The sequence below is a fragment of the Actinopolyspora mortivallis genome (genome assembly GCF_003001495.1).
Classification (GTDB): Bacteria; Actinomycetota; Actinomycetes; order Mycobacteriales; family Pseudonocardiaceae; genus Actinopolyspora; species Actinopolyspora mortivallis_A.
Window position 1 is genome coordinate 1 of the sequence record NZ_PVSR01000034.1, and the last position, 47,268, is coordinate 47,268.

The 47,268-nt window shown below is 68.5% G+C and carries 39 protein-coding genes and 2 tRNA genes; 15 read left to right on the top strand and 26 right to left on the bottom strand.

The features are described 5' to 3' along the window. The 5 genes from CEP50_RS15765 to CEP50_RS15785 all read left to right on the top strand — a co-directional run. Nucleotides 1-1,390 (top strand): FtsW/RodA/SpoVE family cell cycle protein (locus CEP50_RS15765; protein ID WP_106114716.1); only part of this gene is annotated, 1,390 nt, incomplete at its 5' end. Then, complete coding sequence (locus CEP50_RS15770) at nucleotides 1,387-2,850, top strand: peptidoglycan D,D-transpeptidase FtsI family protein (RefSeq protein ID WP_106114717.1); 1,464 nt, start codon at nucleotides 1,387-1,389, stop codon at nucleotides 2,848-2,850. The genes CEP50_RS15765 and CEP50_RS15770, both read left to right, overlap by 4 nt. Nucleotides 2,851-2,853: 3 nt before the next feature. Next, nucleotides 2,854-4,563 carry a serine/threonine-protein kinase gene (locus CEP50_RS20790; protein ID WP_106114718.1) on the top strand — a complete coding sequence of 570 codons (1,710 nt, stop codon included), beginning with the start codon at nucleotides 2,854-2,856 and terminating at the stop codon, nucleotides 4,561-4,563. Then, a complete protein-coding gene (pknB, locus tag CEP50_RS15780; protein WP_106114719.1) occupies nucleotides 4,560-6,533 on the top strand; it encodes a Stk1 family PASTA domain-containing Ser/Thr kinase in 1,974 nt (657 codons plus the stop codon). Before CEP50_RS20790 ends, pknB begins: the two co-directional genes overlap by 4 nt. Before the next feature lie 102 nt (nucleotides 6,534-6,635). Continuing rightward, nucleotides 6,636-7,043, top strand: coding sequence for a nuclear transport factor 2 family protein (locus tag CEP50_RS15785; protein ID WP_019856108.1), 408 nt, complete (start codon nucleotides 6,636-6,638; stop codon nucleotides 7,041-7,043). Nucleotides 7,044-7,088: 45 nt separating this feature from the next. Here CEP50_RS15785 and CEP50_RS15790 read toward each other — a convergent pair whose 3' ends face one another. Continuing rightward, entirely contained in the window at nucleotides 7,089-7,730 is a 642-nt protein-coding gene (locus tag CEP50_RS15790) for an aminodeoxychorismate/anthranilate synthase component II (RefSeq protein ID WP_106114720.1), read from the bottom strand. A 212-nt stretch (nucleotides 7,731-7,942) separates the two neighbouring features. Between CEP50_RS15790 and CEP50_RS15795 the strand changes: the two genes are divergently transcribed. Together CEP50_RS15795 and CEP50_RS15800 are read left to right on the top strand one after the other, a co-directional pair. After that, a complete protein-coding gene (locus CEP50_RS15795; RefSeq protein ID WP_106114721.1) occupies nucleotides 7,943-9,343 on the top strand; it encodes a TrkH family potassium uptake protein in 1,401 nt (466 codons plus the stop codon). 28 nt (nucleotides 9,344-9,371) lie between these two features. Next, nucleotides 9,372-10,010 (top strand): potassium channel family protein, encoded by a 639-nt coding sequence (locus tag CEP50_RS15800; protein WP_019856111.1) that lies wholly within the window; start codon nucleotides 9,372-9,374, stop codon nucleotides 10,008-10,010. A 64-nt stretch (nucleotides 10,011-10,074) separates the two neighbouring features. Here CEP50_RS15800 and CEP50_RS20175 read toward each other — a convergent pair whose 3' ends face one another. Beyond that, nucleotides 10,075-10,230, bottom strand: a complete 156-nt coding sequence (locus CEP50_RS20175; RefSeq protein WP_181188413.1) for a hypothetical protein — start codon at nucleotides 10,228-10,230, stop codon at nucleotides 10,075-10,077. A 43-nt stretch (nucleotides 10,231-10,273) separates the two neighbouring features. Continuing rightward, the gene (locus CEP50_RS15805) at nucleotides 10,274-11,101 is read right to left on the bottom strand and encodes a class E sortase (protein ID WP_258175310.1); all 828 of its coding nucleotides are present in this window, start codon (nucleotides 11,099-11,101) and stop codon (nucleotides 10,274-10,276) included. 267 nt (nucleotides 11,102-11,368) lie between these two features. On the opposite strand from CEP50_RS15805, the gene crgA reads away from it, so the two are divergent. Together crgA and CEP50_RS15815 are read left to right on the top strand one after the other, a co-directional pair. Next, nucleotides 11,369-11,635, top strand: a complete 267-nt coding sequence (gene crgA / locus CEP50_RS15810) for a cell division protein CrgA (RefSeq protein ID WP_106114722.1) — start codon at nucleotides 11,369-11,371, stop codon at nucleotides 11,633-11,635. An 88-nt stretch (nucleotides 11,636-11,723) separates the two neighbouring features. Beyond that, nucleotides 11,724-12,176, top strand: a complete 453-nt coding sequence (locus CEP50_RS15815; RefSeq protein WP_106114723.1) for a PH domain-containing protein — start codon at nucleotides 11,724-11,726, stop codon at nucleotides 12,174-12,176. Nucleotides 12,177-12,211: 35 nt separating this feature from the next. Here the strand turns inward: CEP50_RS15815 and CEP50_RS15820 are convergent, their stop codons facing one another. Further along, nucleotides 12,212-13,135, bottom strand: a complete 924-nt coding sequence (locus CEP50_RS15820; protein ID WP_258175311.1) for a rhomboid family intramembrane serine protease — start codon at nucleotides 13,133-13,135, stop codon at nucleotides 12,212-12,214. A gap of 57 nt (nucleotides 13,136-13,192) precedes the next feature. Beyond that, nucleotides 13,193-13,759 (bottom strand): peptidylprolyl isomerase, encoded by a 567-nt coding sequence (locus CEP50_RS15825; RefSeq protein WP_169509084.1) that lies wholly within the window; start codon nucleotides 13,757-13,759, stop codon nucleotides 13,193-13,195. A gap of 191 nt (nucleotides 13,760-13,950) precedes the next feature. Here CEP50_RS15825 and CEP50_RS15830 point away from each other — a divergent pair, with 191 nt between their 5' ends. The 4 genes from CEP50_RS15830 (at nucleotide 13,951) to gdhA (ending at nucleotide 18,438) form a co-directional block, all read left to right on the top strand. After that, nucleotides 13,951-14,499, top strand: coding sequence for a hypothetical protein (locus CEP50_RS15830; protein ID WP_106114725.1), 549 nt, complete (start codon nucleotides 13,951-13,953; stop codon nucleotides 14,497-14,499). A 543-nt stretch (nucleotides 14,500-15,042) separates the two neighbouring features. Then, entirely contained in the window at nucleotides 15,043-15,294 is a 252-nt protein-coding gene (locus CEP50_RS15835; RefSeq protein ID WP_106114726.1) for a hypothetical protein, read from the top strand. 314 nt (nucleotides 15,295-15,608) lie between these two features. Continuing rightward, the gene (gene mgtE, locus CEP50_RS15840) at nucleotides 15,609-16,940 is read left to right on the top strand and encodes a magnesium transporter (protein ID WP_106114727.1); all 1,332 of its coding nucleotides are present in this window, start codon (nucleotides 15,609-15,611) and stop codon (nucleotides 16,938-16,940) included. A gap of 160 nt (nucleotides 16,941-17,100) precedes the next feature. After that, nucleotides 17,101-18,438: an NADP-specific glutamate dehydrogenase gene (gdhA, locus tag CEP50_RS15845; protein ID WP_106114728.1), complete on the top strand. Its 1,338-nt coding sequence runs from the start codon at nucleotides 17,101-17,103 to the stop codon at nucleotides 18,436-18,438. A 45-nt stretch (nucleotides 18,439-18,483) separates the two neighbouring features. On the opposite strand, the gene CEP50_RS15850 is transcribed toward gdhA, so the two are convergent. Together CEP50_RS15850 and CEP50_RS15855 are read right to left on the bottom strand one after the other, a co-directional pair. Then, on the bottom strand, nucleotides 18,484-18,684 hold the full coding sequence (locus CEP50_RS15850; protein WP_106114729.1) for a DUF397 domain-containing protein: 201 nt from the start codon (nucleotides 18,682-18,684) through the stop codon (nucleotides 18,484-18,486). Continuing rightward, nucleotides 18,677-19,546: a helix-turn-helix domain-containing protein gene (locus tag CEP50_RS15855; protein ID WP_106114730.1), complete on the bottom strand. Its 870-nt coding sequence runs from the start codon at nucleotides 19,544-19,546 to the stop codon at nucleotides 18,677-18,679. The genes CEP50_RS15850 and CEP50_RS15855 overlap by 8 nt, the downstream gene beginning before the upstream one ends. Before the next feature lie 157 nt (nucleotides 19,547-19,703). On the opposite strand from CEP50_RS15855, the gene CEP50_RS15860 reads away from it, so the two are divergent. Next, a complete protein-coding gene (locus CEP50_RS15860) occupies nucleotides 19,704-20,060 on the top strand; it encodes a hypothetical protein (RefSeq protein ID WP_219905511.1) in 357 nt (118 codons plus the stop codon). Between the two features lie 89 nt (nucleotides 20,061-20,149). On the opposite strand, the gene CEP50_RS15865 is transcribed toward CEP50_RS15860, so the two are convergent. The 4 genes from CEP50_RS15865 to CEP50_RS15880 form a co-directional block, all read right to left on the bottom strand. Further along, entirely contained in the window at nucleotides 20,150-20,347 is a 198-nt protein-coding gene (locus tag CEP50_RS15865) for a DUF397 domain-containing protein (protein WP_106114731.1), read from the bottom strand. Nucleotides 20,348-20,418: 71 nt separating this feature from the next. Further along, nucleotides 20,419-21,129, bottom strand: a complete 711-nt coding sequence (locus CEP50_RS15870) for a DUF5710 domain-containing protein (RefSeq protein ID WP_106114732.1) — start codon at nucleotides 21,127-21,129, stop codon at nucleotides 20,419-20,421. 241 nt (nucleotides 21,130-21,370) lie between these two features. After that, nucleotides 21,371-22,003 carry a DsbA family oxidoreductase gene (locus tag CEP50_RS15875; RefSeq protein WP_106114733.1) on the bottom strand — a complete coding sequence of 211 codons (633 nt, stop codon included), beginning with the start codon at nucleotides 22,001-22,003 and terminating at the stop codon, nucleotides 21,371-21,373. A gap of 124 nt (nucleotides 22,004-22,127) precedes the next feature. Further along, nucleotides 22,128-23,630 (bottom strand): MFS transporter, encoded by a 1,503-nt coding sequence (locus CEP50_RS15880; protein ID WP_258175312.1) that lies wholly within the window; start codon nucleotides 23,628-23,630, stop codon nucleotides 22,128-22,130. Nucleotides 23,631-23,890: 260 nt separating this feature from the next. On the opposite strand from CEP50_RS15880, the gene CEP50_RS15885 reads away from it, so the two are divergent. Beyond that, the gene (locus CEP50_RS15885; RefSeq protein ID WP_258175313.1) at nucleotides 23,891-24,487 is read left to right on the top strand and encodes a TetR/AcrR family transcriptional regulator; all 597 of its coding nucleotides are present in this window, start codon (nucleotides 23,891-23,893) and stop codon (nucleotides 24,485-24,487) included. Nucleotides 24,488-24,619: 132 nt separating this feature from the next. On the opposite strand, the gene CEP50_RS15890 is transcribed toward CEP50_RS15885, so the two are convergent. The 15 genes from CEP50_RS15890 to dnaA form a co-directional block, all read right to left on the bottom strand. Then, nucleotides 24,620-25,009: a VOC family protein gene (locus CEP50_RS15890; RefSeq protein WP_106114735.1), complete on the bottom strand. Its 390-nt coding sequence runs from the start codon at nucleotides 25,007-25,009 to the stop codon at nucleotides 24,620-24,622. Between the two features lie 208 nt (nucleotides 25,010-25,217). Then, entirely contained in the window at nucleotides 25,218-30,974 is a 5,757-nt protein-coding gene (locus CEP50_RS15895; protein ID WP_146134819.1) for an SDR family oxidoreductase, read from the bottom strand. Continuing rightward, entirely contained in the window at nucleotides 30,974-32,335 is a 1,362-nt protein-coding gene (locus tag CEP50_RS15900; protein WP_106114737.1) for an acyltransferase domain-containing protein, read from the bottom strand. Before CEP50_RS15900 ends, CEP50_RS15895 begins: the two co-directional genes overlap by 1 nt. A gap of 194 nt (nucleotides 32,336-32,529) precedes the next feature. Further along, nucleotides 32,530-33,300, bottom strand: coding sequence for an SDR family NAD(P)-dependent oxidoreductase (locus CEP50_RS15905; protein WP_106114738.1), 771 nt, complete (start codon nucleotides 33,298-33,300; stop codon nucleotides 32,530-32,532). 1,055 nt (nucleotides 33,301-34,355) lie between these two features. Beyond that, nucleotides 34,356-34,428, bottom strand: a tRNA-Ala gene (locus CEP50_RS15910). A gap of 105 nt (nucleotides 34,429-34,533) precedes the next feature. Beyond that, the gene (locus tag CEP50_RS20365; protein ID WP_017972653.1) at nucleotides 34,534-34,650 is read right to left on the bottom strand and encodes a DLW-39 family protein; all 117 of its coding nucleotides are present in this window, start codon (nucleotides 34,648-34,650) and stop codon (nucleotides 34,534-34,536) included. A 66-nt stretch (nucleotides 34,651-34,716) separates the two neighbouring features. Next, nucleotides 34,717-34,790: transfer RNA gene (locus CEP50_RS15915), tRNA-Ile, on the bottom strand. Nucleotides 34,791-34,921: 131 nt separating this feature from the next. After that, nucleotides 34,922-35,752, bottom strand: coding sequence for a DUF3566 domain-containing protein (locus CEP50_RS15920; RefSeq protein ID WP_258175316.1), 831 nt, complete (start codon nucleotides 35,750-35,752; stop codon nucleotides 34,922-34,924). Nucleotides 35,753-35,803: 51 nt separating this feature from the next. Continuing rightward, complete coding sequence (gyrA, locus tag CEP50_RS15925; protein ID WP_106114740.1) at nucleotides 35,804-38,299, bottom strand: DNA gyrase subunit A; 2,496 nt, start codon at nucleotides 38,297-38,299, stop codon at nucleotides 35,804-35,806. Between the two features lie 150 nt (nucleotides 38,300-38,449). Then, nucleotides 38,450-40,423, bottom strand: a complete 1,974-nt coding sequence (gyrB, locus tag CEP50_RS15930; RefSeq protein WP_106114741.1) for a DNA topoisomerase (ATP-hydrolyzing) subunit B — start codon at nucleotides 40,421-40,423, stop codon at nucleotides 38,450-38,452. A gap of 330 nt (nucleotides 40,424-40,753) precedes the next feature. Further along, nucleotides 40,754-41,362, bottom strand: coding sequence for a DUF721 domain-containing protein (locus CEP50_RS15935; protein ID WP_106114742.1), 609 nt, complete (start codon nucleotides 41,360-41,362; stop codon nucleotides 40,754-40,756). Continuing rightward, entirely contained in the window at nucleotides 41,352-42,515 is a 1,164-nt protein-coding gene (gene recF / locus CEP50_RS15940) for a DNA replication/repair protein RecF (protein WP_106114743.1), read from the bottom strand. Before recF ends, CEP50_RS15935 begins: the two co-directional genes overlap by 11 nt. A 93-nt stretch (nucleotides 42,516-42,608) precedes the next feature. Beyond that, nucleotides 42,609-43,496 (bottom strand): phosphogluconate dehydrogenase (NAD(+)-dependent, decarboxylating), encoded by an 888-nt coding sequence (gene gnd, locus CEP50_RS15945; protein WP_106114744.1) that lies wholly within the window; start codon nucleotides 43,494-43,496, stop codon nucleotides 42,609-42,611. Between the two features lie 70 nt (nucleotides 43,497-43,566). Beyond that, nucleotides 43,567-44,691 carry a DNA polymerase III subunit beta gene (gene dnaN / locus CEP50_RS15950; protein WP_106114745.1) on the bottom strand — a complete coding sequence of 375 codons (1,125 nt, stop codon included), beginning with the start codon at nucleotides 44,689-44,691 and terminating at the stop codon, nucleotides 43,567-43,569. A 1,058-nt stretch (nucleotides 44,692-45,749) separates the two neighbouring features. After that, the coding region (gene dnaA / locus CEP50_RS15960) for a chromosomal replication initiator protein DnaA (RefSeq protein WP_219905512.1) at nucleotides 45,750-47,268 on the bottom strand (1,519 nt) is incomplete at its 5' end.

The following is a 47,268-nucleotide window of genomic DNA, read 5'->3' on the forward strand; positions in this document are numbered from 1 at the left end:
GTCCCAACCCACCCGGCGCGGTGTCGAACTGGTCATGCTCGCCTTCGCCGCCGTGATCGTCACCTCCGCGCTGACCCTGGTCAGCATCAACCAGAACTCCCAGCCCACCACCCAGATCCTCTACTACGGGCTGGCCTTCCTCGCGCTGTTCGGCCTGGCACACCTGGCCGTGCGCCGCTGGGCCCCCTACTCGGACCCGCTGCTGCTGCCCCTGGTCGCCTTCCTCAACGGCATCGGGCTGGTCCTGATCCACCGGGTCGACCTCGGCAACGCGGCCGAAGCCGCCCGCACCGGAAGCACCTTCAACGCCGCGGCACCCTCCCAGGTGATCTACACCGCCATCGGACTGGTGCTCTTCGTGCTGCTGCTGGTGTTCGTCTCCGACCACCGGTCCCTGGCCAAGTACGCCTACACCTGCGGACTGACCGGGCTGGTGGCGCTGGCGCTGCCCGCCGTGCTGCCGAGCGTCATCGCCCCCTCGATCAACGGGGCGAAGCTGTGGATCCGTCTCGGCCCGCTGTCCTTCCAGCCCGCCGAGTTCGCCAAGATCCTGCTGCTGGTCTTCTTCGCCGCCTTCCTGGTCTCCAAACGGGAACTGTTCACCACGGCGGGCAGACGCTTCCTCGGCATCGACTTCCCCCGCGCCCGCGACCTGGCACCGGTGCTGGTCGCCTGGGCCGCCTCCATCGGGATCGTGGTGCTGGAACGCGACCTGGGGACCTCGCTGCTGTTCTTCGGGATCGTGCTGGTGATGATCTACATCGCCACCGAGCGCGCGGTGTGGATCACGATCGGGCTGTCGCTGTTCGCCTTCGGCTGCGCGCTCGCCTACCCCCTGTTCGGCCACCTCCAGGAACGGGTCGACGTCTGGCTGAACCCGCTGACCAGCGAATCCGGCTACCAGCTCCGCAAGGCGCTGTTCGGGATGGCCACCGGGGGCATCGGCGGCTCCGGGCTCGGCGGGGGATACCCCTCCATCGTCCCGTACGCGGAGAGCGACTTCATCCTCATCACCGCGGCCGAGGAGCTGGGACTGCTCGGGTTGGCGGTCCTGCTGCTGGTCTACATGCTGGTGACGACCAGAGGGCTGCGGGTGGCACTCGCCGCCCGGGACTCCTTCGGCAAGCTGCTGGCCGGCGGGGTGTCCTTCGCGATGGCCCTGCAGGTCTTCGTGGTCGCCGGAGGCGTGACCGGCCTGATCCCGCTGACCGGGCTGACCACGCCGTTCCTGGCCGCCGGGGGGTCCTCCCTCGTCGGCAACTACATGTTGGTGGCGTTGCTCATGCGGATCTCGGACTCGTCCAGACGGCCCCAGCAGCCGAGCAGACCCCGACCCCAACAACCCCCGATCGCCGAAGCACACACCGAGTTGGTGGAGCGTCCACGATGAACAAGCCACTGCGTCGGGTGGCGATGGCCATGATGGCGATGATCGTGCTGTTGCTGGCCAACGCCACCTACGTGCAGGTCATCCGCGCCGACGAGCTCCGCTCCCAGCCCGGCAACAAGAGGACCCTGTACGCGGAGTACTCCACCCCGCGGGGGCAGCTGATCGCCGACGGCAAGCTGATCGCCAGTTCCGAGCCCACCGGTGACAAGCAGTTCAAGTACAAACGGGTCTACTCCGACGGGCCGGTCTACGCCCCGGCCACCGGCTACTACTCGTTCATCTACGGCTCCAGCGGGATCGAGAACGCCAAGCGGGAGGTCCTCAACGGCAACGCCGACTCGCTGGCCCTCAACCGGCTGCGGGGCATGCTGACCGGCAAGGACAAGCAGGGCGGCAACGTCGAGCTGACCCTGGACCCGCGGATGCAGCGCACCGCCTACCAGCAGCTCGCGGGAGACGGGGTGCGCGGCTCGGTGGTGGCGCTGAACCCCAGCAACGGGAAGATACTGGCCATGGCCAGCTCCCCCTCCTACGACCCGAACCGGCTGGCCACCCTCTCCTCGGAGAAACAGCAGCAGGCCTGGAAGGAACTCAGCGACGCCCCCCACGACCCCATGATCAACCGGGCGACCTCGACGTTGTACCCGCCGGGGTCCACCTTCAAGCTGATCACCGCGGCGGCCGCGCTGGAGACCGGCGACTACGACTACGACACCCAGGTGACGGCCGCGTCCTCGATCGAACTCCCGAACAGCGACGCCACCCTGCCCAACTACGGCAACAGCACCTGCGGCTCCATGCCCACCGCGCCGCTGTGGGAGGCGATGGCCCGCTCCTGCAACACCGCCTTCGCCGAGATGGCCGGGGACGTGGGCGAGCAGAAGCTCCGCGAGACCGCACGCGAGTTCGGATTCGGCCAGAAGATCAACATCCCCATGAGCGTCGCCCCCTCCTCCCTCGGGGAGATCGAGGGCCCCGCCGCCCTGTACCAGAGCGGGATCGGACAACGCGACGTCCGCATGACCCCGATGCAGAACGCCATGGTGGCCGCGGCGATCGCCAACGACGGGGAACTGATGAAACCGCACCTGGTGAACAAGACCCTCGCCCCGGACATGTCGGTGCTCGACCGCACCGAACCGGAGCGGATGAGCCAGGCGATCCCCGAGGACACCGCCCACACCATCCGCGACATGATGGTCAAGGCCGAGCAGTACGCCGGCGACGAGGGAAAGATCACCGGCGTGCAGATCGCCTCCAAGACCGGAACGGCCCAGCACGGTGAGGGCAAGGACCCCCACGGCTGGTACGTCGCCTTCGCCCCCGCCGAGAACCCGAAGATCGCGGTCGCCGCCGTGGTCGAGGACGGCGGCAACGTCGGGGCCAACGCCACCGGAAGCAAGATCGCCGCCCCCGTGGCGCGCGCCGTGATCCGCGCCGGACTGCAGGGGGGTGGCTGACGGGTGCCGAACTCCGGTCAAACGCTGGCCGAGCGCTATCGGCTCGCACAGCGCATCGCGGTCGGTGGGATGGGTGAGGTCTGGCGTGCCGTGGACACACGCCTGGACCGGACGGTGGCCGTCAAGATCCTCAAGCCCGAGCTGTGCGGGGACGCGGAGTTCCTCCACCGTTTCCGCACCGAGGCCCGCACCACGGCCGCGCTGAACCACCCCGGCATCGCCGCCGTACACGACTACGGCGAGACGGCCGCGGTACCGGACGGCCCCGAGGACACCGCCTACCTGGTGATGGAACACGTGGAGGGCGAACCGCTGGCCGCCATCCTCGCCAGGGAAGGCCGCATCACCGCCGAACACACCCTGGAGATGCTGGAGCAGGCGGGCAACGCGCTGCACGCCGCCCACCGGCGCGGGCTGGTGCACCGGGACGTGAAACCCGGAAACATCCTGGTCACCCCCGACGGGACCGTGAAACTGACCGACTTCGGCATCGCCAAGGCCGCCGACGCGGCCCCGGTGACCCGCTCCGGCGTGGTCATGGGGACCGCCCACTACATCTCCCCGGAACAGGCGCTGGGCGGGGAGGCCACCCCCTCCAGCGACGTGTACTCGCTGGCCGTGGTCGGCTACGAGTGCCTGCGCGGGCACCGCCCGTTCCTGTCCGACAACGCCGTGACCGTGGCGATGATGCACATCCGCGACCTGCCCCCACCGCTGCCGCCGGACGTGCCGCCGGGTACCCGGGCGCTGATCGAGGCCACCCTCGTCAAGGACCCCCGCAGGCGCTACGGCGAGGGCGGGGAGTTCGCCAAGGCGGTGGCCAGCGTGCGCGCGGGCAAACCGTTGCCCGCTCCGCTCTCCCTGGCCTCCGCACCGATGGCCGTCTCGCCGCAGCAGGCTCCCCCGCCACAGCCGGGTCAGCACCCCCAGGGGCCTCCGCCGCAGTCGCCCGGAGCCCAACACGTGCCTCCCCCGCACGCCGGCCGCCCGGGCGGGCCACACCAGCCCACCGACAACCGGCGGCACGGGACGTTCCCCGCCACGGGAACACACTCCGTCCCCGGCGCACCGGGGAACTCACCGGGCACGGGGGCCGTCGCCCCCGCACGTCCGCATCCGACCGGTACCACGGTTCCGCCCGGGGTCATCCCCCCGCAGGTTCCGCCGGGCACCACCCCCGGAGCGGCCGGTCACTCCCCGGGGGGAGGCTCTCCCGTGGGGAAGCGGACCGTTCTCTGGGTGGTGCTCGCCGTGGTGGTGGTGCTACTGCTCGGATGTGGCCTGGCGTTCGCCTGGTACCACAACCGCTATGATTTCTCCCCGTTCGGCGGTTCCGACGGGATCGACACGGCCATGACCGGTTCCCGGGATGCGCGACCTCACACGGCGGACCGTGTGAGATTGCTCGATTTCGCTTCGTCGGGGGAGTTCAAAACGCGCTCGGTACGGCATCCTGAAGGACGGCTCTCGCCCACTCCCACCTCGGCGATCCGCTCGTGGGCATCCGACACGGACCGAAAACAGCCCCCCTCGTCGACCGCCGAGCGGGCCGCGACGGCCCCACCGGCGGGCAGTGAGGCAGACGACGCCGGGACGTACGAAGTCGGGGGAACCGCGCACCGCGCCCGGACCTGGGCCCGCTCGGCAGTCGCAGGTTCTCGGGGCAACTTGATGGGACGCTCGTGGACACAGATCGGGACGACGCAGCGATGAGCTCACCGCGACTTCTCTCCAACCGCTACGAGATCGAGGACGCCCTCGGTTACGGCGGTATGTCCGAGGTACACCGTGGCCGGGACGTCCGGCTCGGCCGGGATGTCGCAGTGAAGGTGCTGCGCGCCGACCTGGCCAGGGACCCCACCTTCCAGCTGCGTTTCCGCCGGGAGGCCCAGAACGCCGCCGCGCTGAACCACCCGGCGATCGTGGCCGTCTACGACACGGGCGAGACCGACTCGGAGAACGGTCCGCTGCCCTACATCGTCATGGAGTATGTCAGCGGCCGGACACTGCGCGACGTCGTCAAGAGCGAGGGCCCGCTCGCGCCGCGCCGGGCCATGGAGGTCATGGCCGACGCCTCCGCCGCGCTGGACTACAGCCACCGCAACGGCATCGTCCACCGCGACGTGAAACCGGCCAACATCATGATCACCGACTCCGGCGCGGTGAAGGTGATGGACTTCGGCATCGCCCGGGCGGTGGCCAACGGCCAGGCCGCCGTCACCCAGACGGCGGCGGTGATCGGAACGGCGCAGTACCTCTCCCCGGAGCAGGCCCGCGGGGAGACCGTGGACGCCCGTAGCGACGTCTACGCCGCCGGGTGCGTGCTGTTCGAGCTGCTGTGCGGACAGCCGCCGTTCACCGGCGACTCCCCGGTGGCGGTGGCCTACCAGCACGTACGGGAGCAGCCCGACAAGCCCTCCGAGCACAACGCGCAGGTTCCCGCCGCCTTGGACGCCGTGGTGCTGAAGGCCCTCAGCAAGCACCCGGACAACCGCTACCAGTCCGCCGCCGAGATGCGCACCGACCTCGTCCGGGTGCTCTCCGGACAACGACCGCAGGCTCCCCTGCTGGTCCCCGAGGGGGAGGAACCGACCGAGCGCACGGAGGAGCCCCAGCCCACCCGGGTGCAGCCCGAGGCCGCCGCGCAGCCGGACACCGCCGCCGTCCCCCCGGTGGACGACGGGGACGACGAGAGAGGCGGTCGCAGACGGCGCCGGTGGACCATTGGTCTGGTCACCGTCGCGTGCGTGGCCGCTTTCGCGCTGCTCAGCGGGCTGGCGGTGATGATGTTCGGGCAGCAGCAGCCGGAGAAGATCGAGCTTGTCGACGTCACGGACAAACGAGTCGAGGTCGCCCGGAGCGAACTGAGCGAGGCGGGCTTCACGAAGGTGACGACCGAGAAGAGGAGCTCCGCCGCCGACAAGGACGGCATCGTGCTGTCCCAGGACCCCGGACCGGGCCGGTACGTGCCGGACCGGAAGATCGTCCTGGAGGTGGGGGCCGGCCCCGGCAAGGTGGAGGTGCCGGACCTCGGCGACATGACGATGGAGGAGGCCCGGCAGGCCCTGGAGAAGAGGAACCTCAAACTCGGCCTGGAGCCCGAGTACCAGGAAGTCGACGACCAGAGTGACGTCGGCAGGATCCTGGAGCAGAGCGAGGAACCCGGGAGCATGGTTCCCGAGGGGAGGGTGGTCCATGTCACTGTTGGTGAGCCCGTGCAGAAGCAACCCGTCACCGATGTGACCGGTTTCCGGCTGGAGCAGGCGAAACGGGCCCTGACCAGCGCGGACTTCAAGGTCCGCACCAAGGAGGTGGACTCGCCCGAAACCGCCAACACCGTGGTTCGGCAGAACCCGGCCGGAGGGGCCAGCGCCCCGGTCGGCTCCACGGTCACCCTGTTCGTGTCCAACGGCTCCCAGCTGAACATGCCGGACCTGACCGGGCTGAGCCCGGAAAAGGCCAGGGCGGAGCTGCGCGACAAGGGCTTCAGGGGCAACGTCTCCACGGCGGAGAAACCGGTCGAGGACCCCAGCAAGGAGGACACGGTGGTCTCCACCTCACCGTCGGCCGGTTCCACGATCGACAGGAACCAGGACGTGACCCTCCACGTGGGCACCGAGGCGGACACCACGACTCCACCGCCCCAACCCTCCACCAGCGAGGACCCGGACTTCCCCTTCTGAGGATCCCGCGGCCCCGGTGCTTCGGCGCCGGGGCCGCGCCTCGTCACGCGACACCCGACCACCCCGGCGGCCCACGGCGGAAGGACCCCTTAGAGTCGCGGTATGAGCTCGGGGGAAGGAAAACGGGTCTCGGAGACCGTCGAGTGCTATGTGCACCGGCTCGACGCCGGTGACGTCCCCGGCGTGTTGCGGCTGTTCTCCGAGGAGGGTGTGGTCTCCTCCCCCATGCAGGGCAAGATCCCGGCTCGGGAGTTCTACCCGGAGCTGGCCGCCACCCTGCAACGCGCCGACATCACCGCCCAGGAAGTCTTCGTGTCCACCACCGACCCGCACCGCGCGGCCGTGCACTTCCGCTACGATTGGGTGGCCGCGGCCGAGAACCCGCCGGACTTCGACTGCATCGACGTGATCACCGTCGACGCGCAGGGACTGATCTCCGAACTCCGCTTCGTCTACGACACGCATCCACTGCGGGTGGCCTGGCAGGACGCGTTGGACCGACTGCGCTGACCCGGCACCCCGCCCGGCGCGGCGGGTGCGGGCCGGAGGGGTTCCTCAGCGCAGCGCGTTCGCGGCCACCTCGCGCATCCCCTGCTCCAGGCGGTCCACGGTCCGCGGGTCCGGAGGGTGGCCTGCCGTCTCCATCCAGTTGGCCAGCATCCGGTGCCCGCCCTCGGTGAGCACCGACTCCGGATGGAACTGCACCCCCTCCAGGGGCAGTTCACGGTGCCGGAGCCCCATGACGACCCCGCCCGCCGTGCGCGCGGTCACCTCGAACTCCGCGGGGACGGTGTCCGGACGGACCGTCAACGAGTGGTACCGGGTGGCCACCACCGGCTGCGGCAGGCCGGTGAACACCCCGACGCCCTCGTGGTGGATCTCGCTGGTCTTGCCGTGCAGCAGCTCCGGTGCCCGCTCGACCGTGCCGCCCCGGGCCGCCCCGATGGCCTGGTGCCCGAGGCACACCCCCAGCAGCGGGATGCCTCCGGTCGCGCACTCCGCGACCAGCTCCATGGACCTGCCGGCGCGCTCCGGGGTCCCCGGCCCGGGGCTGAGCAGCACCCCGTCGGCGCCTTCCACCTCGGCGTCGGTGACGGCGTCGTTGCGGCGCACCACGCACTCCGCCCCCAGCTGCGCCAGGTACTGCACCAGGTTGTAGACGAAGCTGTCGTAGTTGTCGACCACCAGAACACGCACGGGGCCAGCCTACGGGTAACACCGCCGGGACGGCGACCCGTCCCGGCAGCCCGGCAGGCGGGTCGCGACCGCGCACACGACACCCGGAACACCCGATTCGCCCGATGTGCTGGGACGACACCCGCAGCCCGGCCAGCCGGGACAGCCCGGATGCGATAACCTGCGCTTCTCGTGGACCCAGCAAGCCCGTCGACGCGGAAAACGGCCCGACCGTGACACCCACGGGGGACGCTCGCCGAGGTGGACCCGCTGTCACCCAGCGGGTCGCGAAGCTGCTGCGCGGACTTCCCCGGGCCAGCCACCCGGCCCGGATGGTGGTGATCGGGTTCGGACTCGCCGTGCTCGTCGGCACGGTGCTGCTGAAACTGCCGGTCGCTGCCCAGCACGGCAGTACCGACTGGGTGACGGCCGTGTTCACCGCCACCTCGGCGGTGTGCGTCACCGGGCTGGTGGTGGTCGACACGGCCGCGCACTGGTCCGAGTTCGGCGAGCTCGTGATCCTCGGACTCATCCAGGTGGGCGGCCTGGGGATCATGACCATGGCCTCGCTGCTGGGGATGCTCGTGGTGCGCAGGCTGGGGCTGCGGATGCGCCGCACCGCCCAGACCGAGACCAAGAGCCTGGGGCTGGGGGACATCCGCTCGGTCATCGCCGGGGTCATCACCCTCAGCCTGGTGATCGAGGCGCTCGTCTCCGGTGCGCTCACCGCCAGGTTCGCCCTCGGCTACCACCAGCCGCTGCCCCACGCCCTCTACTTCGGCGTGTTCCACGCGGTCTCGGCCTTCAACAACGCGGGTTTCGCGCTGTACCCGGACAGCCTGGAACGCTACGCCACCGACCCGTGGGTCTGCCTACCCGTGCTGGTCGCGGTCGTGACGGGCGGGATCGGGTTTCCCGTGCTCTTCGAGGTCGGCCGAAGACTGCGGGGCAGGCGCAGGCGCTGGTCCCTGCACGCCAAGGTCACCCTGGTCACCTACACGGCCCTGCTGCTCGTCGGGACAGTGGCGTTCACGACCTTCGAGTGGAACAACACGCGGACCCTGGGCGGCTTCGACACCGGCGGCAAACTGCTCGCCGGTCTGTTCCACGGGATCACCCCCCGCACGGCCGGGTTCGACACCGTGGACATCAGCGACATGAACCCGACCACCATGCTGGTCACCGACGTGCTGATGTTCGTCGGCGGCGGCAGCGCCGGAACAGCGGGCGGGATCAAGGTGACCACCTTCGCGCTGCTGGCCTTCGTCATCCTCGCCGAGGTGCGCGGCGAGTCCCAGGTGCACGTGGCCGGTCGGCGACTTCCCGCCAGTGTGCAGCGCCAGGCGCTGACCGTGGTGCTGGTGGGCGTGGGCATGGTGTTCGTCGCGACCCTGCTGCTGTTGGTGCTGTCCCCCTTCCGGTTGGACGCCGTGCTGTTCGAGTCCGTCTCCGCGTTCGGTACCGTCGGCCTGTCCACCGGCATCACCGAAGGACTCCCCCAGCCGGGTCAGCTGGTGCTCGTGGTGCTGATGTTCACCGGCAGGCTCGGTCCGATCACCCTGGCCTCGGCACTCGCGCTGCGGGAACGCGGGCGCCGGTACGACTTGCCCGAGGAGCGACCGATCGTTGGCTAGACAGACGCAGAGAACCCGTCCCTCCCGCGTGGTCGTCATCGGTCTGGGCCGTTTCGGCGGTTCCCTGGCCGTGGAGCTGGTCCGGCGCGGTTCCGAGGTGCTGGCCCTGGACAACCGGCCCCACCTGGTGCAGCAGTTCTCCGACGCGGTCACCCACGCGGCCGTGGCCGACACCACCGACCCCGAGGCGCTGCGCCAGCTCGACGTGGCCGACTTCCGCCGCGCGGTGGTCGCCATCGGCGACGACCTGGAGGCCAGCATCCTGACCACCTCGCTGCTGTCCGACTTCGAGATCCCCCACATCTGGGCCAAGGCCGTCAACCGCCAGCACGGGCGCATCCTCGAACGGGTGGGCGCCCACCGGGTGGTGCTGCCCGAGCACGACATGGGCGAGCGGGTGGCCCACCTGGTCACCGGGCGGATGCTGGACTACATCCAGTTCGAGGACGACTACGCCATCGTCAAGACCCGCGCCCCGGGCGCGGCCGTCGAGCGCCCCCTGGGCGAGACCCGGGTGCGCAGCAAGTACGGCGTCACCGTGGTGGGCATCAAACGGCCCGGCGAGGGGTTCACCTACGCCACCCAGGACACGGTGCTGCACCACGGCGACATCCTCATCGTCTCCGGCCGCTCCCACGACGTGGAGAAGTTCGCCGACCTCACCTGACCGGAGGTGGGCGGTTCCGGCTCAGAACCCCGCCACCGGCTGGCTCGCCCACGGCGACCCCCGCTCACTCCAGGGTCGGGTCGGTGAACGGCAGCACCGGTTCCACCCACGGGAAGACCACGAACAGCAGCACCGCCACCACCACCGCGACCAGTACCACGGCCTGCACCACCTTCACCGGCACCGAACCGGGCAGGTGCCTCCAGATCCACGCGTACACACACCACCTCCGGATGCCACCACGGCAGCCGCGTCCGCGCCCGCTACCGCCCCAGCTCGGGGGGTTTCAGCTCGGGCCGGTCGGCGACCTTCGGGTAGCGCTTGGTCAGTACTCCGTGCACGATCATGCGTTTCTCCGCCGAGTACCGGGGGTGACAGGTGGTCAGCGTGATCAGTCTGCTGCGCCACTGCCGCGGAACGGTTCCGGGCGGCTGACCCGGCACCGGGTTGATCACCTCGCGGCGGGCCGGCTCCACCACGGTCCTGCCGACCACGCCCCGGTAGGGCCCCCCGATCGGAGCCACCCCGGAACACCGCCGCCCCCGCTGCTCGGGGTCCCACCCGTCGACCTCGCCGCGCAGCGGCAGCACCCGGTAGACGTACCACTGGCTGTCCGTCTCGACGACCAGCGCGTCGCAGGACTCCAGCTCGTCCAGCTCGGCGAACGGGGCCATGCGCCCGGCGCGATGCCCGGCCACGGCGAAGTTGCCCCGTTGACCGGGCAACGCGCTCTCCGCGTAGTGCCCCGGCCCGGCGGACAGCGTCGACTGGTCGGTGCCCTCCAAAACCGTGAACGGGAAGTCCGGTCCCAGGGCGGGCACGTGCAGCCGGGCGAAGCCCTCCCCGGCGACGGGGTCGACGGGCTCCTCGGTGTCGACGGGTTCACGCTGCCACCGCTGTCGCAGCTGCTCGGTGGCGCGTGCCTGCTCCCGCGCGGAGAACCAGCTCGTCACCCGGAGTTCGTAGAAGACGAACAACAGCACGATCAGTCCCAGCGTGATGCACACTTCCCCGAGTCCGCGCAGCACCGGACGCAGGCGGGACGGCCGTTCGGGCGGGGGGCTCTGCGCCGGAATCCGTGTGGTGGTCACCGTGTGCTCCTCGACCCGTTCCCCTCGTCGTGTCGGAAAGCAGCATACGGCTGTTCGGAAAATTCCGATATTGCGTTAACGTGTGGGTGCAAGAGGGTCGCCGCGGGGCGATTCGGTACGAGTTCCGGCCTCCGGCGCGGGACGGTGTCGGTTCGTCCGGATGCTCGTGAGTGGTCCCGCCGCGACGCACCGACCATGTCGAGGAGGTCGATCCGGCCGTGTGAGCAGCGCGGTGGCGGGTCGGCCGAACCATCCGGCGAGGACACCATGCCCAAGTCAAAGGTCCGCAAGAAGGCCTCCTCTCCCCCACCGGTCGACCGCCGCACGCCGGTGAAGGCGAAGTCGGCGAGTCCGTCGCATCCGATCTATGTCGGCGTGATGCTCGGCATGATGCTGCTGGGGCTGCTGTGGCTGGTCGTCAACTACCTGGCGGGTCCGAAGATCCCCTTCATGGCCGAGCTGGGCCCGTGGAACTTCGCCGTCGGGTTCGGGCTCATGATCATCGGACTGCTGATGACCATGAAGTGGCGGTGACCGAGGCGCGGAACGAGTGCCCGGGAATCACACGGGTGTAATCCATCCCCATGTGGACAACTCCTGTGGACAACTCAGAAGGAGAGCTGTGCTCGCATCCTCCGACTCGTCGCAGTCGTCCACCGACGGAACCCACCGCTGGTGCTACCCGCCGGTGCTGCTCGGGCTCAGCTGGGTGATGACCTGCTTCCTCGTGGTGAGCACACTGCTGATCCCCAACGGTATGGACCGGGTGGTCACGGCGGCGGGGGCAGTGTTGTTGGGCGCTCTGTCCGGGATGCAGAGCTACATGCACCCGCGCCTGCGGGCGAACTCCAGCGGGATCACCGTGCGCACGCTGCGCGGTCCCCACACCTGGAGCTGGGAACAGGTGTCGGTGCGCGGCCGGAACGTGCCCCGTCTCGGGCTGAAGGCCCCCGTGCTGGAGCTGGACGTCCCCGAGTCCGACGTTCCCGGGGGGCTCGTCGTGCTGACTCGCCCCGACCTGGGCGCCGATCCCCTCGAGGTCGCCGAGACGCTCAACGGGCTGAAGTCCGGCTGATCCCACCGCCGGGTCCCGCACACGCCGCTCGGGCGTCAGGAGACCCGGACACAGCGGGTTTCCCCGCGCAGCATCCCGCACATCACGTCACCGATCACGGCGTCCCGGGTGAGCATCGCGGCGAGCACCACCAGCAGCAGCGCCGCGAGCGCGCCCGCCTGCCAGGTCCCTCGCCGGTGGGCGGGCGCGTAGAGCAGGGCGGCCGTGGCGGCCGTGCCGAGCACCAGCCCGCCGAGGTGGCCGAGCAGCGAGATGCCGGGGATGGTCACGGTCAGCAGCACGTTGATGCCGATCACCAGCAGGATCGGCCGCATGTTCAGCCTCAGCCGCCAGGCGGCCACGGCGATCCCGCCGAACAGGCCGTACAGCGCGGCCGAGGCCCCCACCACCGGCTGGAACGCGGCGCCGAACAGGAAGACGAACAGGCTTCCGCCGAGCAGCCCGAGCAGGTACACCGCGAGGAACCGGAGTCGGCCCAGCAGCACTTCCAGTTCCCGGCCCACGATCCACAACGCGACCATGTTGACCAGCAGGTGGATCATTCCCTGGTGCAGGAAACCGGAGGTGACCACGCGCCACCACTGCCCACCGGCCACCGGCGGGGGAGCCATCGCCCACCGCTGGAACAGCTCGGAGTGGAAATTCGCCGTGGGGGATCCGGCCTGCACGGCGGTGACCAGGAAAATCGCGATGTTCAGCGCGATCAGCACCGGAACCAGCACCGGTTTGGTGCCCAACCGGGCCCCGGCCACCGTCACCGGCTGCCGGGTGTTGCGCTGCGACTGCCGGAGGCAGTCCACGCAGTGGTAGCCCACGCTGGCCTCGCGCAGGCACTCCGGGCAGGCGGGGCGCTCGCAACGCGTGCAACGCAGCCCCGTGGGGCGGTCCGGATGACGCACACACACCGGCATGGCGCGGGCGTCATCCGGCCCGCCGGACTGTTCGGGCGGAACGGTCACCACGCACCCCACTGCGACGGGCGGGCCCGAGCGTGGTGCGGCGCGCGCCGCGCGGGCTCAGGACTCCGCGGATTCTTCACCACGGTCGATGGTCACCTTCTCGATGACGATGTCGTTGACGGGACGATCGCCCTGGCCGGTGGCAGTGTGAGCGATCTCGTCCACCACGTTACGCGACTCCTGGTCGGCGACCTCGCCGAAGATGGTGTGCTTGTAGTTCAACCACGTCGTGGGAGCCACCGAGATGAAGAACTGCGAACCGTTGGTGTTCGGCCCGGCGTTGGCCATCGCCACCAGGTAGGGGCGGTTGAACTGCAACTCCGGGTGGAACTCGTCGGCGAACGTGTAGCCGGGGCCGCCACGACCGGTTCCGGTCGGATCACCGGTCTGGATCATGAACCCGTCGATGACCCGGTGGAAGATCACGCCGTCGTAGAAGGGGCCGGACCGTTCGCCCCGCGCGTTGGGCTCCGTGTAGTCCACGGTCCCCTCGGCGAGCCCGACGAAGTTGGACACCGTCTTGGGGGCCTGGTTCGGGAAGAGGTTGATCCTGATGATCCCCTGGGTGGTGTGCAGGGTCGCGGTGACCGTCTTCCCCACAAGCGATCCGTTTTCTTCTGCCACCCCCTCATCCTCCCATCACCGAGCGCACCCGATGCCGCAGGGTGCAGGATGGAGTTTGATCGTCAGCCACGGCGCGGTACCCGGAGAGCGAGCCACACGGTCCCGTGCCGACCGTCCGCCGAACCGGCGGGACGAACAACCGGATACCCGAGTGGCCGGCTCTGCGGAGCCCCGACTAGGAGGCGAGAACGATGGACGAAGTCGAAACCCTGTCCCGCGCGGGCGAGAACGTGGGCAAAGCCGTGGGCACCGGGGTGCGCACCGCCCGGCACGGTGCGCGGCGGGCCCGGCACGCCGGTTCGGAGGTGACCAGGCAGGCGGTGGCACTGGCCGAGCAGGAGCTGGCCTCACGTGGGATCTCCACCGACGACCTGCAGGAGCGGATCGCCCAGCGGGCCACCGGCATGTCCCGCAAGGAGCTGGCCAAGCGGAGCGAGAAGGCCCGCAGGAAGTGGGAGAAGCGGGCGGCCAAACAGCGTAAGCAGCTCGCCGAGGGGGCCAGGGAGTTCGCCGAGCGCATCGAGCCCTCCAAGCCCCGGCGGCGCAAGTGGCCGTGGCTGCTGTTGATCCTGGCCGGACTGGCCGGGGCCGCCGCGGCGGCGCTGTCCCGCCGTCCCGAGGAGCTGCCCCCGGAGGAGGGGAGCTTCCCCGTGGGGGACACGGGCTCGCAGCCCCCGGCCTCCTCCACCGAGAACGGCCAGGTCTCCGGGGTCCAGTCCGAACAGGGTCAGCACCACTGAGACGAGTTCGACCGAGCCGGGCGGGTCCGTGACGGGCCCGCCCGGTTTTGGTTCGTCCCCCGGACGAGGTTCCTCCGGGCCGCCCGGAACGCGAACACCGACCGCGCGTGTCGGAAAATTCCCCCCGAAAGGACCAAAAAGAGAGCCGGAACCCGCGTCACGCCCGGCCACCGCGCCCGTCCCGTCCACAGCGGGTGACTCCGGGGGGATCACCCGCCCCGAATGCCGCATTCGGGACCCCGGCCGCCGGTGTGCACGGGAGGGCGGCCGGCGGGAGCGGAGGGGAACCCGAGAGCGGGGAGTCGGGTTCCCCTCCACCGGCCCACACGCACCGAGAGGACGAAAGGAGCCACTCCGCGGCGCGAACCGCGCGGCACCGCCGAGAACCCCGCCCCCTCCGCCGCGGAACGGACCCGTTCCGGCCGGGGCGGACCGCACCTTCCGGGCGATACCCACCACACGCCGAGCCCGTTGCCCGGCGGATGTCGGGGCCGGCGGTCAGAATCACGGTGCCCGGGTTCCCGAACGGAACGGGAGGAGACGATGAGCGAGCACACCACGGACGAGGAGCTGAACCCGATCTTCGCCGAACTCACGCGCGAGATGCCCGACCCGACCGAATCCGACCTGACCGTCTCACCCCCGCCGGAGTTCGCCGAACTGCTCGTGAACGAGGCGCTCAGCGGCAGGCACCGTGAGAGCGAGGACGACACGGTGACCGCCATCTCGGGCGCCGCCGAGGGACAGGACTCCGCCGGAGCCGGACGGCACTCGCACGCCGAGTCCGAGCGGTAGGAGTTCGCCCCGGCCGTCGGGAGCTCCGGGCCGCCGGGCTCCCGGCCTCTCCGGCCCAGTGGGAGAGCTGTCGGCCGGGCCCCGCCCGGCAGCGACCCGGCCCCGGCCCGACCCGTGGTTCCTGGGGGAGCACACCCGGGTGCGGAAAAGCCGAGGGCGACCGGGGCCCGGCGCACACCGCGCGCGGAAGGTGCGCCCCGCCGTACCGTGGTCGGCGGTGGGGAACCCGGAGCACGCCACGCGCCGAGCCGGGACCGTCGACCGTGGCGCCCCGTGGCACCGCGCACAGGCATCCCGCGAGCGAAGGGGAGAACATGTCCCGGGGGACCGTGCCCGAGCTGCTGGAACGCAACGAGATCACCGAGCTGCAACAGTGGCTCGCCGAGCACCAGCCGCACGAGATCGCCGACGAGATCGCCCGCGCCGACGAGCTGGGCGCCGTCCTGCTGTTCCGGCTGCTCGGCAAGGACGAGGCGCTGACGGTGTTCGAGGAGCTCGACCCGCCCGACCAGCAGAAGGTCCTCTCCGGTCTGCGGGATCACTCGTTCCGGGAGCTGGTCGAGGCCATGGACCCCGACGACCGCGTGCGGCTGCTCGGGGAGTCCCCGGCCAAGTTCGCCCACCGGGTGCTGGCCGGGCTCAGCCCTCCCGAACGCGCCACCACCGCCGCGCTGCTGGGGTATCCGGAGGGCTCGGTGGGGCGTTTCATGACCCCGGAAACGGTGACGATCCGCCAGTACATGACGGTTTCCCAGGCCCTGGACCGGGTGCACGACCGGGGGGCGGACGCCGAGACCGTCTACACCCTGCTGATCGTCGACGACCAGCGGCACTTCATCGGCACGGTCTCCCTGCGGGACCTGGTGCTGGGGTCCGCGGGGCAACGGGTCTCCGAGTTCGCCGAGACGGACGCACCGCGTGTGAAGGCCACCGACGACGCCGAGGACGCGGCCCGGCTCATGCAGGACGCCAACCTGCTGGACCTGCCCGTGGTGGACAGCGAGGACCGCGTGCTCGGACTGTTGACCATCGACGACGCCGTGGACCTCATCGAGGCCGCCGACAGCGAGGACATAGCCCGCCAGGCCGCGGCCACCCCGTGGAGCGGGCACTACATGTCCGCCTCGGTGCTGCAACTGGCGCGGTCCCGCATCGTCTGGCTGCTGCTGCTCATCGTCGCCGCCACGCTGACCGTCAACGTCCTGCAGTTCTTCGAGTCCACGCTGGAGGAGGTGACCACGCTGGCGCTGTTCGTGCCGCTGCTCATCGGCACCGGCGGCAACGCCGGGGCCCAGGCGGCCACCGCCTCCGTGCGCGCCCTGGCCGTGGGCGAGGTCCGCACCGGCGACATCCTGCGGGTGGCCTGGCGCGAGTGCCGGGTGGGACTCACCCTCGGACTCGCGCTCGCGGCCATCGGCATGGTCCTCGGCACGGTGTTCGTGCACGTACGGGTGGCGGCCACCCTCGCCGTCTCGTTGATCGCCGTGTGCGCGTGGGCGGCGATGATCGGGGCGTCCATGCCGCTGCTGGCCAAGCGGGCCGGAATCGACCCGGCCGTGATCTCCACTCCCCTGGTGACCACCCTGGTCGACGCCACCGGTCTGATCATCTACTTCCTCGTGGCCCGGGCGTTCCTGGGGCTGTGACCGCCGTTCGGTACCGCTCGCCCCGGACAGGGGACACCCTCCACGTCGTCCCGTCCCTTTTGTGACAGTTCTCACCGAGGGACCTTCAGCCCGCCCGGCACTGCCCCATACTCTGTCCCGGCACTCCCCGCCGGAGCAGGACGAGGAATCGAGGACGGCATTGCACGAGTCGCTGGAGCCCATCTACGAGAAGGTGGTCGCACGCAATCCGGGTGAGGTCGAGTTCCACCAGGCGGTGCGGGAGGTTCTCGACAGCATCGGCGTCGTGATGGGCAAGCACCCCGAGTACGCGCACGCCAAGATCATCGAAAGGACCTGCGAACCGGAACGGCAGATCATCTTCCGGGTTCCCTGGCAGGACGACCGGGGCGAGGTCCACATCAACCGCGGTTTCCGGGTCGAGTTCAACAGCGCGCTCGGCCCGTACAAGGGCGGGCTGCGTTTCCACCCCTCCGTCTACCAGGGGATCGTCAAGTTCCTCGGGTTCGAGCAGGTGTTCAAGAACGCGCTGACCGGCCTGCCGATCGGCGGCGGCAAGGGCGGTTCGGACTTCGACCCCAAGGGGCGTTCGGACCAGGAGATCATGGCGTTCTGCCAGAGCTTCATGACCGAGCTGCACCGCCACCTCGGCGAGTACACCGACGTTCCCGCCGGCGACATCGGCGTCGGTGGGCGGGAGATCGGCTACCTGTTCGGGCAGTACAAGAGGCTCACCAACCGCTACGAGTCCGGCGTGCTCACCGGCAAGGGCTGGGCCTTCGGCGGCTCGCACATCCGCACCGAGGCCACCGGCTACGGCAACGCCTTCTTCGTCCGGGAGATGCTGGCCGCCCGCGACGACTCCTTCTCCGGCAAACGCACCGTCGTCTCCGGCTCCGGCAACGTGGCGATCTACACGATGCAGAAGGTGCGGGAGCTGGACGGCCACGTGGTGGCCTGCTCGGACTCGGAGGGCTACGTGCTCGACGAGCAGGGCGTCGACGTGGAGCTGGTCAAACAGATCAAGGAGCGGGAACGCGGCAGGCTCGCCGAGTACGCGGACCGGCGTCCCTCCGGGAAGTTCGTGGCGAACCGGCAGGTGTGGGAGGTTCCCTGCGAGGTCGCCCTGCCCTCGGCCACCCAGAACGAGATCACCGGCAAGGAGGCCGAGGTCCTGGTGCGCAACGGGTGCGTGGCCGTCGGCGAGGGGGCCAACATGCCCACCACTCCCGAGGGGGTGCGGGTCTTCCGCGAGGCCGGAGTGGCCTTCGGCCCCGGGAAGGCCGCCAACGCGGGCGGGGTGGCCACCTCCGCCCTGGAGATGCAGCAGAACGCCTCGCGGGACTCCTGGTCCCACGAGTTCACCGAGCAGCGGCTGCGGGAGATCATGGTCTCGGTGCACGACCGCTGCTACTCCACCGCCGAGGAGTACGGGCTGCCCGGCGACTACACGGCCGGGGCCAACATCGCCGGATTCACCAGGGTCGCCGAGGCGATGCTCTCGCTCGGGCTGATCTGACGACAGGCTCAGCCGCACGGTGCCTCCGGCGCCGTGCGGCACCGGTCAGCGGTCGAAACGCCCCGCACGCACCGCGTTCAGGAAAGCGCCGAAGCCGGAGGCGTCCAACACCAGCACCGGACCGCTCTTCCCGAGCTTGCCGTCCCGCAACCCCCGCACATCCCCGCAGGAAGCCACCTCGACACAGTTGCCCCCCGCATCGCTGAAGCTGGACTTACGCCAGACGACCGTGGACCAATCAAACATGCGTACCGCTCTCCCGCTCCCGCTGTTCCAGCACGGCAGCTATCATCTCGGCCGAGTCCGTCTCGGACAACGCCATATGACGTAGATCGTCGAACATGTTAACCATCGTTGCGACGTCCCCTTCATCGCTGATCATGTGCCCACCCAACGGACCATCGAAGTAACCCAACGGAGGGTCGACTTTGGGATCGGCGAAATGCAACACTGTGAAGTTGCTCGCGACACCACCGTATCCGTTCTCATCCGCAGTGAGTATGCGAATCGAGATGTTGTCCTGCTGACCGAGTTCCAGGAGTCTGCGGAGCTGATCGACGCACACCTCGGCGCCACCCACTCTCAGACGTATCGCTGCTTCGGAAATCACCGCGCTCAGCCTCAGTGGATCCGGACCACTCAAGCGCTGTTGACGCTGCATACGAGCAGCCACCCACCTGTCCACGAATTCCGATGCGACCTTACGTCGCCCAGCAGTGTGGACGGAACGTGCGTAGTTCTCCGTCTGCAACAAACCGGGAATGAGTACCGGTTCGAACGAGGTCACGGTAACGGCGTCTTCTTCGAAGCTGACCAACGGTCGTAGCCAATCGGGAAGCCCATACGTCGCCCACTGCGAAGTTTCTCGTCCGGCCTGATCCCGCAGTTGCTCCAAGCCTTTCCGGACCTCGGTCGGCGTGCGCAACTCGGCGAGCAGGCACACAAGATCAGACTTACTGATCTTGGTCTTGCCAAGTTCCCAGTTGACCAACGTCGTATGGGTACGTCCGATAGCCGAGCCCACATCGGATTGGGTTCGGCCAGCGGCCTCACGAAGTCGTCGTAGTTCCGCGCCCAACCGTCGCAACGGTGCCGAGGAACCAGCCATGGCGCACCTCCTGCACGAGCCCCGTTCGGAGCCTACACATGCGTCTTTCACATCCAAGATCTCACCCGAACGGGCTCTTATGATCTTTTATGTAAATAACTTACGTTAGTAGTAAATATAAAAGGTCAACATCGTAGGTAGGAGACACGATCATCCGATGGGAGACGCCATGACGAGTTCGTTGGAGAACCACCCCGAGGACACAGCAACTCCTCAGCCCCTCTGCGACGAACCCGAGTTCGCGGAGCTACTGACAGGGCTGGTCGCTGACACCGCGCCGACCCTGTTCGCGGTGGTTCAGGAGTACGGCTCCCGCATCGACGCCCGGGTGGCCGCGTGGGGGTTGGCCTTCGAGGATCATGCCGAGGTCGTCGCCGTCGACCGCACGCTCCACATGCGCCTACGGCGACCCGAGAACGCCCTGCGCCGGTTCACCGTCCGTCCCCATGTTCGGACTCGACTGGTCTGGTTCGACCCGGCGGCCCGCACTCATCCCGATGACAGGACCGACTGAACCTCCACACCACCATCCCACCTCGCTGGGGCGTTCCCTCGGCCTACGGACGTCCGCCGCACGGTGCCTCCGGCGCCGTGCGGCACCGGTCAACGGTCGAAACGCCCCGCACGCACCGCGTTCAGGAAAGCGCCGAAGCCGGAGGCGTCCAACACCAGCACCGGACCGCTCTTCCCGAGCTTGCCGTCCCGCAACCCCCGCACATCCCCGCGGGAAGCCACCTCGACACAGTTTCCGGTGGCCGTGCTGTAACTGCTCTTGCGCCACGTCGTGGACCGATCAAACATGCGTACCGCTCTCCCGCTCCAGCACGGCGGCCATCATCCCGGCAGAGTCCTCCCGGGTCGATCCCCCGTGTTCACGCTCGTGACTCCCGCTCGCGGGCGAGTTCGGCGGCGGCCACCGCACCGCGCCGGTGCGCCGGCGGGGGTTCGGCGAGGGTGATCCCCGCCTCGGTGAGCAGTGACAGGTCCAGGGTCCACGCGCGGGCCGAACGCCGTCGCCACAGCGCGAACGCCTCGTCGACGTGGGCCTCGGCCTGTTCGCGGCTCATCCCCGTGACCGCACGCAGGTGCTCGAACGCGGCCTCCGCCTGACCGCGCACCTGGGCCAGCCCGAAGTGCGTGGTGCGGTGGCAGTCGCCGCACAGGCACACCAACCGACGCAACGCCTGGACCGACCTGGTTTCGTCGTAGGACCAGCGCTCGTGGGCCTCCAGCCGCCGCCTGCTCGCCCGGTCCTCACCCCGCCCGCAGATCTCGCAGCGGTAACCCGCCCGGCGCAGCAGCATCCGCCGCAGCCGTTCCCAGTCCCGCTCGGCGACGCAGGAGCGGACGTTGGTGAACCAGCACGAGCTGGGCACGAGATCCACGAACAGCCCGGAACCGAACGTGCGATCCTCCCCCGGCAACGGGTCGGGCACCTCGGGCAGCGCCTCCCACGGGCGCAGCGCCTCCATCCCCGGACGGGGGGCGTACCACCGCCGGGCCGTCGGGTCCCACCGCGCCCCGGCCGCCTTGGCCCGGTCCTTCTCGCCGTAGGGCACGTCCAGCCAGATCCGCTCCGTCATCGCGTCCCTCACCTTCCGGAACCGTCCTCCCCGCCGGGTCGTCGAACCCGGCCGATCACCGTACTTCCCGCTCGGTAAGCATCCGGGAGGGAAACCAGGGAGCCGAACCAATCATGATCCCGTTCTCGGCGAGCGGCGCGTTCCTCTGACGAGCAGATCGGTTTCCGCCGGTGCGGAAGAGGAACCTCGCGAAGTCGCCGCCCGCCGAGGCAAGGAGTTCCCGCCACCACCGGGGGAGCGGTCAGGCCGCTTTCGTTCCCAAGGCGGAACGCAGCTCGTTCTCCGACCACGCCCCGGTGAGCACCTGTCCGCCGTTCACGGTGAGGGTGGGCACGGCATGAATCCCCGAGTCCCGAACCCGCGCCAGCTCTGCGCGAAGTTCCTCCGCTCCGGCCTCGCTCCAGACCACCCCCGTCTCCGCGGCCAGGGAACGAAGTTCCTCCGGATCGGCCACGTTGATTCCGTCGGTGAAGTAGGCGCGGAACAAACGGTCGACCACGGTCTCTCCCAAGCCCTGCTCGGCAGCCAGAGCCACGAGACGATGGGCCTGGAAGGTGTTGGTGAACACGGCCTTGTCGAAGTCGAACTCGACGCCCTCCTGACGGCCCAGCTCCTTCAGGGTTTCCTCTTTCTGCTCCGCCTCGGCGCCGAAGTCCCGCTTGTGAACCTCGAACAGGCTCTCGCCCCGCTCCGGGGCGTACGGAGCGACCTGGAAGGGCCGGAAGACCACCTCCAACCGACCTCCCGCCTTCCGGTGCTCGGCGGCGACCCGCGCGAACCGCGCGTAACCGAGATACGACCAGACGCAGGCGATGTCCAGCACGAACTCGACGTGCGCCACGTCCGGCTCGGAGTGCGATCCCGTGTGTGACATGACGGACGATCCTTTCCTCGTGAGGGCCTTTTCGGTGATTGTCCGGTTCGGGGATTCGGCCTGCTCTGCTCCCGGCCGACTCCCCGAACCGACTCGAATCGTGCACGCCGGCACCGGCCGGAACTCAGCACCGCGCGTGCTGGGACCGGTCTCCGGCAGGAGTTTCCTCCCCGCCCGTCTCCACGACGGGTTCCTCGGTCGTCTCCTCGGTCGTTTCCTCGGCGGGGTGCTCTTCGGACAGCGGCTTCTCCGGCAGCACCAGCGCGAGCACGAACGCCACCACAGCCACGGCGGCCAGGATCAGGAAGAGCGTTCCGAAGGCTGTGGACACCTGGGAGCGGGCTCCGGCGGTGACCTCGCCCGTTCCCTCGGTGAGCGCGGACAGCTGAGGCCCCACCCACCCGGTGATCAGGGCTCCGAGCACCCCGATGGACAGTGTGGAACCGAGCTGCCGGAAGAAGGTGCTCGCGGCGGTGGCCGAACCGAGGTTCGCCGCCGACACGGCGTTCTGCAGTGCCAGCATGGAGGGCTGCATGGTCAGCCCTATCCCGATCCCCACGAGCGCCAGCGCGACCGTGAACAGGACGAGGCCCCCGGCGGTGGCACCAACGACGGCCAGTGTTCCGAAGCCGGCGGTCATGGCCACCGTGCCCCCGATGAGGAACGGACGGTACCTGCCCAGCACGGTGATGAGGTTTCCCCCGCCGAGATTGGCCACCAGGACACCTCCGGTGAGCGGAAGCAACAGCAACCCGGACGAGGCCGCGGACTGCTCCTGGACCGTCTGCGCGTACAACGGCGCGTAGACCACGGCGGCGATCATCACGCCCCCGGATATGAAGGACAGGCCGATCGCGGCGGCAACCACCGGGGAGCGCAGCACGCTCAGCGGCAGCACGGGATCCTCGTGACGGCTCTGCCAGTACAGGTACACCAGCACCGCAGCGACCGTGACGGCCAGCAGAGCGGCCCGAAACCCCGTCGCGGCGAGAGGTGTGTTCTCACTGAGCGCCAGCAGGAACGCGGAACCACCGATCGCCAGCAGCGCCGCCCCCACGAGATCGACCCGGCGCTTGGCCGTGCGTGCTCCCGGGGCGGGCAGGAAACGTCCCGCGATCACCAGGGCGGGCAGCACGAGCGGCAGGTTGATCCAGAAAGCCGACCGCCAGCCGATCATCGCCTCCATGAAACCGCCCACCAGCGGTCCCACGATGCTGGCCCCGGCGAGCACGGCGCCCTGAATACCGTGGAAGCGGCCCCTGATGCGAGAGGCGAACATGTGACCGATGATCGTCGGGGTCAGGGCCATGAGCCCGCCGGTGCCGACGCCCTGGACCGCACGTGCCGTCAACAGGATGAACATGCTGGGAGCGGAGGCCACGGCCAGGGAGCCGACGAGGAACACGGTGGCGGCCAGGAGGTACAGCCGACGCCTGCTCATCAGGTCGGCCACCTTGCCCCACAGGGGGATGGACACGGCCGTGGTGAGCAGATAACTGGTGACCACCCAGGCGAGCAGGTCGGAATTTCCCAGTTCGGCCAGGATCGAGGGCAGCACCGTGGCCACGACCGTGGAATCCATGGCCGCCAGGAAGACCACGACCATCATCGCCCAGAACGCGCCCACCTTCCCCCGTTCCTGTGGAGGAACACGCAACCGTTCGCTTCGGCTCGTGATTTTCGTTCTCATCGCCTACCCCTTCGAGCGTTCTCACGGCCAGCGTCCCGCTGATCGGCGTGGAAGCCGTGCCGTTCTCCTTCCCGGGAGGCGGGCTTCGCGGGCGGCTGTTGGTCGTCCTTGGCCCGAACCCGGAATCTGTAGTACACATCTGTACTGTAGATAACCGCGCCAAACTATGCAACAGGTTTGTACTACAGAGGTGAGCCATGAACCCGGAGGACCCCCGAGCGGTCCGCACCCGTCAACGCGTGCTCGAAGCGACCGTGAGCCTGCTCGCCGAACGCGGGGTGGAAGCGATGACCATGGACGCGGTCGCCTCGACGGCGGGTGTCTCGCGCAGCACCCTCTACCGGCACTGGCCGGAACGACTCCCCCTGCTCATCGATGCCGTGGAGCACCTGGGGATTCAACTACGTGACACGAGTCCGGAGACAGCGGACTCGGAAGGGGAACTGGAGGCGGAACTGCAACGGGTGATCGGGCAGCTCGGAGCGGGGCTGCGCTCCCCCCGCTGGGGAGCGATCGCGGGCAGCCTCGCCGTGGCTTCCGAGCACGACGAGACCCTGGCCGAGGTGTACCGCGCATACGTGCACAACCGACGTCAGGAAGTGATCTCCGTGCTGCGACGAGCCCAGCGCGACGGAGAGCTCGCCGACTCCATCGACCTCGAATGGGCCGTCAGCCTGCTGGCCGGACCGATCTACTACCACCGGCTCGTGCTGCACCAGCCGCTCGACGAGCAGCAGGTCACCGAGCACGTCGAGCACACGGTGGCCCTGCTGCGCGCGGAGGGCGGTCGTTGAGAGGACGAGAGTCCCCGGCCGGCAGGGGTCTCTCGTCCTCGTCCGGCACGGGCCGGGCGGAGTGCGGACGCGGCGGAACAGCGCGGGGCCCGGTATCGGCCCGGGCTCCGGCCGAGCGGACAGGCGGAACCCTCAGAGCGGGTTGAGGCGGGCCCTGAGCAGGCAGAACTCGTTGCCCTCGGGATCGGCGAGGACCTCCCACTGCTCCTGACCGGTCTGACCGATGTCGGCCGGACGCGCCCCGAGCTCCAGAAGGCGTTCGAGCTCGGCCCGCTGATCGCGGTCGGTGGGGTTGACGTCGATGTGCACCCGGGACTTCTCCCGGCTCGGCTCTCCCCCGCTTCTGAGGACGATCGTCGCCTGGGGACCGCCGAACCCTTCGCGCGGCCCGATCTCGATGGCGTAGCCCTCCTCGCCCTGCTCACGACCGAGCTCCACGAAGTCCAGGACCTCGCACCAGAACCGCGCCAGCGCCTCGGGATCGTGGCAGTCGAGCACGAGCTCACCGATACGACACGCCATCGACGAAACCTGCTTTCAGTGTGGGAACTGCCGGCGACAAGCACGCGGTTCTTCCGGGCTTCCGCCGTGGGAACAGGTGGGCACCGTAGCGGACGGGACGAACGGTGGCGAAGGGTTTTTCGGGTCCTCGCCCACCTCCCCCGGGCCGCACGTGCTCGGGACGTTTCGGACCGAGGGGCCGGTGAGGAGTCCGGATGGCAACATGTGGTCAACCACCGCGATGCATGTGCCAGCCGTGGTGGTTCCTCACCGCCCATCCCAGGGGGTGGGAGCTTGTTCCGGTGACTCGTGCCAGGACCTGCCCGGTGCTCGTCACTGATTCGAGCTTGTCCATGTTCCCCTCGCTGCCCGGCTCGGCCAGCAGTACCACGGTGTCCGGGTGCTGCCGAGCGATCGCGCGGTCGTTCAGGGCGGTGTTCAGGTCGATACGTCGCAACGACGTGGGTACGGCGACGGCGAGTCGGTCGGGCCGGTGTGGATCGAGAACGTGGGTCCGGGCCAGGGAGTCCAGCATGACGGCGGGCAGCAGGATTCGGTCGGTTATCCGGTCCCCGACAGAGGCGGTGTTCCACGTGGCCGCAGACATCGTGTTCCCGATCCGGCAGTCCGCATTGGCCGAGAACGGCCCCGCCAACTCCACAGGGCTCCCTTCCAGAAAGTAGGGGTCCGGCACGGGGCATTCGTCGACCTCGGGGACGTCGCGAACCTCGGCTTCGGGAGTGGTGTCGGTGAGGAGAACGTCGAACGTGGAATGCTCGCGCCCGGACAGCAGCACACGCCCGTCCCCGCTGAGAACATCGCTGACCAGCCGGGCACGAACGCGGATAATCCCGCCCTGTTCCTCCGAACGCTCAGCGATGACCCGGCACAGCGAACCGGTGCCGTGCGTCGGCAAACACAGGAACGTGTGGAAGACCACGTGCTCGAACCCCAGCACCCGAGTACCCGGCACCAGCACGGTAGCCGCCTCGGCACCGAGCTCGAGGTGAAACGTCCCGGGCAGGGTCGGTCTGCCCTGGACCAAGTGGCTATACAGGTAACTGTCCCGACCGGGATCGAAGTCGTACCGCCATACCTGGTGCGTGGGGCTCTTCTCCAGGAGTTCGTCCAGCAGTGGTGGTTCTCCCGGGTCACCGGCCGCATCGTGTCGCCGGGGCGCGCCCTCCGACGAGCTGCTTCGGAGCAGTCCCGGCGTCACACGTTCGATCGTGTCCAGCTCGTTGTCGCCCAGCTGGTGAACCACATGGGTCCCGTGCCTGGTGGCCCTGAGTTCGTCGAGGAAGTGGCTGACTCCTTCGGAGTTGTCGAGCGGTGTGAGCACGTTCTTGCGTTCGGTCAACGACTGGGCCATCCGGTCGGACCCCATCCCGGTCTCGGCCCACATGGTCCAACCGATGGTGAATTCGTCGACCCCGTCACGACGGCCCCGGTAAGTCCCGGAGGCACTGAGGTAGTCGTTGGCGGCGGCGTAGTCGGACTCTCCGCTCAGGCCGAGAGTTCCGGCCAGAGAGCCGAAGTTGCACCAGTGCTTTGTTCGACTGCCGAAGGCGTCGACGAGATTGTGATACCCGTCGACCTTGGCACCCAGTACCGCGCGCACGTCATCCAAACTCTTCGAGTCCAGTCCCGCGGCACGATTGATTCCGGCAGCGTGCACGAACAGATCGATGTGATCGTGTTCCGCGAGTACGCGGTCGGCTGCTGCTCGAACCTGTTCACGGTCACTGATGTCGCACACGAGGTAGTGGAGGCGGTCCTCTCCGAGCAGCTCTCGGAGATCCCGGACGGTACGCCGTGTTTCCACACCTCGCCGATGCCGCTGGTAGGCCCGGAGGTGTTCGGTGAAGTGATCCCGGGGATGATGCCGACGTCGCCATGTCAGGAATTCCGCCCGGTTGTCGGGAGGCTCCTCGGTGGGGGCGTCCTCGTACGAGGTGGTTCCCAGGATCCACACGTGCGGTCGAGTGTGGCCGGCGAGCCCCCGGAGGCACTCCGCGGTGATTCCGCGGCCTCCACCGGAGACCACGAGGACCGAGTCGTCGTCCACGAGTGAGCCGGACTCTCGGGAAACAGGTTCGGGCCGCAACCGTGGTGTGAGGCGGTGACCGTTCCTTCTGTGGACCTCGGGCAGGGCGTGGGACAGGGTGCTTTCCCGTTCCAGTTCCGCGAACGCCTGCTCCGGATCGGTACTGCTCGTGCTCAGCGACAGCAGGCGGCACTCCGGCAGGTCCCATGCCAGACTCTTGACGGTTCCCGTCAGCAGGGCGGCGTGGGGATGAGCCCCGAACTCGTGTTCCGCACCGAGCTGAAGGACCAGGAGACTGCCCGTGAGCAGCGGACCGTGCGCTCCCGCTTTCGCGGCCAGAAACGCCACTTCGTGGAGGCGTGACAGGCTTGACGGTGGCCTGTCCAGGGCGTCGCCGCCGTCCTGGGGGGCGGTGACGGACGCGAACACGCGGATGTGTCGGCACATGGCGGGAGTGATTCCCAACCGGTCCAACGTGTCGGCCTCCACGGTCCCGACGGTGGTGACGCGCTCGTCGTTCGGCGTGCTCTCCGTACACAGCACCGTTGCGCGCCCTGCGGTTCGTTCCGCGGCCGTACGAGCGACACCGGCGTCGTTGGTCAGCACCAAGTGCTCGGCACCGAGTACGTCGGCGGCCTCACGAACGGTTTCGCCGGGATCGGGAACATGCGTGAGCACGTAGCGCTCGGTTCTCCGGTCGGGCCGCTCCACGGGGGCCGAGGCGGTCGGGCAGGGCTGGGACTCAGCGGTGAACGCGACAGCGTGGTCGGTACCGTACTCGCTCCCGACGATCACGGTGGACCGTTCCTCGCCGGTGACGCCCCGCAGGAGGGCCACCGCGCCGTCCGCGGTGAGGAAGGTCGGATCCTGCTGGGAAACGACTGTCCCGTTCCTCCCGGAACGCTCCGGCGCGAGGGTCCCGAGGACGGGCCAGGAGTACCGCCGCGCGAGGTCGCGACGTGTCACGAAGAACGCGAACGCTCCCTCGGCTGTTCGTCGGTCGTCGATCCCGTGGAAGGCCGCCACCCACGGCGTCGTGTTGCCGTTGACCCCGAGGACGAGGGCCACGTCGAGGTCGCCGTCCCGCAGATAGGACATCCCGGTGCGGAGAGCGGCCAGGAACGAGTCCCGCCCCGCCCCCACGGCCGCGGCCACACCGGTGAGATCGAAACGGTTCGCCACGCGGCTGGCGGTCACGTTGGGCAGGAGACCGGGCAGGTGGTCCTCGGAGTGGGGAGGGATCCGACGACGCGTGCTCTCCCAGTAGTCGGCGAGTACGTCGCGCGCGGCCTCACCGTGTTCACGTGCGAGGTCGTCGGCGAGCCGGGACAGCACGTCCCGGTAAGCACGGACACTGGACCCCTGGGAGATGCGCAACGGTTCCTCCGTTCCGCACAGCACACCGGTCGTCTCCTCCAGCCCGGCCCACAGTGTTCCGTGGCTCTCCGCGAGTCGTCGAACGACTTGTACGGCCATCTGCTGGGTACGGTCGATGCCGCGCAGAGCCTTCGGTGTCAACCGCATCGTCGCCGGCTCGGGGGCGGGGTAGTTCTCACCGAAGGAACGCCGAGGTGGGAAACCCGTGTGCAGCCAGGTCCGCAATCGCTCCCGGTCGGGATCGCCGGGCAGCATCGCCTCCCATCCGACGAGGACGATGTCCTCGGCGCTCCGGTGGACGGCGGGTGTCCGTGTGCCCGCGTGAGGCTCTTCGACCACGAGGTGGGCATTGGTACCGCCGAAGCCGAACGCGGACACTCCCGCCCGGCGTGGCCGGTCCGCACGCGGAGACCAGTCGACGGGCTCGTCCGGGACACGCGGTCCACTGACGTTCACGTGCTCGGGCAGCTCGTCGAAATGGTGCTGTGCGGGAATCCGGTGCCGTCGCAAGGAAAGCACCGCGTGCAGCACCGAGACGGCACCGGCCGCCCAGCCGGTGTGTCCCAGGACGGATTTGTTGCTGCTGACGGTGATCGGTGCCTCCGAGGTGGTCTCGGCGATCGTGGTCAGCTCGCTGGCGTCGCCTTCCGGAGTGCCCGTGGCGTGCGCCAGGACCCAGTCGAGCTCACCGTCCCCGAGGCCGCCGCGTTGCCAACTCCGTCGGAGGGCCAGTCGTTGTCCCTTCGGGTTGGGCGCGTAGATCGCTTTGCCGCGCCCGTCAGCGGCGGCCCCGAAACCTCCGAGCACGGCCAGGATGTCGTCGCCGTCCTCGCGAGCCCGTTCAACGGTCTTCAACGCCAGCACGCAAGCACCGTCGGTGAACAACGTGCCGTCGGCGTCCTTGTCGAAGACACGGAGGTTCCCGCTCGGGGACAGCCCGTTGACGTTGGCGAACAGGACGGAGTAACGCGCGGACTGCTGTTGCCATCCACCGCACAGGGCGATGTCGCACTCTCCCTCGCGCAGGGCCCGGGCGCCGAGATCGAGTGCGTAGAGCGAGGAGGAGCACGCGGTGTCCACAAAGGCCGCGTTTCCGTGCTCCGGCGCTAGCCCGGATACCGCTCGGGCCAGAATCCGACTCGGTAACAACCTGGTCGCGTCATGCCGTGCCCGTGGCAGGTGGCGCCGGATGACTTCTCGCACCCGGTCAAGATCCGCATCCCCGCACCACGAGCGCAACGTCACCAGGATGTCCTCGGAAAGCAGGGTTTCTTCCAGGTCGTAGCTGCCGTCGCTCCATGCTCCGAGGTACGTCGCGAACCTGTCGCGCTCGCGGGTGGTGCCTCCGTCCAGGGCGTGCAACACGCAGTGCCGCACCCACTGCGTCACGACACCGTCCGCCTCCCCGATGTCACCTCGTGCCAACTCCTCGGCGAGAACGGGATGCGGTTCGAACCCGTGCATGTGACCGGCGCGCACCGTGTAGGTACGGTCCTCGGCATCGGGGTTCGAGTCGTAGAAGTCCTCTGCGCGGTAGGAAGATCCGGGCTCGGAGAACACCGACTGGTTCCGGTTCAACAGGGTCCACAACTGCTCGGGTGTGCTGGCCCCGGGAAGGGCGACGCCGGCACCCACCACGGCGATCCCGCGCTCGTCCGCGGCCCCCTCGTCGGGTTCACCACGCGGCCCGTACCCCGCTGCCGGAGCGCGCCCTGAGGATGTCAGCGGAACGCTACTGCTCGAGGGAGCCTCGACGGATTCGCGTTCCGGTTCCCTCCGCGGCGGTGAGAGCATGGCACTGCCCGTGGACAGGCCACCATCGGCAAGCATGGATTGTCCGCTGATCCCGCTCGCGGCGGAACTGGCCAGATAGACCACGAGTTCGGCGAGATCCTCCGGACGGGACGCCCGCCCCAGCGGGGTCGCCGAGCGGACCACCTGGAGGAACTCCGCGGCACGGGGAAACAGATTCGCGACCTCGCCTTCCACGATGTTGGCCGAGGCCGAGTTGACTCGGATGCCGTACGGCCCGTACTCGGCGGCGAGGTAGCGGGTCAATGCCTCGACCGCGGCCTTGGACACCCCCACGGCGGCGTAGTTGCCGACCACAAGCTCAGCGCCGATGGAGGACACGTTGACGATGACACCGCCACCGTGCTCCTTCATCCACGTCGCGGCCGCCAACGAGCACCACCGTGTGCCGTTGAGGTTCGTGTCCAGAACGCGGGTCCAGTTCTTCTCAGTCAGTTCCTCGAGGGGGCGGAATATGCCGACGGCGGCGTTGTTGACCAGGACGTCGAGGCGGCCGTGCCGCTCGGTCACCAAGGTGACCATCTCCTCGACCTCGTCCTTCTTCGCCACCGAGGCACGCAGCGACTCAACCGACAGCCCCTCCTCCCGCAGAGACGCGACAGCCTGTTCGGCCTGTTGTGAGGAGTGGAAGTAGTTGATCACGACGTGCGCGCCGCGTCGAGCGAAGGTTCGAGCCGTGACGAAGCCCATCCCTCGGGAGGAACCGGTCACCAACACGACCCGTCCGGCGAAATCGGAACTCGTGACCATCACCACTCACCCATCTCCTGCACCAGCGTCGTGATCTCGTCGAGCGTCGTGTATTCCGTGATACGGAAGTTCTCCGGAAGTTCGGCGAGCTCGTACCGGTCCCTTGCGCGCTGGAGCAGTTCGTTCCGTTTGACGGAATCCACTCCCAGATCTGCTTCCAGGTCGGCGTCGGGTGTGAGCACGTCGACGGGGTACTCCAATGACTCCGCGAACAACTGCCGCAATTGCTCCAGAAGCTCATCGCGGTCTCGCGACGGGCGGGACGTGTGCGGGTCTTCTGACGTGTCCGAGGTCTCTGTCACGTCGTTCGTGCCGGAGAGCGACTCCGGAGCCTTCGTGGTCGCTTCCGGTGTTTCCGGTGTTCTCGGTGCCGCTGCCGGGGAAGGAGTCGCGGACGTGCCACCGACGCGCCGGACCTCGGCGTCGACCGAGTCGACATCGATCTCTCCGGCCAGCGGGGCCGCTGTGATGCTTCCCGGAACGGAGGCGCGAACCATCCCGGTCAGGGCGCGCCCCATTCCGCACTCCGCGAAGAACGTCACGCCGTACGCGTGGAGGTGCCGCACGGCGTCCAGGAAGTACACGGGCGCCGTCAAATGCTGCAACAGCAACGACGGGATGTCATCACCGGAGGTGTAGACACGTTTGTGCAGCGTCGAAAACACCTTCGTGTGCATGGGCTGAACGGGGATGCCGCGCAACGACGGGGCGAGCTCGCCGGCGATCGGATTCAACAGCGAATTGTGGAACAGATAGGGAGACTTCACCCTGGTGGTGCTCGCCCCCAAGGAAGAAGCCGCATCCAACAGGCGTTCGAGCACCTCCACGGGCGCCGATACCACGGTCTGGTACGGCGCGTTCACGGCCGCGATCTCGGCATCCCATTCACCGGATGCCGTGATCAGAGCCTGTGCTCGGTCGGCGGGAAGACCAACGACCAGCAACCCACCACGCGCACGGGAACTGGTACGGAGGAGCCGATCCCGCTCACACAGCACACGTGCCCCGTCGGCGAGTGTGTACGCGCCGCCGGCGACCAGTGCGGTGATCTCTCCCAGGCTGTGTCCGACGAGCACGTCCGCATCGACCCCGTACACCTCGGTCAGCAGCGTGTGCACCGCCATCGATCCGGCGAAAATAGCCATATGCAGCGCCTCGGGATCATGGGCGATGAGCGTGTCGATATCGGGACCATCTTCGGTCAGCAGAGCACTGATCGGGTTGACCCCGTACTCGGCGCTCACCGAGTCGACTCTGCCCAGAACATCACCGACGACCGCGTGCCGACGCGCGAGCGGGCCGAGCGCGCCGGGCCTGTACGCGCCCTGTCCCGGAAACAGGTGAGCGGTTTTCTCCGCCATAGCGATCTCCACACTTCAACGAGGGACAACATCAATCGACGACAACGACGTCCTATGCGTGTGTGCTCCGCAGGAACGTGGCCGACAGCACCGATTTCGCTGAGAGAGGTGCTCGCAAGCACCGCGGGTCGTTTCACTCGACATTCTTCGTTCGGACGGTCGACACCGGTCAACGGGACGCGAACTCCGGCGAATCAGGTCATTCCCCCGTCCACGGAAAGTGCTTGGCCGGTTATTCCCGACCCCCTGTCGGAGGCCAAGAACACCGCCAGTGCAGCGACGTCCTCGATCGTGGTAGTTCGACCGGTAGCCGTTTTCTCCAGAAACGAATCCAGGATTTGTTCGTAGGATGTTCCTGTCTGGAGCCCAAGGTCCGCACCGAGTTGGTGGACCAAGTCGGTCACCACGATGCCGGGGCACACACAGTTGGCTGTGATCCCTCGTGGACCGACTTCCTGGGCCAGGGAACGCATCAGCCCGATCACGGCGTGCTTCGCGGCGGCGTAGGCCCCGAAACACGGGATTCCCGCCTTGCCCGCGAAGGAGGAAACAGTGATGATCCTTCCGGATTCCTGCGGAACCAGATAGGCAAGGGCCCTACGGGTCGCGTAATACACCGAGTGCAGGTTCACAGCGATGGTTTCGTGCCAGGTGGCTTCCTCCATCTCCGCCACGGGGCGCAGCGACGGGGCGCCGCCCGCGTTGTTGACGAGGACGTCCAGGCGACCGTGGCGCTCGACGGCCACGTCGACGGCCTGTTCGACCTCGTGACGACGACGTACGTCGGCAGCGACGAAGCGGACCTGACCGTCCGCTCCGAGTTCCTCTTCCGCTTGGGAACCGCGGACCTCGTCCCGTCCGGTGAACACCACCCAGGCCCCCTCGTCGCGGAAGCGCCGCACGATCCCTCGGCCTATCCCACGAGTGCCGCCGGTGACCACAGCGACCTTGTCGTGAAGTTCCATGAACGCACCCCTCCCGGGCCGCACGGCGCCTCCTGCTGAACATCCCTCATCCGGCAGGAGCGGTAACCGGCTGTCTCCCGTGTTCGGATCCGGATCCGTCTGTGTCGGTCAGGACGAAAACCGACCTCGAGGAACCGCCGTCCGTGTCCGCGAATCCTCCGGAAACATGTCTTTTTGAAGAAACAAAGCAACCTGAATCGAAATCTCGATCAACGCAGGAAACCGGATTTGACTGCGAGAAAGAAGGCCGCCAAGAACACCGACACCAACGAAAACGCAGTACTCCGCCTTATTTCGAAAAAACCAGCCACAACACCTTCCGCCTCCATCCGAACGTCCGCTGCGAAGCACGGCGGACCGATTCCACGTACCCTGTTGTCATAGTCGTTCAGTCTCCTCGGCACACCGAAAGACGGGGTTCACTCGGTACGTGAAAACAAGATTACGAAGCGACACGAAATGGCGTCCAACGGACGTTCCGTGAGGCGGAACAGGCTCAAGCCGACGACGTTCGACCGGGACGTCGAGCTCCCGCCGGACCACGTGCTTTCCGAGGTGGGGAACGTCCGGTCGCTCATGTCAGGCGCACGAGGGGCCAGCAGTGGAGGAGGAGCTTTCCGGAAGGATTTCCCGGCTTCGTACGGAGCCGAAGGAAGAGAGGCCCGGAGCGCTCGCACGGAGACCGAAGTCGGCGGACCAGGACGGGCCGCCTGGCAAGCGATCCCACCGGGACACGACCTCTTCCCCTGTCGCGGCCCCCGAGTACCGTGGTCTGACTCATGGCTAGGTGGTCGAACTGACGAACGCCTGCACGCCGCACCTACTGGCCATATGTCTTATGTCACATCAGAGTGCGACAGAGTGAGACGGGGCACCGAAGACTCTCCGGGAGCCCCCGATCGAAGGGGAGCTGCCGCGGCCGAGGGCAATGACAATCTGATACGGGACCACCACACGTGAAAGACGGCCTGGACTGCTCCACGGCATGTGCCCCGGATGTGCCCCAAGGTGGATCATGAAAAAGGACCAGGCCGACTGACCTGGTCCTCCGAGGGTGGAGACGAGGGGAATCGAACCCCTAACCCCCGCCTTGCAAAAGCGGTGCTCTGCCGATTGAGCTACGTCCCCGTCCGCGCCGCCGGACACTTGCGGAACCGGCGCACGACAACGGCGCCCGAATCGGTGGCAATCCGACGGATCGACTCCGAAGCAGGGGCGAACCGTGGACTACTCTCAGGCCTCCGCCGTGGCCTCGCGCCACAGGTCGGCCTCCGCCTTGGCCGCACTCTTGCGCCGAACGACGAACAGGACGGCACCGGCAACAGCAGCCAGGATGAGCAGCTTCTTCACTTCGGACGCCTCCTACTACGAACGTATGCCGCCGCCGCGAGAACCGCAGCGGCGGCATGTGTCACGTGGGCCTAGGAGGACTTGAACCTCCGACCTCTTCGTTATCAGCAAAGCGCTCTAACCAACTGAGCTATAGGCCCTGCGTGCAGTGAACACATTACACGAGCCCACGATCGCCCTCAAAGGGGGGGTGCCCCTCGGCGTGTCCGCCGGGAAAGAAAGCCGTGACCAGCACTTTCCCCGCCGACGACCACCGAGGGGCGCCCTTCGCTCACTCGCGCTCGGACAGGGTCAGCTCGACGCCTCCCACGAAGTCGGCCGCCACGTTGTAGATGAACCCGGCGACCGTGGCCAGCGCCGTGGTCAGCACGATGTTCACCGCCCCGATGATCATCGCCGCCCCGAACACCCTGCTCGCACTGATCAACGGCTCGGACAGGGAGTTCTCCGGCTGGGTCAGGTCGCTGAACGTTCCGTTGAGCTGTTCCCAGACCCCCATGCCGCCGAGCACCCCGTAGAGCACGGCGACGGCGATCATCCACACGAAGAACAGTGTGATGCTCAACACCAGGGACAGTTTGAGCACCGACCACGGGTCCACCCGGCGCACCTGCAGGCTCGCCCGCCGCGGCCCCCGGTTGGGCCGCCGCGGGTTGCCCTGGGTGCCCGTACCCCGCACACCCACGCCCGAGCCGAACGACACGCTCGACCGCGCCGACTCCGCCGCGGCGGGGCCGTCCTCGGGCGAGTCCGAGTCCCCCCGCAGCGGATGAGGGATCTTGTGGGTGTCCTCGGAGTCGGACCCCTCGCCGTCCGATCCGCGCTGCCCCTGAGCTGTCGTCACCCGGCCCTCCTCGCCGTCCGCGGCCGCGGACGAGCTCGACGAGTTCGGAACACGCTGCCACGGCGGCGCCGCCACCGAGGCGTCGACCTCACTGTCGGAGTCGCTCCGGCCGCCCGCGCTCGTCCCGCTGTCGGCGGTGTCGGTGGACATCCCCTCGGAAACCGAGGTCGCCGTTGTCTCCGTGGTGGTGGTCGAGGTCGTGTCCTGCTCGCCCGTTGAACGGGACTCCGATTCCTGCGGCTTGTCCGAAGATGTCACGAGCGATCCTTCACTGATCGTCGACTCCGCCACGCGGCCCGCCCGCGTGGCTCATTTCCGTTGCTCCGGACCGGCGGCATCGGGATCGGAGGCCTCGTCCGCGTTCCGGGCGATGGCCACCAGCGAGTTGCCCTCACCGAGATCCATCAGGCGGACCCCCTTCGTCTGCCTGCCGGCTTTCCGCACCTCCTTGGCGGTGGTGCGAATGACCCCACCGGTGGAGGTGATCGCGTAGAGCTCGTCGTCGAGCTCGGCAATGAGCGCTGCTACAAGCCTGCCACGTTTTCTGTCGTGCTGAATGGTCAACACACCCTTACCCCCGCGTCCCTGCACGGGGTACTCCTCGATGGGAGTGCGTTTGGCGTAGCCGCCCTCGGTGGCGACCAGCACGTACCTGTTCTCGCGCACGACCCCCATGGCCAGCAACTCGTCGCCGGAGTTGAAGCGCATACCGAGCACGCCCGAGGTGGCCCGCCCCATGGGACGCAGCACCTCGTCGCTGGCGTTGAACCGGATGGACTGCCCCTCGGCGGAGACCAGCAGCAGGTCGTCCTCCGGCGAGCACAGCACCGCCCCGACCAGCTCGTCGCCGTCCTTGAGGTTGACCCCGATCAGCCCGCCGGAGCGGTTGGAGTCGAAGTCGGTGAGCCGGGACTTCTTGACCAGCCCCTTCTTGGTGGCCAGCACCAGGTAGGGAGCGGCCGTGTAGTCCTTGATCTGCATCACCTGGGCGATGTGCTCGTCCGGCTGGAAGGCCAGCAGGTTCGCGACGTGCTGCCCGCGCGCGGTGCGGTTCGCCTCGGGCAGCTCGTAGGCCTTCGCGCGGTAGACCCTCCCCTTGTTGGTGAAGAAGAGGATCCAGTCGTGCGTGGAGCAGACGAAGAAGTGGGAGACGATGTCGTCCTGCTTCAGGGTGGCGCCCTGCACGCCCTTGCCGCCGCGCTTCTGCGCCCGGTACAGGTCCGTGCGCGTCCGCTTGGCATAACCCGTCCGGGTGATGGTGACCACGACGTCCTCGTCCGGGATGAGGTCCTCCATGGAGACCTCGCCCTCGTACGGGACGATCCTGGTGCGCCGCTCCTCCCCGTGCTTGTTCACGATCTCCAGCAGCTCGTCGCGGACGATCGTGCGCTGCCGCTCCGGGCTGGCGAGGATGTCGTTGAGATCGGCGATGCGCTCCTCGATCTCGGCCAGCTCGTCCAGGATCTTCTGGCGCTCCAGCGCGGCGAGCTTGCGCAGCTGCATCTCCAGGATCGCCGTGGCCTGGTCCTCGTCGATGCCCAGCAGCTCGATCAGCCCCGTGCGGGCCTCGTCGACCGTCGGCGAACTCCGGATCAGGTTGATCACCGCGTCCAGCTGGTCCAGCGCCAGCGACAGGCCACGCAGGATGTGGGCGCGCTGCTCGGCCTTGCGCAGGCGGTACCGGGTCCGCCGCACGATCACGTCGATCTGGTGACGCACGTAGTAACGGACCACCTGGTCCAGCCGCAGCGTGCGCGGCACACCGTCGACCAGCGCGAGCATGTTCACGCCGAAGGTCGTCTGCAACTGGGTGTGCTTGTAGAGGTTGTTGAGCACGACCTTGGGGATCGCGTCCCGCTTCAGCGTGATCACGATCCGCATACCCCGACGACTGTTCGACTCGTCCGAGATGTCGGTGATGCCCGAGATCTTGCCGTCCCGGTGCATCGTGGCGATGGTCTCGATCAGGTTGTCGGGGTTCACCTGGTAGGGAAGCTCGGTGACCACCAGGGCGGGGCGGCCCTTGGCGTCCTCCTCGATCTCGACCACCGCGCGCATCCGGATCGAGCCGCGGCCGGTGCGGTAGGCCTCACCGATCGAGCTGGTCCCCATGATCAGACCCCTGGTGGGGAAGTCGGGGCCCTTGATGCGCTCGATCAGGGCTTCCAACAGCTCCTCGTCGTCCGCCTCCGGGTGGTCCAGCGCCCAGACCACCCCGTCGGCGACCTCCCGCAGGTTGTGCGGGGGGATGTTGGTGGCCATGCCCACCGCGATGCCCCCACCGCCGTTGACCAGCAGGTTGGGGATGCGCGACGGCAGCACGTTCGGTTCCTGGGTGCGACCGTCGTAGTTGTCCGAGAAGTCGACCGTGTCCTCTTCGATCTCGGCCAACATGCTCATGGCCAACGGCGCCAGCCGGGACTCGGTGTATCTCATGGCGGCGGCCGGATCGTTGCCGGGGGAGCCGAAGTTGCCCTGGCCGTCGATGAGCACGTTGCGCATGGACCACGGCTGGGCCAGCCGCACCAACGTGTCGTAGATCGCCGAGTCGCCGTGCGGGTGGTAGTTACCCATCACGTCGCCGATCACGCGTGAGCACTTCACGTAGGAGCGGTCCGGGCGGTGCCCGGAGTCGTACATGGAGTACAGCACCCGGCGGTGCACCGGTTTGAGCCCGTCACGGACGTCCGGCAGCGCCCGCGCCACGATCACGCTCATGGCGTAGTCGATGTAGGAGTTCTGCATCTCCTGCTGGAGATCGACCGGCTCGACGCGGCCACCCTCGGGAGGCAAGGTCTCGGTCATACCGTCCTTCTTCTCAGTGAGCTGGTGTAGTTCCCGTGCGGACGATCACTCGTCCACCGCGGTCACACGGTCGTGGGAAATCGGGATCCCGCCCCTCCGCGGGGAACGGTGGCACCACGGCGGCGCCACGGGCGGGGACGTCCCGGGGCCTCAGACGTCGAGCAGCCGAACGCCCTTGGCGTTGCGGGTGATGAACGAACGCCGCGCCTCGACGTCCTCGCCCATCAGCACGCTGAACAGCTCGTCGGCCGTGGCCGCGTCGTCCAGGGTCACCTGCATCAGCACCCGGTGGTCGGGATCCATCGTGGTCTCCCAGAGCTCGTCGGCGTTCATCTCGCCGAGCCCCTTGTAGCGCTGGATCCCCTCCTCCTTCGGGAGCTTGCGCCCCTCCTGGGCGCCCTGTTGCAGTGCCGCGTCCCGTTCGCGGTCGCTGTAGACGTACTGCGGCTCCGAACGCGGCCACTTGATCTTGTACAGCGGCGGGCTGGCCAGGAACACGTGCCCGTTCTCGATCAGCGGGCGCATGAACCTGAACAGCAGCGTCAGCAGCAGCGTGCGGATGTGCTGGCCGTCCACGTCCGCGTCGGCCATGAGCACGATCTTGTTGTAGCGCAGCTTCGACAGGTCGAACTCGTCGTGGATGCCCGTGCCCAGGGCGGTGATGATCGACTGGACCTCGTTGTTCTTGAGCACCTTGTCGATCCGGGACTTCTCGACGTTGATGATCTTTCCTCGGATGGGCAGGATCGCCTGGTAGCGCGACTCCCTGCCCTCCTTGGCCGAACCACCGGCGGAGTCCCCCTCCACGATGTAGAGCTCGCACTCCTCCGGGTTGTTGGACTGGCAGTCCTTGAGCTTGCCGGGCAGGCCGCCGATGTCCATGGCGGACTTGCGCCGCACCAGGTCCTTGGCCTTGCGCGCGGCCACCCTGGCCTGCGCGGAGGAGACCGCCTTGTTGATGATCGTCTTGGCGTCGGCCGGGTTGCGCTCGAACCAGTCGGTGAGCCACTCGAAGGCCGTGGTCTGCACGAAGGACTTGACCTCGGTGTTGCCCAGCTTGGTCTTGGTCTGCCCCTCGAACTGCGGTTCGGAGACCTTGACCGAGATGATCGCGGCCAGCCCCTCGCGGACGTCGTCACCGGTCAGGCTGCCGTCCTTGTCCTTGAGGAGTTTCTTCTCCTTCGCGTAGGAGTTCACCACCCTGGTCAGGGCCGCGCGGAAGCCCTCCTCGTGGGTACCGCCCTCGTGGGTGTTGATCGTGTTCGCGAAGGTGTACACCGACTGGTTGAACCCGCTGTTCCACTGCATCGCGATCTCCACCTCGTGCCCCTCGCCGGAGGCACTGAAGCTCACGATCTTCTTGTGGATGGGTTCCTTGGTGTGGTTGATGTGGGCGACGAAGTCCTCCAGCCCCCCGGGGTAGTGGAAGACGCGTTCGGAGGCCACGGCAGCCTCGCCCGAGGCGTCCTCCCCGGAGGAGTCCTCGGCCACCGCCCGCTCGTCCCGCAGCACGATGCGCAGGCCCTTGTTCAGGAAGGCCATCTCCTGCAGCCTGCGCGCCACGGTCTCGGCGTCGTAGCGGGTGGTCTCGAAGACCTGGGGATCGGCCCAGAAGGTGATCCGGGTTCCCGTCCGGTCGGTGCGCTCCCCTCGCTCGGGGGCGGAGACGGGCTTGGAGTCCTCGTAGCGCTGGTGCCACACGTAGCCGTCCCGGCAGACCTCGGCCTCCAGCACCGTGGAGAGCGCGTTGACCACCGAGACGCCGACGCCGTGCAGACCACCGGAGACCGCGTAGCTGTCCCCGCCGAACTTGCCGCCCGCGTGCAGCATGGTCAGCACGACCTCCAGGGTCGGCTTCTTCTCCACGGGGTGCTCGTCCACCGGGATACCGCGGCCGTCGTCGGTGACCCGCACGCCACCGTCGGCGAGCAGCGTGACGGTGACCTCGCTGGCATGACCTGCCATCGCCTCGTCGACCGAGTTGTCCACAACCTCCCACACCAGGTGGTGCAGGCCGCGTTCCCCGGTCGAACCGATGTACATGCCGGGACGCTTGCGGACTGCCTCAAGGCCCTCGAGAACGGTGATGGATGAAGCGCTGTATTCGTTCTTCTTCGCTGTCACGGGCCTCGGAGTCTCCTAGAGCCGAATCGCTTGAGTCTGCGGCCTGCGCGGACGGGATCGGCGAAGCCGCCGGCGCGGGCCCGGGCCGCACGTGGCCCTTACCAGTGCCCGGCGCGGTCCCCGTGGGAGGGCGACCGGACCGGACCCGGCTCCATTCTACTGGTCGGGCTCACCAGAAACCGCCAAGGACGCCGCTGAATGGCTCACAGAGCCCTCGAAACGGATCAGGACACCTTTACGGGGCGGCGAAACCGAGAGGGGCCTTCTGATTCACACCTGTCGTTCCCGCCTCCATCGCGGCGGAACTTCCGCCCGAAAGAACGACAGCACTCACCCGTAGGTGTCACGCGGCCCCCGGCCCGACACGTGCCGCGGACCCCGGCGCCAGCTCGGCGCGGCCGGCCCCTGGACCCTGATCCGCCGGACCAGGTCCCTGCCGAGCCCGTCGGAGACGCGCCGCACGATCTGGCGTTGCAGCAAACGCAACTGGGTGGCCCAGGCGGTGGACTCCGCCTGCACCACCAGCACCCCCTCGCGCAGCTCCACGGGCTCGCTGTGCGCCGCGATCTCCTCACCGACCAGCTCGGTCCACCGGCCGAACACCTGCCCCCCGGCCAGCCGTTCCGACCAGCCGCGGTCGGCGGCCATCCTGGAGGCCAGTTCCCCCAGCGACTGCGGATCGCGGTCGTCGGAGGCCGCCCCCGACCACCCGCGCCGTCGGCGGGAGCGCGCGGTCTCCCCACCGGGGGAGCGCCGCGTCGTCGCCCCGGAGCGTTCGCGCACCGCGCGTAGCGCGGCCCGGGCGAGGTCGTCCCCGCCCGTTCCGGATCCCCCGGAGGTGCCACCGCCTCCCCCGCCCCGGTTTCCGGGACCGGGCCCGCCGGAAGAAGCCGAATAACCGGTTCCTCCGGAGAAGCCGGCCGGGATCTCATCCGACATGCCACACCTCCCCGTCACGCACGTCGAAACGGACACCGGAAAGCTCGGCCGGGACGTCCTCGGCGACCGCGGCCGTGACCAGCACCTGCTCGGCTCCGGCGACCGAACGTGCCAACCGGGCACGACGTCGGGAGTCCAACTCGGCGAACACGTCGTCCAGGATCAGCACCGGTTCGGCACCATCCTCGGCCAGCAGGTGGTAGGAGGCCAGTCGCAACGCCAGGGCCAACGACCACGACTCCCCGTGGCTGGCGTAACCCTTGGCCGGAAGCCGACCCAGCACGAGTTCCAGGTCGTCACGGTGCGGCCCGACCAGGCACACCCGACGTTCCAGCTCCTGTCCACGCCGTTGCCGCAGCTCTTCCAGCAGGGCGGACTCCAGGGCCCGGCGGTCGGCCCGCCCCTCGCTGCCCGCCCCCTCCGGAGGAAGGTCCGCGCTGGCGCGGTAGACCAGCCCAACCGGGTGTTGTGCGGGGTCCTCGGCGGCGGGTTCCCCCGTGGCCACCTCGGAGTAACACCGGCTGACGTGCGGAAGCAGGTCGGTGACCAGGTCCAGCCTGCCCGCCAGGAGGTCGGCCCCGTAGCTGGCCAGGTAGCCGTCCCAGACCTCCAGGGTGCGCAGCTCGTCGGAGTCGGGCCCACCGGGACCGGCGGACTTCAGCAGCGCGCCGCGCTGGCGGATCACCTTCTCGTACTCCGCCCGCACCCCGGCGTACCGCGGTGCCCTGGCGACCAGCAGCTCGTCCAGGAAGCCCCGGCGCTGACCGGGCTCCCCCCGCACCAGGGTCAGGTCCTCCGGGGCGAACAGCACCGTCCGCAGCACCCCCAGCAGCTCGCGGGGCCGGATCGGTGACCCGCGGTTGATCCGGGCCCGGTTCGACCGGCCCTGGGCGATCTCCAGCTCCACCAGCAACTCGCGGTCCTCGTTGACCACCGCGGCCCGCACCACCGCGCGTTCCGCGCCGTGCCGGATCAGCGGCGCGTCCGTGGCCACCCGGTGCGAACCCAGGGTGGCGAGGTAACCGAGTCCTTCCACGAGATTGGTCTTGCCCTGCCCGTTGGCCCCGACCAGGGCGGTCGCCCCCCGGGACAGCGCGAGGTCCACGTGCTGCCAGGAGCGGAAGTCGGTGAGCTGGAGGTGGCGTACGTACACGGCGGCCCCAGTAGTGCCTCGTTGACCCGGTCGTCGTCGGTGTCCGGTCGCCCCCGGTGTGGGCGTCCGGCCGACGTCGAGACCGGAGTCGGTTCACTCGTCGCTGGACTTCACCGCGTGACCGCCGAACTGGTTGCGCAACGCGGCCACCGCCTTCATCGCGGGCGAGTCCTCCTGTCGGGAGGCGAAACGGGCGTAGAGCGCGGCCGTGATGGCCGGGGTGGGCACGGCGTTGCGGATGGACTCCTCCACCGTCCACCGCCCTTCACCGGAGTCGGTGACGTAGCCCTCCAGCCGTTGCAGCTCCGGGTCCTCCTCCATCGCCCGGACCAGCAGGTCGAGCAGCCAGGAACGCACCACCGTCCCGTGGCTCCAGGCCCGGATCGTGCCGGCCACGTCGGTGACCACCCCGGAGGCCTCCAGCAGTTCGAACCCCTCGGCGTAAGCCTGCATCAGCCCGTACTCGATGCCGTTGTGCACCATCTTCGCGTAGTGCCCCGCGCCGACGGGGCCCGCGTGCACGAACCCCTTGTCGCGGTCCCCCTCGGGGCGCAGCGTGTCGAACACCGGCATCACCCGTTCGACGTCGGCGGTCTCGCCGCCGGCCATCAGGCCGTAGCCGTTGCGCGCGCCCCACACACCGCCGGAGACGCCGACGTCCACGTAGGAGATGCCGCGTTCGGCCAGGAAGTCGGCGTTCTCCCGGTCCTCGCTGTAGGGCGAGTTCCCGCCCTCGACGACCAGGTCCCCCTCGGCGAGCAGCTCCGCGAGCTCCCGGAGGGTGCTTCTGGTCGGTTCCCCGTGCGGCACCATGACCCACACGGTGCGCGGCGGCGTGAGCCTTTCCACCATCCCCGCCAGCGAGGGGACGTCAGCGACCTGCTGGTCGCGGTCGTAGCCGACGACCTCGTGCCCACCGGCACGCAGCCGTTCGCGCATGTTGAAGCCCATCTTGCCGAGGCCGACCAGACCCAGTTGCACCGAAACTTCCTTTCGACTCCGTTCGTCCCGTGGACGGACCACGGTTCTCACACGGACGTGTCCGCCCAGCTCAGCTCGGCATCCGAACCGGCATGAGCAGGTACAGATAGCCGGGCACGGTCTCCCCCTCGTCGTCGACCGGTTTGAACACGGCGGGCCTGCTCGACGTGGTGAACAACATGCGCGCGCGGTCGGCCTTCAGCGCGGTCAGCCCGTCCTGCAGGTAGTTCGGGTTGAAGGCGATCGTGAGCGGTTCCCCGTCGAACTCGACCGGCAGCTCCTCCTCCGCGCTGCCCTCGTCGTCGCCCCCGGCCGTCAGGCGCAGGGCGGACTCGGAGAACTCCAGCCGCACCTGGGTCCCGCGTTCGGCGACCAGGGAGACGCGTTTGATGGCGTCGGTGAGGGCGGACACGTCCACCACGGCGGAGGCCGCGTGCTCGTCGGGCAGCAGCTTGCGGTAGGGGGGGAACTCCGCGTCGAGCAGGCGTGTGGTGCTGCGCCGCGTCGCTCCGGAGAGTCCGAGCAGCCCGTCCGAGGAGGCCAGCGAGAGCTCGACCGTGCTTCCCGCCCCGCCGAGGGTCTTGGCCGACTCGGAGAGGGTGCGGGCGGGGACCAGCACGGCGGTGTCCTCGACCGAACCGGCGGGCTGCCAGGACAGCTCCCGCATGGCCAGCCGGAACCGGTCGGTGGCCACCAGGGTCAGCTGGTCATCGTTGATCTCCACACGGACGCCGGTGAGCATGGGCAGGGTCTCGTCCTTGCCCGCGGCCACCGCGACCTGGGAGACGGCCGAACTGAAGGCGTCGCCCGGCACGGATCCGGCCAGTTCGGGCATCTGGGGAAGCTGTGGATAGTCCTCCACGGGCATGGTCGGCAGGCTGAAGCGGGAGCTGCCGCAGGAGATGCTCACCCGGGAGCCGTCGACGGTGATCTCGACCGGGCGTTGGGGCAGCGCCTTGGTGATGTCGGCCAGCAGGCGGCCGGAGACGAGGGTGCGCCCGGTGGACTCCACCTCCGCCTCCACTCCGACCTGGGCGGAGACCTCGTAGTCGAAGCCGGAGATGGTCAGTCTGCCCTCGGTCTCGGCATCCAGCAGCATCCCGCCCAGCACGGGAACCGGTGGGCGCGACGGAAGGCTGCGAGCGACCCAGGAGACAGCATCGGCGAGACCGTCACGTTCCAGACGGATCTTCATGAGTGTCCTTTCGGTTCCGCCCTTCCCGACCGTGGTGCCGAGAAGATCCTGATCGAACGGGATGTGGGTGTACGTGCCGTGGACGGTTGGGGGCCGAGCCGTGCCCGTGAGCCCCGGTGGGGCGCTGCGCCGGAGACGCTCAAAGCCCGACGGGTCTCCCACGGTAGAGCGTTGGCTGAGCGCGTACTACGTGGGTCCGTCCCTCGGTGACGTCCTCGGTCGGGCTTGGCAGCGAGCTCGCGCGCGTTTTCTGCTTCTTCTCTTCCCTCAGGGAGAAAAACAAGTGGAGTTGTCGTAGTAGGGCCTGTGGATGTTGGGGACAGGCCTCGTTTTCGCAGTTCAGTGGCTGTACACCGCTGTGGATGTTCTTGTGGGCAAACTGGGGATGAATCGGCTTCACTGTGGATCGATTTGTCCACAAGCGAAGCTGTCCACAGTTGCGGGGGGTTTGATCCACAGTCGCTCCCCAAGTTTTGCCCAGTTTGTCCCCACGTCCTGTGGATAACCCTGTTTAGCTCGATCAGGTTGTGGATAAATCTGTGGACACCTTGGGGACAACTTGGGGAGGATCTGTGGGCAACTGGGGAGAACTTGTGTACGGCATGTGGGTCGTTTGAGTCCTGTCGCTGGTCACCCCTGGGGACACTCGAAGCTGTGCACAAGCCCACCTCAGGGTGAGTTTTGGCCGGCTCCACATGTGGAAATTCACATTCGGGTGATTTTTGTGAGAGCTGTACACAGTCCGTGTTCACAGGGTGTGTACAACTCGTCCCCTCCGCTCGTTTTTCCTACAGGACGAGCTGGTCACCGCCCTGATCGTGATCGAAGCTACACGTCGTCGCCGGCGGCGGCGAGGATGATCGTCGGCGTGTCCGCGCGGAACTCCACCACCGGTCCGCGAGGGCACTCGGCCGCGCCGCACGGCCGGGGGGGGGCTCCTTCGCGCACACGCCTCCGCCCGCCGCGCACACCCGAGGACGGAGGGGCGTCCGGGCCGGGCCTGTCACCGGCCCCGAGAACGAGCACCACCGGACCGGCGGTGCGGAACCGGGAGTTCCTCAGAGGAAGGAGGCCTGCTGCTTGATCCGCGCGGTCAGCTCCTGCACGTGGTCGTAGACCCGCCGCCGCTCCGCCATGGCCTTGCGGATCTTCTTGTCCGCGTGCATCACCGTCGTGTGGTCCCGGCCCCCGAAGCTCTGCCCGATCTTCGGCAGCGAGGAGTCAGTCAACTCCCGACACAGGTACATGGCGATCTGACGGGCCTGGGCGAGTGCCTTCGTCTTGCCCGGCCCGCACAGGTCGTCCACGGTCACCCCGAAGAACTCCGCGGTCATGGACATGATGGTCTGCGTGCTGATCTCCGGCGGCTGCGCGTCGTCCGGTATCAGGTCACGCAGCACGATCTCGGCGAGCTGCACGTCCACCGGCTGTTGGTTCAGCGAGGCGAAGGCCGTCACGCGGATCAGCGCGCCTTCCAGCTCACGGATGTTGCGCTCGATCCGGGCCGCGATGAACTCCAGCACCTCGGCGGGAGCGGCCAACCGGTCCTGGGCGGCCTTCTTCCGCAGGATCGCGATGCGGGTCTCCAGCTCGGGAGGCTGGATGTCGGTGATCAGTCCCCACTCGAACCTGGTGCGGAGCCGGTCCTCCAGGGTGTGCAGGCTCTTCGGGGGACGGTCCGAGGAGACCACGATCTGCTTGTTCGAGTTGTGCAGCGTGTTGAAGGTGTGGAAGAACTCCTCCTGGGTGCCCTCCTTGCCCTCCAGGAACTGCACGTCGTCCACGAGCAGCACGTCCACGTCGCGGTAGCGGCGCTGGAAGGCCACCTGCCTGTCGTCCCGCAGCGAGTTGATGAAGTCGTTGGTGAACTCCTCCGTGGAGACGTAGCGCACCCGCATCCCCGGGAACAGCCGCTGGGTGTAGTGCCCCACCGCGTGCAGCAGGTGCGTCTTGCCCAGCCCGGACTCCCCCCAGATGAACAGGGGGTTGTACGCGCGGGCCGGTGCCTCGGCCCCGGCCACCGCCGCCGCGTGGGCGAAGCGGTTCGAGGAGCCGATGACGAAGGTGTCGAAGGTGTACTTGGCGTTGAGCCGGGTCTGCGAGGTGGGCGGACCGTTCTTGGGGGCGGTGTAGGGCTGTCCCTGCTGCTGCTCCGGTTTGTTGTCGCTGCCGAAGGTGGGCCAGATCTCGTTGGCCGCCTGCAGGGCCTCGCCCTCCTCGTCCTCCTCCGGCTCGGAGGCTTCTCCTTCGGCCTCGCCGGGGCCCCTGCCGGTGGCGGAACCGGTGCCCGGCCACGGCGGGTCCTGGGGGGTCAACGGGAGTCGCTGCTGCTCGGGAGGCGTGGCGGGGATGCCTCCCCCGATGGAGCCGGTGTGGGCGGTGTTGCCGTAGTCCTCGGTCTCGTGGGGCGAGGGGAAGGGCTGGCGCGTCTCACTCGGCCTGCCGTGCCAGCCCTCCGCGCGGATCTCGGGCAGGTACCCCGTCGAGGCGTGCGGCCCCGGCCCGGCGTAGCCGGTCTCGTAGGGCAGTTCCGCCTGGGCGGGACCCCACTCCTCCCGGTGGTGGGACTCCTCGGCC

Excerpts from the sequence above, each read along its gene's own strand:
- CEP50_RS15770 (WP_106114717.1), top strand. The coding sequence starts at position 1,387 with ATGAACAAGCCACTGCGTCGGGTGGCGATGGCCATGATGGCGATGATC.
- pknB (WP_106114719.1), top strand. The coding sequence starts at position 4,560 with ATGAGCTCACCGCGACTTCTCTCCAACCGCTACGAGATCGAGGACGCC.
- CEP50_RS15785 (WP_019856108.1), top strand. The coding sequence starts at position 6,636 with ATGAGCTCGGGGGAAGGAAAACGGGTCTCGGAGACCGTCGAGTGCTAT.
- crgA (WP_106114722.1), top strand. The coding sequence starts at position 11,369 with ATGCCCAAGTCAAAGGTCCGCAAGAAGGCCTCCTCTCCCCCACCGGTC.
- CEP50_RS15830 (WP_106114725.1), top strand. The coding sequence starts at position 13,951 with ATGGACGAAGTCGAAACCCTGTCCCGCGCGGGCGAGAACGTGGGCAAA.
- CEP50_RS15835 (WP_106114726.1), top strand. The coding sequence starts at position 15,043 with ATGAGCGAGCACACCACGGACGAGGAGCTGAACCCGATCTTCGCCGAA.
- mgtE (WP_106114727.1), top strand. The coding sequence starts at position 15,609 with ATGTCCCGGGGGACCGTGCCCGAGCTGCTGGAACGCAACGAGATCACC.
- CEP50_RS15850 (WP_106114729.1), bottom strand. The coding sequence starts at position 18,684 with ATGTTTGATTGGTCCACGGTCGTCTGGCGTAAGTCCAGCTTCAGCGAT.
- CEP50_RS15855 (WP_106114730.1), bottom strand. The coding sequence starts at position 19,546 with ATGGCTGGTTCCTCGGCACCGTTGCGACGGTTGGGCGCGGAACTACGA.
- CEP50_RS15860 (WP_219905511.1), top strand. The coding sequence starts at position 19,704 with ATGGGAGACGCCATGACGAGTTCGTTGGAGAACCACCCCGAGGACACA.
- CEP50_RS15865 (WP_106114731.1), bottom strand. The coding sequence starts at position 20,347 with ATGTTTGATCGGTCCACGACGTGGCGCAAGAGCAGTTACAGCACGGCC.
- CEP50_RS15870 (WP_106114732.1), bottom strand. The coding sequence starts at position 21,129 with ATGACGGAGCGGATCTGGCTGGACGTGCCCTACGGCGAGAAGGACCGG.
- CEP50_RS15875 (WP_106114733.1), bottom strand. The coding sequence starts at position 22,003 with ATGTCACACACGGGATCGCACTCCGAGCCGGACGTGGCGCACGTCGAG.
- CEP50_RS15885 (WP_258175313.1), top strand. The coding sequence starts at position 23,891 with ATGAACCCGGAGGACCCCCGAGCGGTCCGCACCCGTCAACGCGTGCTC.
- CEP50_RS15890 (WP_106114735.1), bottom strand. The coding sequence starts at position 25,009 with ATGGCGTGTCGTATCGGTGAGCTCGTGCTCGACTGCCACGATCCCGAG.
- CEP50_RS15895 (WP_146134819.1), bottom strand. The coding sequence starts at position 30,974 with ATGGTCACGAGTTCCGATTTCGCCGGACGGGTCGTGTTGGTGACCGGT.
- CEP50_RS15900 (WP_106114737.1), bottom strand. The coding sequence starts at position 32,335 with ATGGCGGAGAAAACCGCTCACCTGTTTCCGGGACAGGGCGCGTACAGG.
- CEP50_RS15905 (WP_106114738.1), bottom strand. The coding sequence starts at position 33,300 with ATGGAACTTCACGACAAGGTCGCTGTGGTCACCGGCGGCACTCGTGGG.
- gyrA (WP_106114740.1), bottom strand. The coding sequence starts at position 38,299 with ATGACCGAGACCTTGCCTCCCGAGGGTGGCCGCGTCGAGCCGGTCGAT.
- CEP50_RS15935 (WP_106114742.1), bottom strand. The coding sequence starts at position 41,362 with ATGTCGGATGAGATCCCGGCCGGCTTCTCCGGAGGAACCGGTTATTCG.
- dnaN (WP_106114745.1), bottom strand. The coding sequence starts at position 44,691 with ATGAAGATCCGTCTGGAACGTGACGGTCTCGCCGATGCTGTCTCCTGG.